The following is a 57671-nucleotide window of genomic DNA, read 5'->3' on the forward strand; positions in this document are numbered from 1 at the left end:
GTCGCGGTACTTCTGGGCCGGGTCGCCGCCGGCCAGCAACGGCCGGGTTCCGGCGGCTCCGACCGCGCCGGTGCGGCGCAGTCCCTCCGACACGCTGATCTCGAGGTAGACGACGGTCTGTCCGGCGAGTCGCGCACGGGTGCGTTCCGACAGGATCGCCCCCCCACCGAGGGACACCACCCCGTCGTGGGTGTCGAGGGCCCGCGCGACCACCTCTTCCTCGATCTCCCGGAAGGCGGGTTCGCCGTCCTGCGAGAAGATCTCGGGGATCGTCCGGCCGGTCACGCGCTCGATCTCGGCGTCGGTGTCGAGCAGCGGCAGGTCGAGTGCGTTCGCGACCCGACGACCGATCGTCGACTTGCCCGCTCCCGGCGGGCCGATGAGTACCAGGCGAGGCGACATGGGATCACCGCGGCGGCCGCGCCGCGATGCCCTTCAGGTAGTGGTCGATGTTGCTCACGGTCTCGGCGAGCGAGTCGCCGCCGAACTTCTCGAGGGCGGCCTGCGCGACGACGAGTGCGACCATCGCCTCGGCGACGACACCCGCCGCGGGCACCGCGCACACGTCGGAGCGCTGGTGGATCGCGACTGCCTCGTCGCCCGTGGTCATGTCGACCGTCGACAGGGCACGCGGCACCGTGGAGATCGGCTTCATCGCCGCGCGCACCCTCAGGGCCTCACCGTTGGTCATGCCGCCTTCGAGGCCACCGGCACGGTTGCTCGAACGGAGCACACCGTCGGGACCGGGCTTCATCTCGTCGTGGGCGGCACTGCCGCGTCGGCGCGCGGTCTCGAAGCCGTCGCCGACCTCCACACCCTTGATGGCCTGGATCCCCATGAGAGCGGCGGCCAGTCGCGCGTCGAGGCGGTCGGCGCCGCTGACGAACGAGCCGAGGCCCACGGGCAGCCCGTGCACCACGACCTCGACGATTCCGCCGAGGGTGTCGCCGTCGCGCTTCGCAGCCTCGATCTCGGCGATCATGGACTCTTCGGCGGCCTTGTCGTAGGCGCGCACGGGGCTCGCGTCGATCGCGGCGAGATCATCGGCGCCGGGTTCGGGGCCGACATAGGGATCGGATGCGCCGATGGAGATGACGTGCGAGACGACCTCGGCCCCGAATGCCTGGCGCAGGAAGTTCCGGGCGACGGTGCCGGCCGCCACGCGTGCTGCGGTCTCCCGGGCGCTGGCGCGCTCGAGGACGGGACGGGCGTCGTCGAAGCCGTACTTGAGCATGCCCGCGAAGTCGGCGTGGCCGGGCCGGGGGCGGGACAGCGGTGCGTTGCGCGCCTGTCCTGCGAGCAGTTCGGGATCGACCGGGTCGGAGGCCATGATGGTCTCCCACTTGGGCCACTCGGTGTTGCCGATCTCGATCGCGATGGGGCCGCCCAGGGTGCGTCCGTGCCGGACACCGCCGATCACAGTGACCTTGTCGGCCTCGAACTTCATGCGTGCGCCGCGGCCGTAGCCCAGTCGCCGGCGCGCGAGTTGCTCCGAGATGTCGTTCGACGTCACCTCGACTCCGGCGACCATCCCCTCGAGCATCGCGACGAGGGCGGGACCATGGGATTCTCCAGCAGTTATCCAGCGCAGCACAGGTCCATCCTTCCATGTTCGCCCGCCGCCTCGACATACCGCCCCTGGTCAACCCGGCACGATCGACGCCAGTGCCGCGGCGGCACACATCGACGGTCCGTGCGGAAGCGCACGCGGAACGACCCTCGCTCCCCCGCGACCGGCCGCCCGGAACCGCAGAAACAGGGCCGCACCTGCGGTGAGGACGGGTGGGAGCAGGGCACCGAGCAGCACCGCCGAGGGCCCGGCAAGTCCGGTGACCGCGCCGAGCCCGAGGGCGAGTTTGACGTCGCCCGCGCCCAGTGACCGCGGCACCGTCAGATGGGTGATGAGCAACGGCGCCGCGAGCAGGAGGGCGCCGGCGAAGGCGGCCCGCCCCTGTCCCGTCGCGGCGGCGACGCCGAGGATCGCTCCTGCTCCCCCGAGGGTCAGCACGTTCGGCAGACGCCGCACGAGCAGATCCACGGTGCTCAGACACACACACCACCATCCGAACACCATCACTCCGATCGTCGTGGCGCCGGCGGTTGCAGCGACCACGACGAGTGCGACTCCCGCGCAGGCCAGCTCGCACAGTCCCGGTGGCGGTCGACGTCGGGCCAGCAACCCCGCCGAAATCCGCACGATCACTCCCGCGCCCAGCCCGAGAACCGCGGTCGCGAGCACGCCTGTCGCCTCCCCTGTCATGCCCCGGATCGTGCACCCCACGCCTACCCGGCAGCGGGCTCGCGCGGGGTCCGGCCCGGCTTCTGTGGATACGACAGGGTCCTGTGGACAAAGCCGCACGGGACGGCGATCGTCCTGCAAGGATTGCCGCAGTCTGTCGGATCCGGTCGGAAGGTTCTGGTCGAATGGAGATTTCGTCGCTGCTCGAACACGTGGGCACGGTCATCGACGTCGTCGGAGTAGGCGTCATGGTGATCGGCGCGCTGGCGGCGACCTGGCTCGCGGCGACCGCGCGGCGACGCACCCCGGAGGCGGAGATCTACGAACCGTACCGGCGCAATCTCGGCCGATCGATCCTGCTCGGCCTCGAATTCCTGGTCGCCGCCGACATCATCAAGACCGTCGCCGTCACACCCACCTTCACATCGGTGGGCGTGCTGGCGGTCATCGTGTTCATCCGCACCTTCCTGAGCTGGTCGCTGCAACTGGAGATCGACGGCCGGTGGCCGTGGCAGCGTTCGGTGCCCGAGACCGAGAGCGCGCCCGGCACGACGTCTGTCAGCTGAGCTCGTCGCGCCGCCGCAGCAGATGTGCACGTTCGACCGCGTTCTCCGTCCGTGCGGCGGCGATGCCGTACGCGACGCTCGCCTCGGTGGTCCTTCCGAGGCGTCTCAGCAGATCGGCCCGCGCCGCGTGGAAGACGTGATAGCGATCGAGATCGAGGCGGTCGACGATGTCGAGAGCCGCAGCGGGACCGTCCACTTCGGCGAGTGCGACGGCCCGGTGCAACGCGACGACCGGCGAGGGACCCGAGGCCATCAGCAGGTCGTAGAGCGCGACGATCTGCGCCCAGTCGGTGTCGTCGATCGTGGCCGCGTCGGCGTGCACGGCCGCGATGGCGGCCTGGATCTGACAGGGCCCAGGCCTGTTCCAGCGCAGGGTGCGTCGCACGAGCGCCTGCCCCTCGTCGATCAAGGTTCGGTCCCACAGCGATCGGTCCTGGTCGGCGAGCAGCACGAGCCCGCCGTCGGGTCCCGTCCGTGCCGTGCGTCGGGACTCACCGAGCAGCATCAGGGCGAGCAGTCCCGTGGTCTCGGGATCGTCCGGAACGAGCCGGACCAGCAGTCGGCCCAGGCGCACGGCCTCCGCGCACAGGTCGGCGTCGGCGAGTTCGGGCCCACCACTTGCGGTGTGGCCTTCCGTGTACACGAGATAGAGCACGGATCGGACGGCGTCGAGACGCTCGGGTAGATCGTCGGGGGACGGTATGCGGAACGGGATACGCGCGTCGCGGATCTTTCGCTTGGCGCGCGAGATCCGTTGTCCCATGGTCGGTTCCGGAACCAGGAAAGCGCGGGCGATCTGCGCCGTGGTCAACCCGCAGAGCAGGCGCAGCGTCAGGGCGACACGTGACTCCGGCGCGAGCGCCGGATGGCAGCAGGTGAAGATCAGCCGGAGCCGGTCGTCGGGAATCTCGGGAGAGGCGACCGCCTCGGGGTCGAGTGCCGCGCCGGACGCCGGGTGGAGCAGATCCGCCTCGGCGTGCTTGACCGAACGTGCCGTCTCCCGTCGTGCCCTGTCGATCGCCCGGCGACGGGCGGTGGTGATGATCCATCCGGCCGGACTCGGCGGGATCCCCTCCGTCGGCCACCGCTCGGCGGCAATCGAGAAGGCATCCTGTACCGGGGGGGGGGGGGGCGCGCGGGGGGGGGGGGGGGGGGGGGGGCCCGGGCCCCCCCCCCCCCGCCCCCCCCGGGCGCGGGGGGGGGGGCCCCCCCCCCCCCCCCCCCCCCCTTCTCGGATGTCTGCGTGTGCGGCCCGTAGCCATGTCCGTCCGGTTGCACACAAAGTCGCCGCGCGTGATGGCTACTCGCAGGTAGACACAAACCTATGCGATTCCGTAACCTGATCGAGACCTTCGATCGGCAGTTGCGGATGATCAAGGACGCCCGGGAAAGGATTCGAGCCCTCGTGGTTTCCGACAGGACGAAGCACCTCGTGCGAGTGCAGGGCAGGCCGAGAGCGCAGGGCAGGCCGGGAGTACGGGCCGCGCGCCGCCCGGCGCTCGTCGTGGCCCTCGTGATGATGGTCCTCGGTTTCACTCTCGCGCCGGCGGCGGCGCAACCACCGGGGGAGACCCCCGCCGCGCGACTCGACCACCTCGCCGATCTGTCGCGTCGCAGCGAGCAGGCCACCGAAGCGTTGCACGCCGCAGGTGCGGATCTCGAAGCGAAGGTCGCGGCGCAGCAGGAGGCCGATACTCGCGCTGCCCAGGCCGACGAGGCCCTGGCCGGCGCTCGCGCCGACATCGCCCGCTTCAAGCCCACCGTCGACAAGCTCGCGCGGGCCAACTACCGCGGCGCGCGCACCAACCGGCTCTTCGCCGTGATGGTGAGCGACTCGCCTCAGCAGATGCTCGACCAGATGGTGCTGCTCGACGTCCTCGGTGAACAGACCTCGCGCGAGGTCGAAGGGTTCCGGACCGCCACCGCCGCCGCGGCCGAGGCCGCCGTGGCCGCGCAGCACGCCGCCGACGAGGCACATGCCGCCGCCGCGCAGGCCCAGACGCTCCGCGACGAACTCCAGCGGCGTCAGGCCGAACTCGAGCAGCAGATCGAGGGAGTTCTCGACGCTTTCGAAGCGCTGAGCGACGCGGAGAAGGCCGAACTCGCCGGCACTCCGTTCCCGCCGGGCCTCGACGCCGAGAAGATCCTGCAGCACCTCGTCCCCGGCAGCAACGGCGCCGCCCTCCGGGCGGCCCTGTCCCGCATCGGCTCCCCGTACGTCTGGGGCGCGACCGGCCCCGATCAGTTCGACTGTTCGGGCCTCATGGTCTGGGCGTACAAGCAGGTCGGCAAGGCGCTGCCCCGCTCCAGTCAGGCCCAGGCGCAGGGCGGCACCCCCGTCTCCCGCGAGAATCTGCAGCCCGGCGACCTCGTCATCTTCTACGACGATGCCTCCCACGTGGGCATGTACGTCGGCGACGGCAACATGGTGCATGCCTCGACCTTCGGTGTACCGGTGAAGGTCCAGTCGATCGATCGGTTCCCGTTCCACAGCGCCCGCCGGTACTGATTCGCCGCCACGTCGGCGCCGACTACCGAGGTCGCCCCGGGCGCTGCCCGGACGTCGACCTAGACTGACGCGGTGCCCGCGCGATCGTCCTCTCCCGCCGGTACCCGCCGGTGGGAACGTCTCGGCCTGGCCGGGCTGGTCGTCGCACTGGTCACGGCAGGCCTGCTGCTGGCCGTCGACCCGGCGGACACCGACGACGCCGACAGCCGGGTACGGGCCGAACTGCAGGTCGTGCTGGACGACTGGAGCCGTGCCGTCCGGACCGGCGACGACGCGTTCCTCACCCGGTTGATCGACGCCGCGTCCCCGGCGCTCCTCGCCTCCGAGCGGGAGCGGATCGCGGCAATCGCCTCTGTTCCTCTCACCGACTTCGGGTACGAACTCGCCCCCGACTCGGCGTTGCCCCTGCCGCCCGAGGTCGTCGCCCGGTTCGGCGCCGACGAGGTCCGGGCCCACCGCGTCCACCTCCGGTTCGCTGTGGACGGCATCGACGACGTACCCACCCGCCGGCCCGTGACCGTGCTGTTCGTCCACCGGCCGCACGGCTGGCGGATCGCCGACGACGCGCCGGCCCTCGCCGGGGCGGAGACCGCGACCTGGCGGGGACCGTGGGACCACGGCCCGCTCCACGTCGCGACCGCACAGACCGAGGGCGGACGTTCGCTCGTGATCGGGCACCCGGACAACGCGTCGTTCGTGGGCGACCTCGCCGACGACCTGCCGTCCGTGGTGGAGGCCGTCGACGACCTGTGGGGCGACACCTGGCCGCGGCGCACGCTGGTCGTCGTGACCTCCTCGCGCGAGGAGTTCTCGCACCTCGTCGGGCCGCGGCACGACGGCGACGACATCGCTGCCGTCGCGGTCTCCGACGACGTGGATCACGGGCACGGGATCGCCACCGGTCAGCGCATCGTCTTCAACCCGGCTGCGAGCGAGCGGCTCGACGACACCTCGCGGAGAACCGTGCTCGCCCACGAGACGGTGCACGTCGCCGCGCGGGCCGGCACGGTGGACGGTTCACCGATGTGGGTTCTCGAGGGTTTCGCCGACTACGTCGGCCACCGCGCGACAGCGGAGGAGCTCGACGTCCGGCGGATCGCACCGACGCTGACCCGGCAGGTTCGGTCGTCGGGTGTACCGGTGTCGCTGCCGGCCGACGGCGATTTCACCGGCGAACGCTCGGCGCTCGCCTACGAGACCGCCTGGTCGATCGCCGCGTACACCGCCGACGAGTTCGGACACGACAGGCTGGTCGCCATGTACCGCGCCCTCGCCGCGGGTCCCGCCACGGACGAGAAGCTCGACGACGTGCTCACCGAACTGCTCGGCGTCGACACCACCGAGTTCGTGGAGGGCTGGGGACGCTGGCTCGGAGGCCGACTCCGCGACACCCACTGACCGGCCCGTGCCGGGGCGGGACCCGTCCACACGCGCGCGTCCCGCTGCTTCTACGGTGGACCCATGTCGCGAACCCTGCTGGTGACGAACGATTTCCCGCCCCGCCCCGGTGGCATCCAGTCCTATCTGCACGCCTTCGCGAACCAGCTGCCGTCCGACGACCTCGTCGTCTACGCACCGCGCTGGCGCGGCGACAGCCACGTGAAGTTCGACGCGCGGGCTCCCTTCGAGGTCGTCCGTCATTCCACGACGCTGATGCTGCCCACCCCCGACGTCGCCCGCCGCGCCACTCGCCTGCTCGTCGAACACGACTGCGACACCGTCTGGTTCGGAGCCGCCGCGCCGCTGGCGTTGCTGGCGCCCGTGATGCGCCGCGCCGGAGCCCACCGCATCGTCGCCAGCACACACGGCCACGAGGTGGGGTGGTCGATGCTGCCCGCCGCCCGCCAGGCCCTGCGGCAGATCGGCGACCATACCGACACCGTCACCTACGTCAGCCGCTACACCCGGGGACGTTTCGCCTCCGCGTTCGGTCCCGAGGCCGGCCTCGAACACCTGCCGTCCGGAGTCGACACGGATGTCTTCCGGCCCGATCCGGGAGCGCGCGCCGACCTGCGGGCACGTTACGGACTCGGCGACCGGCCCACCGTGCTGTGCCTGTCGCGCCTCGTACCGCGCAAGGGGCAGGACGTGCTCATCCGTGCGCTGCCCGCGATCCGCACGCGCATCGACGGTGCCGTCCTCGTCATCGTCGGCGGCGGACCGTACGAGTCGCGACTGCGCGAGCTCGCCCGCCGCGCCGGCGTGGAGGACCATGTCGTGTTCACCGGCACCGTGCCGGCAGCCGAACTCGCCGCGCACCACACCGTCGCCGACGTGTTCGCGATGCCGTGTCGCACCCGCGGCGGCGGTCTCGACGTCGAGGGCCTGGGCATCGTCTACCTCGAGGCGTCCGCGACCGGTGTCCCCGTCGTGGCCGGCAGATCGGGCGGGGCCCCGGAGACGGTGCGGGACGGCCGGACCGGGTACGTCGTCGACGGCACCGCGGTGACGGCGGTCGCCACCGCCGTGTCCGGCATCCTCGCCGATCCCGACCGTGCCGCCGCGATGGGCGCGGCCGGTCGCGAGTGGGTGTCCACCGACTGGAGATGGGACGTCCTGGGAGCGAGATTGCGCGGATATCTCGACGCCGCGACGCCACCGAGCGAGACCGTGGCGCCGTCGGCGGGGTGACCGGACGGGCCGGAGGCGCGATGTGTGAAGCTGTCCTGCGTGAGCAGCATTCAGGTGGCGGATCAGACCTTCGTAGCGGCGCCCCCGGAGCGCATCGCCGAGGAGGTCGCGGCGCCCGATCGGTGGCGTGCCTGGTGGCCCGATCTCACGCTGACCGTGCGTGAGGACCGTGCCGAGAAGGGCATCCGGTGGACGGTGTCGGGCCCGCTCGACGGGACGATGGAAGTGTGGCTCGAACCGGTCCTCGACGGTGCGGTGATCCACTACTTCCTGCACTGCGAACCGGCTGGTGTCCCACCCGAGCGCGTGGCGGGTCTCGACCTCGCCGCCATGAACCGGACGCGCCGGGTCCAGGGAAAGGTGATGACCTTCGAGGTCAAGCAGCGTCTCGAGGCCGGTCGTCCGGCGGGTGAGCCACCGCGCTCCTGACGGACCGAAGTGCCGATACCGTTGTCCGCGGAGTGTGTGATAGACCGTCGGAACGGGACTGATCGGTGTACACCCGAGGGACCGAGAAAGGGAGCCGTCACCACATGGCCGAGAAGACGAAGAGGTCGATCACCATCGACGCGCCGGCCGAGCGTGTCATGAAGGTCATCGCAGATTTCGATGCCTATCCCACCTGGGTGTCGGCGGCGAAGACCGTGGAGGTGGTGGAACACCGCCCCGACGGGCGGGCAGAGCGCGTGCGCTTCGTCCTGGACGCCGGCATCGTCAAGGACACCTACGTCCTGCGGTACAAGTGGGCGCCCGACAACCGCGCCGTGAGCTGGGATCTCGAGAGCGGCGAGATCCAGAAGGCGCAGTCGGGCTCGTACGTGCTGACCGAGACCGCCGACGGCACCACCGTCGTCGACTACCAGCTCACGGTGGACCTCACGATTCCGATGATCGGTCTGTTCAAGCGCAAGGCGGAGAAGGTCATCACCGACACCGCGCTGAAGGAACTCAAGAAGCAGGTGGAGGGCTGAACGTCCGGCCCGCCCCGGCCCGCGTGCGATGGTTCCTCGGCAAGGGCGGCACCGGGAAGACGACCGTGGCCGCGGCCGAGGCGCTCGCGACCGCCCGCGCGGGGGAGCCCGTGCTCGTCGTCTCGATCGACCAGGCGCACTCGCTCGGCGACGTGCTCGACCTGCCCCCGGCCACGAGCCGGGACGCCGGCGGGTCCGGCATCCGGACCGTCGAGGAGAAACTCGACATGGTGGAGATCGATGCGCTGCAGCTGCTCCGGTCGCGCTATGCGGTCCTCGCATCGATGGCGGCGCTCGCCGGGACCCACGAACACGCCGAGCAGTTCGACCTGCCCGAGCCCGACGAACTGACCGGCCTGCCCGGCGTCCAGGAGCTCCTGGTGCTCTCGGAGGTCGCGCGACTCTCGGACACCGGAAAGTGGTCCCATATCGTCGTCGACGCGCCGGCCTCGGCCGACGCCCTGCGCACTCTCGCCGCGCCGCGCACGGTGGCCGACTATCTGGAACGGGTCTGGCCGCAGCACAGCCGGGTCGCGGCCACCACCGGCCCCGACCCCCGGACGGCCGTCTTCGTCGCCCTGTTCGACCGGCTGCTCTCGGGCATCGCCGCGGTACGCGACCTGCTCGACGATCGTCGACGCAGCACGGCGGTGATCGTGGCGACGCCCGATCGCGCCGGTCGTGCCGAACTGCGCAGGGTGCGGTCGTGGCTCGCCCTGTCCGGCATCCGGGTCGAGGCGGTCGTGATCAACGGAGTCACTCCCTCGGTGGGTGGATCGGGTGCGGCGGCGCGACTGCTCGCCGACCAGCGGGCCGCGCACGAGGCGGTCGTGGAGGAGATCACGACGACCGTCACCGACGTCCCCGTGATCGTGTGCGAGCGCCGTGCAGCCGAGCCGGTAGGGTTGGAAGCTCTGGAGGAGCTCGCTGCGGCGCTCCGCCGCGACCCACCCGCACCCTCGTCGGACACCGGCGATCCGGTCCGGGTGCAGCACGAATCGGGAACGGGGGTGGAATCGGTGTACGCGATGCGCATGTACCTCCCACTCGCCGACCCCGCGTCCCTGACACTCGGACGCATCGGCGACGACCTGGTCGTCGGCGCCGACGGCATGCGCCGCCGGGTGCGACTCGCGTCGGGGCTGCGGCGGTGCACGGTCTCCGAAGCCGAGTTCGACGGCACCGATCTGGTGGTGCGCTTCGTACCGGATCCGGCGGTGTGGCCGCTGTGAGAGACGATCACGAAGCTCTGCTCTCCGAGCTGTTGCTGCTCGCCGACGCCGTGCTCGACCGCGTCGAGGGTGCGGTGCAGCAGTTCGCCGTCCCACCCGCCGACGACTCCGCTTCCGGGTCGGCAGCGCCTTCGAGCGCTCCTGACTCGGCAGCGACCCCGGGTGGGTGCGCGTGGTGTCCGCTCTGCGCGGCTGCAGCGCTGGTACGCGGCGAGAACCATGAGCTCGTCACCAGGCTGGCGACCAAGTTGGCGGCTCTGATCGCGCTGCTCCGTGAGTTCCTCTCGCAGTTCCTGTCCGCGACCGGCGGCAACCCACCGGAGCCCACGCCCGATCCGCCGACGCGCGAGCGTGCGGCCTTCGTGCCGATCTCCGTCAACGTCCGGCCGTGAGCATCGGCCACGGGAACGGCGCTGTGCTCACGGTGGGGATCGATATCGGTGGAACGAGTATTCGTGCCGCGGCCGTCGATCGGAACGGCGAGGTCGCCGACAGTGTGCGCACGCAGACGCCGTCCTCCGCGGTCGCCCTCGAGAACGCTCTGCATCGTCTCGTCGATCACCTGCGTGGTCGCAACGACATCGCGGCGGTCGGGCTGGGGGTCGCGGGCTTCCTGACCGAAGACCGCACCACGGTGCGGTTCGCGCCCCACCTGCCCTGGCGGGAGACGCCACTCGCGCAGACGCTGACCGCGCGCTTCGGGCTGCCGGTCGTCCTCGAACACGACGCCAACGCCGCAGCCTGGGCCGAGTACCGCTTCGGTGCCGCCGCAGGCAGCGGGATCGCGGTGATGGTGGCACTCGGAACGGGAATCGGTGCTGCCCTGCTGCTCGACGGCAGGATCTATCGCGGTGCGTACGGTGTGGCCCCCGAACTCGGGCACCTGCAGGTCGATCCCGACGGCCGTCCCTGCCCGTGCGGAAAGCGCGGTTGCTGGGAGCGATATTGCAGCGGAACAGGTCTCGTGGACACGACCGTCGAGATGCTCGCGGCGGATCCCGGACGTTCCGTGCTCGCCGGCGAGATCGCCGCGGATCCGGGATCGCTCACCGGACGGCGGATCGCCGGGGCCGCCCATGACGGCGATCCCGTCGCGCTCGCGGTGTTCGACGACTTCGCCCGCAGGCTCGGGCTCGGACTGGCGCTCGTCGCCGACGTCTACGACCCCGAACTCGTCGTCATCGGGGGAGGGGTCTCCGGCTCCGCGCCGCTGTTCCTCGATGCTGCGCGCGAACACTATGCGGCCGTCACCACCGGTGCCGGGCACCGTCCCCTCGCGCGGGTACGGGTGGCGCAGCTCGGTGATGCCGCAGGGCTGATCGGTGCCGCGGATCTGGCCCGCGCCGAGGTGTGCGGAACCCCGTGATCCCGTTCAGCGGATGAGATTATCGTCACGTCGAGGTCGAAAGCGTGGGGTCGGGCACCTCGGTGATGTGCGTGTGGCGGCCGCATCGTCGTAGAGTCGACCGGCGGGCGGTGCTGCACCGATCCGCGTGGGGGGAAGATCGGATTCGGGAAGGATGCCATGTGGTACTGGCTGTTCAAATACGTCCTCCTGGGACCGTTGCTGTGGCTCATAGGTCGTCCGACCTTCGAAGGCGGCGAGAACATTCCGGCGCACGGCCCGGCGATCCTGGCCAGTAATCACCGCGCGGTCCTCGACTCGTTCTACCTTCCCCTCCTCGTGCGACGGCGGATCACCTTCCTGGCCAAGAGCGAGTACTTCACCGGTGCCGGTCCCAAGGGCGCCTTCCAGCGCTGGTTCTTCTCTTCGGTCGGGCAGGTCCCCATCGACCGCACCGGCGCCGATGCCGCGCAGGACGCGCTCAATGCCGGCGTCCGGGTTCTCGGCCAGGGAAAACTGCTCGGCATCTACCCCGAGGGCACCCGCTCACCCGACGGACGTCTCTACAAGGGCAAGACCGGCCTGGCGCGACTGGCGCTCGAGACCGGCGTCCCCGTGATCCCCGTCGCCATGATCGGAACCGACCGGATGAACCCCATCGGCTCGAAGATGTGGCGACCGGCGAAGATCACCGTACGGATCGGCAAGCCCATCGATTTCTCCCGGTTCGAGGGCATGGGCGGCAACAGGTTCGTCGAGCGCACCGTCACCGACGAGGTCATGTACTCGCTCATGCAGTTGTCGGGCCAGGAGTACGTCGACATCTACGCCGCGACCCTGAAGAGCACGCCGGGCGTGGCGGACGGCCCGGGTACGGCCGGGGAGGCAGGCGCGTCGGAGTCCGAGGCCGTCACCCCGCCGCCGGGCGGTCCCGTCGCGGACCGTATTCCCGACACCCGCGCCGGGTGAGCAGGTGCGCTACTTCTACGACTGTGAATTCATCGAGGACGGTCGCACGATCGAACTCGTCTCGATCGGTGTCGCCTGCGAGGACGGCCGCGAGTTCTACGCGGTGTCGACCGAGTTCGACCCGTCCCGGGCCGGTGCCTGGGTGCGCCGCAACGTGCTGCCGAAGCTGCCGCCCCCGGCGCACCCCGCGTGGAAGTCGCGGTCGAGGATCCGCGACGACCTGCTGAAGTTCCTCGTGCCCCGGCCGGGTATCCGACCCGAGCTGTGGGCATGGATCGGGGCCTACGACCACGTCGTCCTCGCGCAGTTGTGGGGCACGATGCCCGATCTTCCGGACGTCCTGCCCCGCTACACCCGCGAACTCAGGCAGCACTGGGAGGACTCGGGTTCCCCACCCCTGCCTCCGGTTCCGGACGACAATCACGACGCCCTCGCCGACGCCCGCCACAACCTCGCGAAGTTCGAGGCGATCGAGGCCGCTCGTCGTTCACGGTGACGCGGGTAACGGGGTGCTGCGCCGCTCCCGGCCGTCACGCCATATCCTGGACGGGTGAACTGGACTGTCGACGTGCCGATCGACCGCTTGCCCGAACTTCCTCCGTTGCCCGAGGAGCTGCGTGCCAACCTCGACGCGGCGCTCGCGAAACCGGCGCTGCAGCAGCCCGGCTGGCCCGAGGAGCAGGCCGCGGCGATGCGCACCGTGCTCGAGAGCGTGCCCCCCATCACCGTGCCCCGCGAGGTCGAGGAGCTGCAGAACCAGCTCGCCGCCGTCGCCCGCGGTGAAGCCTTCCTCCTGCAGGGCGGCGACTGTGCCGAGACGTTCGCGGACAACACCGAGCCGCACATCAAAGGCAACATCCGCACGTTGCTGCAGATGGCGGTGGTGCTGACCTACGGTGCCTCGACGCCGGTGGTGAAGGTCGCGCGTATCGCCGGCCAGTACGCCAAGCCGCGCTCGTCCGACACCGATGCGCTCGGTCTGCCGTCCTATCGCGGCGACATGGTCAACTCGCTGGTCGCCGATCCGGAGGTGCGCAGGCACGATCCGTCCCGTCTCGTGCGCGCCTACGCGAACGCGAGCGCCGCGATGAACCTCGTGCGTGCTGTCACCGCGGCCGGCGAGGCCGACCTGCACCGCGTGCACGACTGGAACCGGGCCTTCGTCTCGGCCTCGCCCGCCGGGGCCCGCTACGAGGCGCTCGCCTCCGAGATCGATCGCGGCTTGCGGTTCATGGACGCCTGCGGCGTCGTCGACCCGAACCTGCGCGCGGCGACGATCTACGCCAGCCACGAGGCCCTCGTCCTCGACTACGAGCGTGCGATGCTGCGCCTCGACAACTCGGGCGACGAACCGCGCCTGTACGACCTGTCGGCCCACTTCCTGTGGATCGGTGATCGCACCCGTCAGCTCGACGGCGCGCACATCGCGTTCGCGGAGCTGCTGTCGAACCCGATCGGACTCAAGATCGGTCCGTCGACCACCCCGGAGATGGCCGTCGAGTACGTCGAGCGGCTCGACCCGCACAACACGCCGGGACGGCTCACCCTGATCTCCCGGATGGGGCACTCGAAGGTCCGCGACCTGCTGCCCGGCATCATCGAGCGCGTCGAGTCCACCGGTCACAAGGTGATCTGGCAGTGCGATCCGATGCACGGCAACACCCACGAGGCGTCCACCGGCTACAAGACGCGCCACTTCGACCGCATCGTCGACGAGGTGCAGGGCTTCTTCGAGGTACACCGCGCGCTCGGCACGCATCCCGGTGGCATCCACGTCGAGCTCACCGGTGAGAATGTCACCGAATGCCTCGGCGGCGCCCAGGACATCTCCGATCTCGACCTGCACGGTCGTTACGAGACGGCGTGCGATCCGCGCCTGAACACGCAGCAGTCGATCGAACTCGCGTTCCTGGTCGCGGAGATGCTCCGCGGGTAGGCGGGAAGCATCTCTCGGATCAGGGCAGTGCGGTCAACGTGATCGTGCTGCCCTGTTCCGCTCTCCGGCCCGCCCCGGGATTCTGGCCGATCACGACGGACCGGTCGGAGTCGCCGAGCTGCCGCACCTCGACCTCGAAACCGAGCCGGGTGAGTTCTTCGCGGGCCGAGCCCACCGAACGACCCAACAGCGACGGCACCTTCACTGCATCGGATACGAGGAGGGTGACCGTTCCTCCGGCATTGACCTCGTCGCCCTCCGCCGGGTCGGTGCCGGCGACGAGGCCCCCGTCGACGTCGGCGTCGAAGACCTCCCGGATCTCCCCGACGGTCAGTCCCGCATCGTCGAGGATGCGCCGCGCCTCGTCGACCGTGCGTCCGGAGAGATCGGGCAGGGTCACCGGGGGTGATCCCTTGCTCATCACAAGCTTCACCTCGGACCCGACGGGCAGGACGGTTCCCGGCGCGGGATCGAGTGCGGCGACGCCTCCCTCGGGCACCGTGGTGCTGAAGGCGGTGCCGCCCTCCACCGGCTCGAAGGTGCGACGCCGCAGTTCGTCCTCGACGACGGATCTCTCCCCGGCGCCGGGGATGGACGGAACGGTGGGCCTGCCGAGCGACACGAGCAGCGCGATCGTGTCGCCGTCGGGCACACGTGATCCTGCGGTGGGATCGGTACCGAGGACGGTGTCGACCGGGACGTCGTCGGAGTACTCGCCTCTGATCTCGCCGGCCAGTCCGGCTGTCTCGATCGCGGAGACGGCGGCGGCCCGGTCGAGCCCCTGCACGGTCGGTACGTCGGTGAGCCGGCCGGCGCCGAGCCACCATCCGGCGATTCCCATGAACAGTGCGAGCACGATGATCGCGGCGATCCAGGCGGCCGCCGAGCGGCGCTGACGGCGACGGTCGGCGGCGTAGTCGGGCCGCGGCGCCACCGCTTCGGTGTCGGGGCGCGGATGGGCGCGGGTCGCGACCCGGGTGGGGTGGGGACGGGTGGTGGGAGCATTCGGGCCGGCGGTGCCCGGCACCGCGGTCTGCACGGTCGTCGGCGCATGTGCGTTCGCCGCCGCGGTGGCGGGCAGTGCCGTGGTCGCGGGGGCGGGAGCGGGACGACCGGTCGCGGAGCCGTCGGAGGTGCGCGCCGGTACGGCCTCGGGATCCACCGGTGCCGGTGGCGTGCGCACGGCCGATCGTCTCGGTGCGGGAACCCGGTAACGCGGCAGGTCGAGCGTCTCGCAGATCTCCCCGAGAGCATCTGCCATCACCTGGGCGTCCGCGTAGCGTTCGGCCGGTTCGCGCTCGGTGGCGCGGCGGACGAAGGCGTCGAGTTCGGGCGGCACCCCGTCGATCGCCGAACTCGGATCGGGCACGTCCTTCTCCACCCGCTGGTACGCCACCGACAGCGAGGTGTCGCCGGTGAAGGGGGTGCGGCCGGTGAGCATCTCGTACACGAGCACACCGGTCGAGTAGACGTCGCTGCGTGCGTCCGCGCTGCCGACGGTGACCTGTTCGGGAGACAGATAGGCCGCAGTGCCGAGGATCACGCTGCGTGAGGTGGTGGTCGCGGCGGCGACGGCACGGACGAGCCCGAAATCGGCGATCTTCACCTCGCCGTTGCCGGAGATGAGGATGTTCTCGGGCTTGATGTCGCGGTGCACGAGACCTGCACGGTGCGCCACGGCCAGGGCACCGAGGACCGGCGCCGCCACCGCGGCCGCGGCGTGAGGCGGCATCGGGCCGCGTTCGCGCAGCAACTCGCGGAGGGTGCCACCTTCGACGAGCTCCATCACGAGGAAGACGTGATCGCCGTCCTGGCCCTGGTCGTACACCGCGACCAGCCCGGGATGGGTCAGCCGCGCGACGGACCTGGCCTCGAACTCGAACCGTGCCAGGAACTGGGGATCTGCCGCGAACTGCGGGTCCATGATCTTCACGGCGACAGGACGGTCGAGGCGCAGATCGGTGCCGCGGTAGACGGTCGACATGCCGCCCCGCGCGATCTGCGATTCGATGCGATAACGCCGGTCGAGCACGACGCCGACCAGTCGGTCGCCTCCAGCGGTCACCCGGTGTACCCCCGTGTCTCGTGCGTGATGGTGGGACGCCGGTACCCGGGCCTTCGAGGTATCGACGTGACGAAGGTCCGGCTCCGCGTGCGCGAAGTGATTTCGTCCCCGTCGATCGTAGCCAGCTCCCGTGGACGGTAGCCGCGTAGCCGCCCGCGCGGGCACAGCGATAACGTGGTGGGGTGAGTGCAATCCCTTACTGCGACGACGTTCTCGACCGCTCCGTCCCCGTGGTGCAGCTCGTCGACGTGGCGAAGACCCTCGGCGTCGCCATCTCGCGTGTCCACCAGATGGTGCGCGACCGGCAGTTGCTGGCGTTCAAACGCGACCGGGTGCCCGTGGTACCCGAGGCCTTCCTCGACGGAGAGGGGGACATCCTCAAGGGCCTTCCCGGTCTGATCGCGGTGCTGCACGACGGTGGTTACCAGGACGACGAGATCCTGCGGTGGTTGTTCGACGAGGACGATTCTCTTCCCGGCGGAAACCCCGTGGCCGCGATGCACACGCAATCCGCGCGCGAGGTGATGCGGCGGGCGCAGGCGCTCGCCTTCTGACCCCCCGGCTCTCTCCGGGGTCAGCGGTGCCGGAACAGTGAACCGGTGACGTACTCGGTGAGCATCACCGCGGCGCGCGTGCGGCGAGGAACCGTCGCACGCCGGTCGAGCACCCGGAACCCGCTGCGTTCGACCTCGTCGAGGATCCGCCCGTAGAGCGTGAACGCGGTGCGGATGCCCGGCCGGATCCGGTCGGGGAGTAGCGCCAGGCCGGGCTCGGCCCTGCGGTACTCGGCACGGGTCAGCGCGACCGCGTGGGCGAGAGCCCGGTGGACCCGCGGATCGACCACCCCGGTGCGTCTGCCCTCGCGCAGCAGGTCGAGGTCGACCCCGAACGCCGACCACACTTCGAGCGGAATGTAGACGCGTCCGCGTTCGAGGTCTTCTCCCACGTCGCGGATGAAGTTGGTGAGCTGGAACGCTTCGCCGAGTGCGGCGGCGGCCGGCGCGGCCGCCGGATCGTCGACTCCGAACACGGGAAGCAGTTCGAGTCCGATCACGGCCGCGGAGCCGTACATGTACTCGCGCAATTCCTCCATCGTCCGATAGTGGGACCGGAATTCGGGGGTGCCCGGCACGTCCATGCGCATGGACCGGATGAATGCCTCGAAACAGTCGATCGGGATGCCGTACTGCCCGATCGTGTCGGCGAGTGCGCGGACCACCAGCCCGGTGTCGTCGAGCGGGCCCGGATCGCCGGCGAGCGCGGCGTGCAACCGGGCGCGCGCGTCGTCGACACCGCGGATCGCGGCTTCCGGGTCGTTCACCGCGGTGACGTCGACGATGTCGTCGACATGCCTCGCGAATCCGTAGAGCGCGTGGACGGCGCTTCTGCGCGGGGCCGGCAGCAACCGGGTGGCGAGGTTGTAGGTGCGTCCGTGCTCTGCGGTGAGCTCGGCGCAGTAGGCATAGGCCCGGGCGAGGTCGTCGGTCACGCTCCCGGCGGGACGATCAGGCACGGTCGTCCCGCGCAGCACCCGGGGGCGATGCCGGTCGCGGCCGCAGTCGCAGGCGCAGCGGATCGTAGGTGACCAGAGCGCGGGCCGCGACGATCGAGGCGAACACTGCGAGCGCGACGTGCGCCAGGTTGTACATGCCGATCGACCCGTCGGGGTTGAAGATCAACATGAGCCAGGTCGACAGTGCGACGAGCACCATGAGGAGCCGGGGCGACATCGCGAAGGCCGCGGCGACCGCGAGCGGCCACGAGTAGTACCAGGGCAGTGCGGCGGGCGACAGCAGAGTCACGGCGGTCAGTGCCACGACGATCCCGAAGACCGCGTCGCGTTCGGTGCGGCGGAATCGCCACCACGCCCACACGAGGATCACCACCAGCGCGATCGCGCAGAGCATGCGCGTGATGTCGAGGATCGAGCCGAGACGCCACGGGGTGATCCACGTGACGACGTGGGCCATCATCGTCGGCAACGACAACCAGTTGATGATCTTCGACGAACCGGACAAGGCGGTGAGCCAGCCGATACCGACCCCGGCGAGCAGCGAGGTGCCACCGAAGACCGCGGCGAACACGAGAAGTCCGAGTCCGGTCGCTTTGGCGAACAGACGGACCGGCGCTGCGGGCTCGCGTCCCTCGGCGCGCGCACGGTCGCGTTCGTGGACCATCCACACCCATACCAGGAAGGGCAACGCCAACCCCGCCGTGGCCTTGATCGCGGCGCCGAGCGAGACCAGCGCGATGCCGCCGAGATGGCGGCCCTCGAGGACCAGCACGATGCCGGCGATCATGAGACCGACCATCAGCAGCTCGTTGTGCACGCCCCCGACGAGGTGGATCAGCACGAGCGGGTTCAGAACCGCGAGCCACAGGGCGATCGAGGGATTGCCGCCCATGCGGCGCGCGAGTTTCGGCACGGCCCACGCCATGAGCGCCAGGCCGGGAAGCATGGTCAGGCGCCACAACCACGTTCCCGTCACCACATTGTCGTCGGTGATGGACGTGATGCCCGCACCGAGGAGCAGGTGGACGGGTCCGTAGGGGGTGGTGGTGGTCGTCCACACGTTGCTGACGTTGTCGAGCAGGACACCCGGATTGACCACCGGCCCCACCGCGTACGGATCGAAGCCGTCGCGCAACAGCGCGCCCTGGGCGAGATAGGAATACGCGTCGCGGCTGAACATCGGTGTGGCGAACAGCAGGGGAGCGGTCCACGCGGGCAGCACCGTCCACAGATCGCGTACCGTCACGAGCCCGGCGAGGGCGGCCCGGCCGAGGCGCACCCACGCGCCGATCATGACGAGCACGCCGATCCACAGGATGATCGTCGAGAGCAACTGACCGTGGCCGAAGCGCAGCCACGACAGGTAGATGCCCTCGAGCAGCGGATCGACCCGGCGGACGCTGCCCGCCCCGAAACTGCCGAAGGTCATGAACACCGCGCCGCACGCGCCGAGCAGCGCGGCATTGCCGGCGGGACTCCTCAGGAAGGCATACTTCGAAGGCTCACGTGCCGGTGCGGCCGTCCCCTCCGGCGCGGGCGAGGTCTGCGACTCGGCGTCGGGCGAGGCAGGGGACGACATCGGTACGGTTCCTCCCCCGTGGACGTGGATGCGCGGCGCGCAGATGCTGGCGAACGAGGACAGTTTAGTGGAGACGCGAGGCGCACTGCGCCCGGTATCGCCGCTCCCGCGGAAGTGCCCCCGTGTCACCGCGCGCGCGGAACACCGAGCCGTTCGGCGGCGAGTCTTCCGGACAACAGCACCGTGGGTACACCCACACCGGGCACCGTCGCCGAACCCGCGAGCACCACGCCGGGAACGGCCGGGTCGAGATTGCGTCGCCGGAACGGTCCCGTCTGGCGGAAGACGTGCGCGCTCGAGAACGGGCTGCCCGCCTGCATACCACGAGCGTGCCAGGTCGCGGGTGTGTCGATGTGGTCGACGCGGAACCCGTCCGTGATCCCGCCGTATCCGCGGCGGTCGAGGACGTCGAGCAGCTCGTTGCGATAGGGCACCGCGAGTTCCGCCCAGGCGAGCGGTGCGCTGTCGAGGTTCGGGCACGGCGCCAGCACCGACAACGGCTCGTGTTCGACGCCCTCGCGGGTGAACCGCAGGCCGGGATCGGACAGTGCGGGCCGGGTGATCAGTAGTGACGGATCGGACATCAGGCGGCCGCGTCCGCGGCTGCGGGTGATCTCGGCGAAGGTGCGGTTCCATGCGGCGCCGAAGTCGATCACATGGTGGTGTTGCGCCGCCCAGCCGCCACTCACCGCGGTGGGGACAGATCCGTGCAGCACCACCGCCGAGGGCGCGGCCAGCGTGCGACGGCGCCGGCGGCGTGGCAGCACGGCGTCGACGACCGGGGTATCGGGGGTCAGGACGGCCGCGTCGCACGGGAAACGATGCCCGTCGCGGGTGCGGACACCGTCGATCCGGCCGCCGGTGACATCGACCGAGGTCACCTCCCGGCCGAGTTCGAGCCGCCCACCGGCCTCGACGAACGCCGCGGCCATCGCGCGGGCGACCGACCGCATACCGCCGTCCACCGCGTACACACCCATCGAGGTGTCCATGTGGGCGATGGCTCCGTAGACCGCGAGGGCCCGTGCCGGAGCGACACCGGCGTACAGCGCCTGGAAGGTGAAGACGCGGCGCAGGCGAGGGTCGGTGATCCTGCGGTTCACCTGCGCGCCCAGCCTGCCGAACCCGCCCAGGCGGAGAAGGCGCACCAGATCGCGCACGGCGGCGGGCGACGAGGCCAGGTCGAACGGCGAGTCGAAGTTCGCGTCCATGAAACGGTCGAATTCCGCCTCGAAGATGTCGGCGAGCCAGGACCGCAACCGCAGATAGCGTTGTGCTTCGTCGGGCCCGCACACCCGGGAGATCTCCGCGACCATGGCATCGGGATCCGAGTGCACATCGATCGAGGTGCCGTCGGCGAAGCGCGCGTGATAGGCGGGGGAGAGCTGCCGGGTGCGGAGCGCCGGACGGACGGAGTCCCGGTCGGCGCCCACCGCGGCGAGCGCGTCGTCGATCAACTCGGGCATCGTCAGCACGGTGGCGCCGTTGTCGATCTCGTAGCCCGGCCCGTGATAGCTGCCGACCCGGCCACCGACGTCGTCGGCGCGTTCGAGCACCGTCACGTCCTTGCCGCCGCCACGCAGGTGCAGAGCCGCCGACAGGCCGGCGAGCCCCGCGCCGACCACCACGACCTTCTCGACGCCGGAAACCGTCCGCACCGGTCTCACGCCACCCGGCGGGTCGCCGCGACCGCCGAGTCGCGCAGGAGGGCCTTGCCCTCCTGCGTGGCACCGGACGATTCGAGAGCCTCGAACGCGCTGTCGGTCAACGCGGTGATGCGGTCCTCGATCCGGGCGACGGCACCGAGATCGACGAGCACGGAGCGGAGCTGCTCGACCTGCGAGTCGGACAGGTCGGTGCCGATCGAGGTGCGCAACAACTCGGCCGCTGCCGGATCGGAGCCGTCGGCGGTCTCGAGGGCCAGCGCGTACAGGACCGTGCGTTTGCCGGAGCGCAGGTCGTCGCCCGAGGGCTTGCCGGTGACCTCCGGGTCGCCGAAGACCCCGAGCAGGTCGTCGCGCAACTGGAACGCCAGGCCGATGTCGGTGCCGAAGCGGCGGTAGGCATCGATCAGGTCGTCGTCGGCGCCGGCGAGGGCGGCGCCGATATGCAGGGGACGTTCGATCGTGTACGCCGCCGTCTTGAACCGGTTCACCCGCGTCGCGGCCTCCACCGATTCGTCCGCCGCCACCTCGTTGGCGATGTCGAGATACTGCCCGCCGAGCACCTCGGTGCGCATCGCGGCCCAGACCGGCGTCACCCGCGCGACGGTCTCGGGTGCGAGCCCGGCCGAGTGCAGCATGTCGTCCGCCCACACCAGGGCGAGATCGCCGAGCAGGATCGCGACGGATTCGCCGAACTGCTCTGCCTTGCCGTGCCAGCCGGCCTTCCGGTGCTGCTCGGTGAACTCGACGTGCACGGTGGGGAACCCGCGGCGCGTGGTGGAGGCATCGATGATGTCGTCGTGGACGAGCGCCGCGGCCTGCACGAGTTCGAGCGCGGAGCATGCCTGCAGGACGGCCTCTGCGTCCGGGCCCGTCGGATCCCCGCCGGCACCGAGCCAGCCCGTCCACGCGAAACGCGGACGGACCCGCTTGCCGCCGCGGAGCACGAATGCTTCGAGTCTGTCGACGGCCTGCCGGTAGCCACCGCCCACGGAGTCGATCAACGCGGCGCGTGAGACGAAGAACTGCCGGAGGGAGTCCTCCACACGGTGGGGGAGCTGCTCGGCAAGCAAGTGATCGGCGCCGGTAGACAGGACGGAACCTCCAGGTCGATGGTGACGGCACCTCGGAGACGAGTGGAGCCGGGGCGCCGCGACCAGCCTATCCGCCCTCTCGGATCGTCGCCGGTAGCGCCCGCCGCAGCGGCGCCACCTATGCTGGACCGGTGACAAGCGACTTCGTCAGGGCAACCGAGGACGGCGGGATTTCTCGGACCCCGTCGATCGTGGACCGTCTCGGGTCCGCGCGTTCGGGCCGCATTCCGTTCTCCGTCGAGTTCTCCCCGCCTCGCGACGCCGAGGCCGAGGGACGACTGTGGCGTGCCGTGCGGACGTTCGAGCGTCTCGGCCCGGCCTTCGTATCGATGACCTACGGCGCCGGGGGATCCACCCGCGACCGTACGGTTCGGGTCACCGGACGCCTCGCCGAGGAGACCACCCTGCTGCCGGTCGCGCACCTCACGGCCGTCGGGCACAGCATCGACGAACTGCGCGCGATGGTCGGTGCCTACGCCGATCGCGGTATCACCAACATCCTGGCCCTGCGCGGCGACCCGCCGGGTAATCCGCTCGGCGAGTGGGAGAAGCATCCGGAGGGCCTCGAGTACGCCGACGAGCTCGTCCGGTTGGTGCGCGACCTCGGCGACTTCCACGTCGGCGTCGCGTCCTTCCCCGAAGGGCACCACCGGTCCCCGGACCTCGATCACGACACCCGCTATCTCGTGCAGAAGCTGCGCGCGGGCGCCGAGTACTCGATCACCCAGATGTTCTTCGACGTCGAGCACTACCTGCGTCTGCGCGACCGGGTCGTGGCCCACGACGCCGAGCAGGGGCTCAAGCCGATCATCCCCGAGATCATGCCGATCACGTCGCTGCGCTCGGCGCGGCGCAGCCTGGAACTGTCGGGTTCGCAGCTGCCGCCCGTACTCGAGGAGCGCCTGCGGCGGGCGGCGGGCGACGGTCCCGAGGAGGACCGGGCGGCAGTACGCGAGGTGGGCATCGAGGTCGCCACGGAGATGTGCGAGCGTCTGATCTCCGAGGGTGCGCCGTGCCTGCACTTCATCACGCTCAACTTCGCCCGCGCGACCGGCGAGGTGCTCACCCGCCTCGGCTACGAACTCGAGGCTCCCGCCGCGGTGCAGCCGGCCTGAACCGTCCCCGTCCCGGCCCGGTCAGGGGAGGGTGCGGGCCTTCCACGACGCTCGTCCGCTCCGCCGTGCCCGGATCGACGACGCCGTGAGCGCGCCGAAGGCCAGGATCGAGGCGGGGTGGGCCGCGGCGTCCAGCAGGTCGCCGGCGAGACGGTCGGGGGCGTCCGGGTGCCGCCGGCCTCCCCGTTCGGTCGTTCGAGCGAGCAGTCGCGACAGCACTCCCGCGGCGGTCCCGGCCAGGCCCCAGCGTCGCGTCCGCGCGTCTCCGAACAGGGACGCGGCCGGAGGCACGAGGTACGCGACGAGATACAGCGCCACGACCGCGGCAGCCCCGGCGGGAGAGCCGAACGCCGACCACAGCCAGCGCGTGTAGCCGCCCACCAGCGCGCGGGGTCCGTCGTACATCCGGCACGACGCGAGTCGGCCCGCGGCCGCGACCGTGGTGCGTTCTCCGGTGCGGCGTAGCGCCCGGGCGAGATCGAGATCCTCCGTGGGACTCGCCGCGACCGCCGCGTGCCCGCCGATCGCGGCGTAGGCCCGGGCGTCGAAGACGAGGAACTGCCCGCACGCGACCGCCATGGACGGCCGGCGGGTGCGGTGCGAGACCGCGACGGGCAGCAGTGAGAACCACGACCAGAACAGCAGGGGTTGCACGAGGCGCTCGAGCGCAGACCCGGTCCGCTGGTACGGGAACGGCGAGACGAGCGCTGCATTCCGGCGGCGCAGCAGGGTGACGGCGGCGGCGAGCGCATCGGGCGCGAGCCGGACGTCGGCGTCGACGAACAGGACGACTCCCTCGTCCACCACCGAGCCGGCGTGAGCGACCGCTGCGGCGCACGCGGCCGCCTTGCCGGTCCAGCCGGCGGCAGGCGGGTCCGTCGACCGGACGACGGTGATGCGCTCGTCTCCCTCCGCAGCAGCTGCGGCGAGGTCGGCCGTGCCGTCGGACGAATCGTCGTCGAAGACGATCACGCGCAGGGCGCGCAGTCCTCGTTGTGCCCGCAGGTCGGCGACGATCGCACCGATGCGCGGGGCCTCGTCACGGGCGGGAACGACGACGGTGACCTGCTCGTCGACGACCGGGCCCGGCGCGAGACGGGGGAGCGCGAACCGGTTCGCGACGGCGACCGCCGCGCCGTAGGAGGCGACGAGGGCGCCACCGCTGACGAGCCGCTCCCACGGGGTGGGGGCCGGCCCGCGCGACAGGCCGGTCAGGGCCGTGTCCCGCTCGTCGCCGACCACCGCGGCGCCGGATTGCGGGTGAACCAGGCCGTGCCCGCGATGATCAGCGTGACCCCGAAGACGGCTCCGGCCATGATCCCGGCCCAGCCCGCGAAACCGCGCGTGTTGGGATCCGCGTAGCGCACCTCCGCCCGGAGGCTGCTGACCTCACCGGCCGGGAGCTTCCAGGTCACGATCGAATCCGACTCGCGGGTGCCGTTGGTGGTCGCCACCCGGGCCGGGAACGCGATGGTGAACTGGACGTCCGTGCCCTGCGACGGGGCGGACTCGAGGTCCACACGTCCGTTCAGGGCCACGAGGTCGCCGGAACGCTGCAGGTTGAGCTGGAACATGCCCGCGCTCTGGTCGGACATCGTCGCGAGCTGCTGGACATCGCCGAAGGTGAGGTCGTTGAAGAAGACCTGGCTCCCCACGTAGCCGTCCTGCGAGTACTCCTGCACCCGCACCTTCCCGGCCAGAGCCGAAGGGGCGGTGAGCTCGGGGCCGGGATCGTTCTCGTCGGCGGGAATGGTCGCGGCGACGATCTGCCCCGACACGCGGTCGTCGGAAGAGATCCCCATGGTCGCCTGCACGCGCAGGCAACCGGTGAGGAGCGGAACGGCGAGGAGCACGAGCCCCACGACCGCGACGACACGACGGCGGACGGACATGGTGGACGACTGCACGGAGAACATGGTGCCAGGCACGGTCATCCTCGTCGGTTGTTCGGGTCGCTCGCGGCGAGTCGTGCCTCGACCGGCTCCGGGCCGGATCCACTCGCGCCGCGTCCGCGGACGAGCGAGACCAGCAGGGGAACGCCCAGCACACCCATGACGACCAGCCCGTACAGCGCCGAATAGCGGAGCTCGGGGGTGTCGAGGAAGACACTGTGGGCGAGGGCCGAACCGAGCCACGTCCACAGGAACAACGCGATCGGCACACCGTCGTGCCGGGGCGTGTCGGGGCGGTCCGAACGGGAGTCGACGAGGACGAGCACGGTCGCCATGATCGCGGCGACGAGGAGCCAGCCCGCATAGTTGGTGAGCGGAATGTGCCCGATCCCGGGCAGGCCGCCGGCATTGCACCACGACCAGTGACCGTCCGCGACCATCTGGGGGTCGAGGAAGAGATCCCATCCGAGCATGCCGACGGTGACCGCCGCGACCCGGCCGGGACCGTTGCGGACGAGGCGCGAGGCCACGCACCACACGGGGTACAGACCCGCCGACCAGGCCAGCGGTACCACGAGCGGAACGTCGAGGGCCGCCGGCCCGAGACGGTCGGTGACATAGCTGTAGCAGCCGTAGGGGTAGCCGGTCATCGTGCCGACCACCTCGGACAGGTATCCGATACCGGCCGAACTCACGAACAGGACGACGGCGAAGGTGGGACCGCGGTTCAGCGCCGCATGGACGAGGCAGGCTGCGGTGAGCAGTGTGACGACCGCGACGGTCGCGGCGTCCCGGGCGTCACCCTCGGTGAGGGGATAGGCGATCTGGGCGAGGACCGCGGCGACGGCCGGGACGACGGGAAGGATCGTCCGCCATCGGGCCGGGTGGGCCGGGGCAGGCGCGTAGGTCTCGGTCATCGCGACACCCAGCCCTTCATGCGATCCATGATGCCGCCCCTGGCGTCGGCGAGGGCGACGCGGGCGGCGTTGCGTCCGCTCGCGCCGGAGACACCGCCGCCGGGATGCGTCGAGGCGCCGGTGAGGTAGAGGCCGGGCGCGTCGGGCACCCGATAGCCCGACAGCTCCGGCAGCGGCCGCCACAGGAACATCTGGTCCAGCGACATCTCCACGTGCATGACGTTCCCGCCGAGCAGTCCGAGTTCGCGCTCGATGTCGGCGGGGGTCTGTACGTGGCAATGTTCGACGCCGGCGGTGAAACCGGGAGATCGCGTCTCCATCTCCGCGAGGATGCGATCGGTCTCCGATCGGGCGATGTCCTCCCAGCGTCGCCCGCCCCGCAGCGCGTACGGATGCCATTGGGACCACAGTGTGATCTGGTGTTTGCCGGCGGGCGCGATCGTCGGATCGAGTGCCGAGAAGCTCATCGCGAGAACCGCCGGTCGCGGGGGCGGGTCTCCCGCCATCGCGGCACCGTGGGCCGCCCGCAGGTGGGCGCGGTCGTCGACGAGCAGTTGCAGACCCGAGGTGGTCAGCTCCGGTTCGTCGCACCCGCGGTAGTGCGGCAGCGAATCGGTGCCCAGCCGCAGGACCATGCCGATGCCCGGGCCGACCCGCATGCTGCGCCGCCAGCCTTCGAGCCGGCCGCGGTCGTATCCGCCGCGGTCGAGCAGATCCAGTGTGGTGAGGACGTGACAGCCGGCGACGACCCTGCGGGCCCGCACGGAGCGTCCCGATGCGGTGCGCACGGTCCACAGATCGCCGGAGCGGCCGATCTCCGTGACGGCGTCGCCGCAGGTCACCGTGCCGCCATCGGAACGCAGTCGGGACAGCAGCGCCTGGGTCAGCGCGCCGCTCCCGCCGACCGCGCGGCCCGGCGGAAGGGTGTGCATGAGGGCCGCGAAGCCCACCATCGCCGCGGTGCCCGGTTCGGACATGGGCGGTCCGGACTGCGCACCGAACCAGGCCAGTGCCGCTTTCAGGGGTTCGTCGTCGAAGTATTCGTCGAGCAGGCTGTCGCCGGTGGTGAGAAAACGGCGGGACAGGGCGCTGCCGCCTTCCCCGGCGTCGAGACCCCAGAACGAGGACAGCAGGTGCCGGCCGGTCGGGGGATGGGTGAACGACTTCATCACCGCCGCGCTGCGCGGACCCCAGTCCTGCACGAATCGGCGGTACGCGTCGGCTTCCCGGCGCCCGCACGCGGCCTCGACGGACGCGCAGGTCCGGTCGAGATCGCGGTGGAACACGATGCCGGGGCGGTCGGTGCCTGCGGGCGGCGGCGCGTACGCCCACGGGTCGCAGTCGATGTAGCGCAGTCCGTGGGCGGCGAGATCGAGCTCCTCGACGATTCCCGAGTGGCGGACCATGATGTGGGCCGAGGAACCGCGGTCCACGGCGTATCCGGGGAAGCGCTCGACGGTGGAGACGGCCCCGCCCGGCACGGTGTCGCGTTCGAGCACCTCCACCGACCATCCGTCACGGGCGAGATAGCACGCCGAGACCAGAGCGTTGTGGCCGGATCCGACCACGACGGCGTCGAGGGTGGGGCTCATGGGATACCACTTCCGTCCGGATCGTCGAGCGTGTGGGGGTGATGCGGAACGAGGTCCGGCCCGAGCGGCAGACTCCTGCCGAGCACCGCGAAGGGCCGGGCATCGCCGGTGAAGACGAACCGGCGGACGACATCCTGGAATCCGAACCGACGGTACAGCCGCCACGCCCGGTTGTCCTCGGCCGGCACCTCGGGAGTCGACAGCAGGACGGCTCCTTCCGTACGGTCCCGCAGCAGCGCGTACAGGAGCAGTTCGCCGATGCGGCGTCCCTGCATGTCGGGACGGACGTGCAGTTCGGTGAGCTCGAAGTAGTCGGCGAGGACCCGATCGATCTCCTCGGGAGACCGTCCGGAACGACGCATGCCGGTGCGCACCTGTTGGTTCCACCACTGCCGGCTATCGCCCCGATAGCCGTACGCGATGCCGACGATCGTGTCGGGCGCCTCGGGGAGAGCGGCGGCGAAGGCCTGCCATCCCGCACGTGCCGAATGCTCGGACCACATCGGCGCCCGGTGGTACTCCGTGCCGCGGGGATAGCGCATCGCCGCGACGTAGACGGACAGCAGCTCGGGGAGGCGCGCACGGAAATCCGCAGGGGAGAGTTCGGTGAGGATTGCGGGGTCGTGGTGGGGATCGGTGGTCATGCGTGACTCGTTCGGGTGGCTCGCGATGTGTCGGAGGTGTTCGGGTCTCGCTGATCGTTCGGGATGACGTGGCCGCTTTCTCTTGACGGGTTGTCGGTGGGTCCAGCTATATTGAATACGTCGAACGCATGTTCGACACCGGTGATCCGGGGATGTTCGAGGGAAGCGAACATCCCCGGATCACCCTGGGGTCTCCCGCTCGGCGTCCGTGTCGGGGATCACTCGAGGGCAGTGATCTCCGTTCCTCGGCGTTTCGGCGGGAATACCACCGGATACCGCTCGTTGTAGTGAGTGGTGCGAGCACGCCGAGGAGGTGCGTGAATATGGCCGACGGTCACGTCGCGGGTCGAGGGCCGCGCCGAACGTCTCCCACGCTCGGACCGTCCGCATGCATGGACCGCCCGACCTCGGCGCGCGCAGCGACGCTGTTGCGCAAGGCCGACGATCTGCTCTCGGGTGCCGCCGGTGCCGGCGATCCGGGCGAGAGGTTCCGTCTCGCCTATCTTGCGGCGCTGCGCGGTGCCGGCGCGGTCGTCGCCGCTGCGGAGATGCGCTCCGGGGTCCGGCCGGCGCGCCGGCCGGTCACGCGCAATGCGTGGGCGCTCATGGCGCGAGCCGACGAGTCCTTCGCCGTCTGGGCCGACTACTTCGCCGACCGTTCCGCCACTCGCGCGGCGATCGAGGCGGGCGTCGCGCGGGCCGTCGGAGCCGACGAGTCCGGTGCGTTCTACGACGAGGTGGGTCACTTCCTGCACGACGTGGAGGGTTATCTCGACGCCGAGGCAGAGCCCGAAGTCGGTGTCGGTGGGTGACCTTCGCCTTCTCATGAGGGCTTCGCCGGGCGGGGGACCGAACTCACGTGTGGAGTTTGTGGTCCACATCGACTTCTGCTCGTATTATTGACTCAGGCGGCCGTATCGACGGCCCCCCGCCGGATCCGCCCCACGGATCCGGTGGCCACCGTTTAGTGCCGGGGGAGGTACCGTGCCACTCTCCGAGCACGAGCAGCGCATGCTCGATCAGATCGAGAGCGCGCTCTATGCTGAGGATCCCAAGTTCGCCTCGACCGTGCGTGGTAGCCGGTTGGGGATGGCGTCGAACCGGCGGCGGCTGCAGGCCGGCGCCTTGTTCGTGTTGGGCCTGACGCTGTTGATCGCCGGTGTTGCCCTGCCGCTCAAGCCGGGCGGCTTTCCGATCATCAGTCTGCTCGGGTTCCTCGTGATGTTCGCCGCCGGAGTTCTGTTGCTCCTCGGCGGTCGTCGGCCGTCGGCTTCAGGGGCGACGGGTGGTAGTTCCGCTTCCGGAAAGACCGGCCGAAGTTCCGGCGGCGGCAGGAAGTCCTCGGGTGGTGGCTTCACCAACCGCATGGAAGAGCGGTTCCGGAGGCGTTTCGAGCAGGAGTGACCTCCTCGACCAACAGCTGTATCGACGACGGCGCGACCCACGGGTCGCGCCGTCGTCGTTCTCTGCGGAGTTTCGTACCCTCACCGGTCGTCTCTCCTCCACCGCGCCCCACTCGCCGCCGCCCTCGGCTCCGTTCCCTCTCCCCGCCTCGTCCCACCCGCCCCGTTTTCCCTGGTCGTCTTGCGCTCCGTCCTCGTTTCCCGGGTGGGGACGGTCGTCGACGCGAAGGCGTCGGCCGATGCTGCGCCACCTCCCCGGGGCGTGTCCCCATTTTCCGCCACCTGCTCTGAGCTGGGGATGTGACGGCAACACGCGTGACCGGGCGGCGGTAATCCGTTTCCGGTGGGGCAAAGTGGGGTAATGTGGGGCACGGCGGGACGAGGTGTCCTGCCGCGCGAAGCATCCGTCCGGCAGCGGGGAGGCGCCGAGTGTTCCTCGGTACCTACACCCCCAAGTTGGACGACAAGGGCCGGCTCACGCTGCCGGCGAAGTACCGAGACGAGCTGGCGGGAGGGTTGATGATCACGAAGGGGCAGGATCACAGCCTCACCGTGTTCCCTCGCGACGAGTTCGCCGCCTTGGCGGAACGCGCTGCGAGCGCCTCACGGAGCAACCCCCAGGCACGTGCGTTCCTGCGCAGCCTCGCTTCGGGAACGGACGAGCAGCGACCCGACTCGCAAGGCCGGATCACGCTGTCGGCCGCGCACCGCAGGTATGCCGGTCTCGCCAAGGACTGCGTCGTGATCGGCTCGGTCAGGTACCTCGAGATCTGGGACGCGACGGCATGGGAGACCTACCTTGCCGAACACGAAGAAGACTTCTCGGAAGCGAGAGACGAAGCACTACGCGACATCTTGTAACACCACGGCTCGGGTTGCGCGGCGAGTGCCGCGAGGCCTCTGCCCGATGTGCCGGCCCTGACGCACTTCCCCAGCGCCAGGTACGGACCGGAGGGCCCTGACGCACTTCCCCGGCGTCAGGTCTCTTCGGACTCGGACAGAGACCTCGAGGCATTCGCCGTCTTCCGTATCAACCCCGTGGCGACGAGCAGGGCATCGATACGAGCGACAGGCAGGCACGAGGCACACCACCGTCCACCCGACGAGTACCCCACAGACCGTAAGCGGCCCGAGCAGGATTTCCGGAGGACACATGGTGGACGGCGAGCACGACTCCGTCGATGGTGCGGATGAGGCCACCGGTGTCGATGTGACGTCCCCTGCGGAGTTCGGCCACGTCCCGGTCATGCTCGATCGAGCCGTCGAGATCCTCGGTCCGGCGATCGAGAGTGCCGGACCGGACGGCGAGGGCGCTGTCTTCGTCGACGCGACACTCGGTCTCGGCGGGCACTCCGAACACTTCCTGACGATCTATCCCGGTCTGCGGCTCGTGGGTCTCGACCGCGACCCCGACGCACTGGCGATCGCGCGCGAGCGGCTCGCGCGGTTCTCCGACCGCACCGACTTCGTCCATACCCGCTACGACGGGATCGCCGATGCGCTCGAGAGCGTCGGCCTCGACCGGTACGGTTCGGTCCACGCTGCTCTGTTCGATCTCGGTGTGTCCTCGATGCAGCTCGACGAAGCGGAGCGCGGCTTCGCGTACTCGAAGGACGCTCCGCTCGACATGCGGATGGATCCCACCACCGGCATCACCGCCGCGGATGTCCTCAACACCTACGGTCACGGCGATCTCGCCCGCATCCTGAGCACCTACGGCGAAGAACGGTTCGCCGGCAAGATCGCCTCCGAGATCGTGCGGACCCGGGCCAGGACGCCGTTCCGGACCAGCGGCGAACTCGTCGAACTGCTCTACCGCACGATCCCGGCCGCGACCCGTCGCACCGGTGGTCATCCGGCCAAGCGCACCTTCCAGGCGCTGCGTGTCGAGGTCAACGCCGAGCTCGACTCGCTGCGCGATGCGATCCCCGACGCTCTCGACGCCCTCGCCGTCGGCGGCCGGATCGTCTTCATGTCGTACCAGTCGCTCGAGGACAAGGTCGTCAAGCAGGAGCTGACGCCGCGTTCGAAGTCCCGCAGTCCCGAAGGGCTTCCGGTCGAACTGCCGGGCATGGGACCGGAACTGCGCATCCTGACCCGCGGCGCCGAGCGGGCGACCGAGGACGAGATCGAGGCCAATCCACGTTCGGCGCCCGTCCGCCTGCGTGCTGCAGAACGAATCGCCAGGAGGTAACCGATGACCGTACAGGTGGCACCCTCGCAGCGCCGGCACTCGGGGCGATCGACGGCAGCGCAGCGTGCCTATCAGAGACGGTCTCAGCGCGCCGCGCAGCTCGGTGTCGAAACGGTCGAGACCCGCGGCCGGACGACGGGTGCCGGGCGTGTCCGCACCCGGATCCCGTTCGTCGCCACCATCATCGCCCTTCTCGGCGTGGGTATGGCCGTGACGTTGTTGCTCACCACCCGCGCGACCGAGGACTCCTACGAGCTGAGCGCGGCGCGTTCCCTCAACGAGGAGCTCGCGCAGAAGCGGGCGGTGCTGCAGCGCGACGTGGCGATGGCCGAGTCGGCTCCCGCCCTCGCCGTCGCCGCGGCGGAGCTGGGCATGATCCCCACCGGGCAGGTCGCGCGGATCGTGGTCGCGCCGGACGGTTCGGTGCAGGTGGTGGGCGATCCGGTTCCGGCCCAGGGTGCACCGCCGGCTCCGCTCCGTCCGCCGGTCCGGGAGGACGCCCGCGTCCAGACTCCGCTGGCGGGCAGTGCCGGTGCGGAGACCCCGCGGCCGCTCGGTGACGTGAGCGAGGAGCCCCGTCCGCGCACCGAAGCCGAGGACGCCCGGCGGGCCGCGCCGTCCGCCGACGGCCGGCCGGTCGGCGAGGAGCCGGCACCCGCCCCCGCATCGCAGGCTCCCGTGGGCGCCGTACCGGACGCGGAAGGTGCCGCGCCTGTGCCGCCCGCGGCGGGACGACCGGTACCCGTGACCGAACTGCCGCAAGCCGAGGCGCCCCGCGTCGCGTCGCCCGAAGCGCCTGTCCAGGCCGTGCCGGCGGAACCCGAGGGCGGGCCTCGGTGAACAACCGCTCCACCCCCCGGCGTGCACCGCAGCGACGTTCCACCCCGGCGACGCGCGGCGGACGCGCTCGGATGTCCGCGCCGCGCGACCGCACGCAACGTGACAGGACGAGCTTCACCTTCCGTAACAAGTGGGGCCGGATCGGCCTGTTCGGGGCGCTGGGCGTAGCGATCGCGCAGCTGCTGTCCGTGCAGCTCGTCCAGGCTCCCACGCTGTCCGCCGAAGCGGCGAGCCAGCGCACCACCCGGCTCGTCGAACCCGCGACCCGCGGCACCATCGCCGACCGCAACGGCGAACCGCTCGCCTACACCATGGAGGCGAAGGCGCTGACCTTCCAGCCCGTGCGGGTCCGCAAGGAACTCGAGGAGGAACGCGCGAAGGATCCGACCCGGCCGGAGGTCTCGGACTATCTCGAGGGTGTGGCCTCGGCCGTTCACGACGCGCTCGGCGCCGCGGCGCCCGAGAAGGATGTGCTCGAGATGCTCGAGAGCGACGAGACCTTCGTCTACCTCGCCCGAGGCGTCGATCCGGGGGTCGCGGCGGCGATCGTCGACGAGTACGGCAAGGTCGGAACCGAACGTCAGGACATCCGCCTGTACCCGGGTGGTTCCCTCGCCGCCAACCTCGTCGGGGCTACCGGCTGGGACGGACACGGCCTGATCGGGCTCGAAGCATCGATGGACGCCGTGCTCGCGGGCACCGACGGTTCGTCGACCTACGACCGCGGTTCCGACGGTGCCGTGATCCCCGGCAGCTGGCGCGACCGGCAGCCGGCGGTCGACGGTTCGTCCGTCGAGCTCACGATCGACAACGACCTGCAGTACCACGTGCAGCAGGAGGTACAACGCGCGAAGGATCTGTCCGGCGCGAAGAACGCCTCCGCCGTGGTGCTCGACGCGCACACCGGCGAAGTGCTCGCCATGTCCAACGACGGCACCTTCGACCCGTCGATCGGTGTCGCGAACAACCCGCCCGATGCGGAACAGGGCAATCTCGCGGTCAGTTCGCCGTTCGAACCCGGATCCGTGAACAAGATCATCACTGCCGCAGCGGCGATCGAGGACGGGCTCACGCGGCCCGACGAGGTCCTGCAGGTCCCCGGAACGATCACGATGGCCGGCGCGACCGTCAAGGACGCCTGGGATCACGGGGTCGTGCCGTACACGACCACCGGTGTGTTCGGGAAGTCGTCGAACGTCGGGACGCTCATGCTCGCCGAGCGGATCGGCGAGGACCGCTTCGCCGAGATGTTGCGACTGTTCGGACTCGGGCAGCGCACCGATGTCGGCCTGCCCGGCGAATCGTCCGGGCTGCTGCCCAGCCGCGAACAGTGGTCGGGTGGCACCTTCGCGAATCTGCCCATCGGCCAGGGCCTGTCGATGACCCTGCTGCAGATGAGCGCGATCTACCAGACCATCGCGAACGACGGCGAGCGTGTCCCGCCGCGGGTCGTGCGCGCGACGATCGCGCCCGACGGCAGCCGCACCGAGACGCCCCGCCCGGATCCGGTGCGCGTGGTGAGCCCGCAGACCGCCGCGACCGTGCGCGACATGTTCCGCTCCGTCGTCCAGGCCGATACCGGCAACCAGCAGGGCACCGGCACGGGCGCCGCGATCGAGGGCTACCGCATCTCCGGCAAGACCGGCACCGCCCAGCAGATCGACCAGAACTGCAAGTGCTACTCGAACTCCGACTACTGGATCACCTTCGCCGGTATCGCGCCGTCCGACGACCCACGCTACGTCGTCGGCATCATGCTCGACGCCCCGACCCGCAGTTCCGACGGTAGTGGCGGCCAGTCGGCCGCGCCGCTGTTCCGCACCATCGCGTCGTGGTTGTTGCAGCGCGACGGTGTGCCGTTGTCGGCCGAACCGGAGAGCAAGCTGATCCTTCAGGTCGACTGATCACGCGACCACGCGGCCTCGGTACGCTGACACGTCGGTAACGTGACACGACGGTCGTCGCCGAGACCGCAGAACGGGAACGAACCCGGGAACATCCGTCGGAATGCCTGCAGACGAGCTGCAGCGAAGCGAGAGGAAACTGGTGCCTGTGCCATCGAGTCCGGATCCGTCTCCTCCGGAGGAGGGACGGAGACCCGAGCACCCACCGATGACGCAGATCTCGGTCCTCGCCGACGCCATCGGGGCGCGCGTGGAAATCGTGAACCCCGAGGCCGGAGAGGACACGGCCGGCAGGGTCGCGGTCACCGGCATCGACCTCCGTGCCCAGGGCATCCGCCCGGGCGACGTCTTCGCGGCGCTGCCCGGCGCGAAGACCCACGGTGCCTCCTTCGCCGGCACCGCACTCGAACGCGGAGCCGTCGCCGTGCTGACCGACGAGGCCGGCCGCGATCTCGTCGCCGAGGCCACCTCGGATCCGGTCGCGGTCCTCGTCCATCCCGAGCCGCGTGCCGCCCTCGGGGCGGCGTCGGCCACCGTCTACGGCCACCCCTCCCGGAGCATGCAGGTCATCGGCATCACGGGCACGTCCGGTAAGACCACGACGTCCTATCTCGTCGAGGCCGGCCTGGTCGCGGCCGGACGCGTCGTAGGTCTCGTCGGCACCGTGGAGACCCGGATCGAGGGGATCCGCGTGCCGAGCACCCTCACGACCCCCGAGGCGCCGCAGCTGCACGCCCTGTTCGCCGTCATGCGCGAACGCGGTGTCGACACGGTGGTGATGGAAGTCTCCAGCCACGCCCTCGCACTCGGTCGCGTCGACGCCACCGAGTTCGCCGTCGGTGGGTTCACCAACCTGTCCCAGGACCATCTCGACTTCCACAAGGACCTCGACGACTACTTCGGCGCCAAGGCCCGGCTGTTCGCCGAGGACTCGCCGGTCCGGGCCCGCCGCGCGGTGGTGTGCACCGACGACGTGTGGGGACGCCGTATGGCCGAGGTCGCGCGCGCCGGGCGCGACGACGCGACCGCGGTCCGCACCGTCGGTGGTGAGGGTGCTGCCGGTACCGCCGCTGCCGACTGGACCGTCACCGACGAGGTCCCCGACGAGACGGGTGTGCAGCAGTTCACCCTGACCGGTCCGGACGGGATCGCCCGCCGCGCCACCGTCGGCCTGCCGGGCCGCTACAACGTCACCAACGCCGCCCTCGCCGTAGCGCTCTGCGCCGAGGTGAGTGCCGACATCGACGCCGCGATCCGCGGTATCGCCGACGTCGCGGTGCCCGGCCGGGTCGAACGGGTCGAACGCGGACAGGACTTCCTCGCCGTCGTCGACTACGCCCACAAGCCCGCCGCCCTCGACGCGGTCATCGGCACCCTGCGCGCCGCGACCGAGGGACGCATCGCCGTCGTCGTCGGTGCGGGCGGCGACCGCGACCGGACGAAGCGGCCGATCATGGGCGAGGTTGCGGCGCGGGCCGCCGATCTGGTGGTCGTGACCGACGACAACCCACGAACCGAGAACCCCGCTGCCATCCGCGCTGCCGTCCTCGACGGTGCGCACTCCGTGCCGGCCGCCGAACGCGGCGAGATCCTCGAGATCGGCGACCGCGCCGCGGCGATCGACGCCGCGGTCGCGTGGGCCCGTCCGGGCGACGTCGTCCTCGTCGCCGGCAAGGGCCACGAGACGGGGCAGGAGATCGAGGGAGTGAAGCATCCCTTCGACGACCGCGAGGTCCTCGGCGCAGCTCTCGACAAGTACCGGACCGCAGGACCCGACGGTCACCATCCGCCGGCTGCGGGCGGTTTGCATCACGGAGGCAAGGCATGATCCCGATGACACTGGCTCGGATCGCGGAGGTCGTCGGGGGCACCCTGCACGACGTCGACGATCCGTCCGCCGAGGTGACCGGTTCCGTCGAGTTCGACTCGCGACGGATCGGTCCCGGTGGCCTGTTCCTGGCGTTGCCCGGTGCGCGCTCGGACGGCCACGATCACGCCGCGGCCGCCGTCGCCGCCGGTGCGGTGGCGGTCCTGGCCGCACGGCCGGTGGGTGTGCCCGCGATCGTCGTGCCGCCGATTCCGCCGACCGAGACCAACGCCCTCGCGCTCGAACACGACAGCGACGGATCCGGCGCGGCCGTGCTCGCCGGCCTCGCGAAGCTCGCCCGCACCGTGGTGGATACGCTCACGGACGCCGGCCTCACCGTCGTCGGTGTCACCGGTTCGGCGGGCAAGACGTCCACGAAGGACATGATCGCCGCCGTGCTCGCACCGCTCGGTGAGGTCGTCGCCCCGCCCGGATCGTTCAACAACGAACTCGGCCACCCGTGGACCGCCCTGCGCGCCACCGCATCCACTCGCTTCCTCGTCCTCGAGAAGTCGGCACGCGGCCCCGGGCACATCGCGGCCCTGGCCCGCATCGCCCCGCCGCGGATCGGTGTCGTGCTCAACGTCGGCACCGCCCACCTCGGTGAGTTCGGCTCCCAGGAGGTCATCGCCGAGACCAAGGGCGAACTCGTCGAGGCCCTGCCCAGCGCCGCCGACGGGGGAGTCGCGATCCTCAACGCCGACGACACCCTCGTGTCGAAGATGGCGACCCGCACCACCGGTCGCGTCGTGACCGTCGGAACCGGTTCCGGCGCTGCCTACCGCGCCGAGGACATCCACCTCGACGATCAGGCGCGCGCCTCGTTCACCGCCGTCGTTCCCGGCGTCGACGGGCAGGAACAGCGCGTGCCCGTGCGCTTGGCCGTCCACGGCGAACATCAGATCGGCAACGCCCTGTCGGCGATCGCCGTCGCCGTGGAATGCGGTGCGACGGTCCGGCAGGCCGCCGAGGCGCTCGCCACGGCGGGTCCCGTCTCGGCCCACCGCATGGCCGTGCAGACCCGATCCGACGGGGTGACCGTCATCGACGATGCCTACAACGCCAACCCCGACTCGATGCGAGCGGCGGTGAAGGCCCTGGTCACGATGGCGCGGTCGGGCCCCGATCGCCGACGCACCTTCGCGGTGCTGGGGGAGATGGCCGAACTCGGTGAGGACGCCGTCGTCGCCCACGACGCCATCGGACGGCTCGCGGTCCGCCTCGACGTCACCCGAATCGTCGCCGTCGGGGCCACGCGACCGGTCCGGGGTCTGTTCCAGGGGGCAGTGATGGAAGGATCGTGGGGTGAGGAAGCGAGCCACGTACCCGATGCCGACGCCGCGATCGCGTTGCTGCGCGACGAACTGCAGCCGGGCGACATCGTGCTGGTGAAGGCATCGCAGTCCGTGGGGCTGTGGACCGTCGCCGAGGCCGTCCTCGCGGACGATCCGGCCGGTACCGGAAACGACGACGCTGCTGTGGGGACGGAGGACGCCCGGTGAGACAGATCCTGTTCGCGGCGGGCATCGCGCTCGCAGTCTCGATCCTGCTCACCCCCGTCCTGATCAAGATGTTCTCCCGGCAGGGCTTCGGGCAGGAGATCCGGGTCGAGGGCCCGCAGAGCCATCAGTCCAAGCGCGGCACCCCGACCATGGGCGGCGTCGCCATCCTCGCCGGCCTGTGGGCCGGCTACTGGGGATCGCATCTCATCGGGATGGGATACGACGCCGAAGGTCCTACCGCCTCGGGTCTGCTCGTGCTCGGCCTGACCACGGCGCTCGGCGGCGTCGGATTCCTCGACGACTTCATCAAGATCCGCAAGCAGCGCAACCTGGGCCTGAACAAGACCGCCAAGTTGGTGGGCCAGCTCGTCGTCGCGGTGGCCTTCGGCATCCTCGCCCTGCAGTTCCGCAATGCGGACGGCCTCACCCCGGCCAGCACCGATCTGTCCTATGTGCGCGACATCGCCACGGTCTCGATGGGTTCGATCGTCTTCATCCTGTTCGTGTACCTGCTGGTCAGCGCGTGGTCGAACGCCGTGAACCTCACCGACGGCCTCGACGGCCTCGCCGCCGGTTCCATGGCGCTGGTGCTCGGCGCCTACGTCATCATCACCTTCTGGCAGTACCGCAACGCGTGCGCAGTGGAGCCGACCGCCGGCTGCTACGACGTCCGCGACCCGCTCGACCTCGCGTTGCTGTGCGCCGCCGGTGCCGCTGCCTGCATCGGCTTCCTGTGGTGGAACGCCGCGCCCGCCAAGATCTTCATGGGCGACACCGGCTCGCTCGCCCTCGGCGGCATGCTCGCCGGCCTGTCCATCACCACCCGCACCGAGTTGCTCATGGTGGTCATCGGAGCGCTCTTCGTCACGGAGGCCGCGTCGGTGGTCATCCAGGTCGCGGTGTTCCGATCCAGCCGCAGGCGGGTGTTCAGGATGGCGCCCTTCCACCACCACTTCGAACTCGGCGGATGGGCCGAGACGACGGTGATCATCCGGTTCTGGCTGCTCGCCGCCATCGCCTCGGCCATCGGCCTCGCACTGTTCTACAGCGAGTACCTCGCGGCGATCGGGGACTGACATGACCGACGAACTCGAACGGCTCAGAGGGCGGTCGGTGCTCGTCGCCGGAGCAGGAGTGTCCGGCCGCGCGACGATCGAACCGCTCACCGACCTCGGTGCCCACGTCACCGTCACCGACCGCGACGAGCGGGCACTGGCCGAGTGCGCGGCCCTCGGCGCGCGGACGGTCGACCTCGACACGCTCGTCGACGACTCCGCTGCGCTGCGCGAATTCGCCCTGGTCGTCACGAGTCCCGGATTTCCGCCCGACGCGCCGTTGCTGTCGCGGGCGGCCGGGGCCGCGGTGCCCATCTGGGGCGACATCGAACTGTCCTGGCGCATCGACCGCGCCGAGATCTACGGACCGGCCCGGCGGTGGCTGGTGGTCACCGGGACGAACGGCAAGACCACCACCACCACGATGGTGCACGCGATTCTCGAGGCCGCAGGTCGCAGCAGTGTCGCGTGCGGCAACATCGGTCTCCCCGTGCTCGACGCCCTGCGCCGCGACGACCCGCGCGCCGACGTCCTCGCCGTGGAGTTGTCGTCCTTCCAGCTGCACTGGGCGCCGTCGGTGCGACCCGACGCCGGTGTCGTGCTCAACATCGCCGAGGACCATCTCGACTGGCACGGCGGGATCGAGAACTACATCGAGGCCAAACTCGGGGCTCTCACCGGTGCCGTCGGGGTCCTCGGCCTCGACGATCCGATCGCCGGCGGTCTCCTGGATCGTTCCCGGGCTGTGGTCACCGTGGGTTTCACGCTGGGGTACCCCCAGGAGGGCGAACTCGGCATCAGCGGAGAACTGCTGGTCGACCGGGCGTTCGCGGATTCCGCCGTGCTGGCCCGAGTCGACGACGTGACGCCCCCCGGCCCTGCCGGACTGTCCGATGCCCTCGCGGCCGCCGCCCTCGCACGGGCGATCGACGTGCCCGAGTCGGCGGTACACGACGGTCTGCGACGGCACCGCGTGGGGCCGCACCGCGCCGCGCCGGTCGGGCAGGTCGACGGTGTCGACTACATCGACGATTCGAAGGCGACCAACCCGCATGCGGCCCGCAGTTCGCTCCTCGCGCGCGACCGCGTGGTGTGGATCGCCGGTGGTCTGCTCAAGGGTGCCCGCGTGGACGACCTGGTCGCCGAGGTGGCGCCGCGGCTGTCCGGAGCCGTGCTGCTCGGCCGCGATGCCGGCGACATCGCCGAGGCGCTGACGCGACACGCCCCGCAGGTCCCGGTCGTCGTGGTGGACACGAGCGACGATGAAGCGATGACCGATGCGACGAGCGAGACCGACACGCCTCCGGTGACGAGGATCGTGGCGCCGGGCGCCGACGGACCCACCGCGATGCGCGTGGCGGTCCGGGAAGCGGCCGCTCTCGCCTCGGCGGGAGAGACGGTGCTGCTCGCGCCGGCTGCGGCGTCGCTCGACATGTTCGCCGATTACGCGGAACGCGGCCGGAGCTTCGCGTCCGCAGTCGAGGAACTCCGCGGGGGCGGGACGCACAGGTGACCTCTCGGGCAGGCGCGACTCGGTCGGGGGCGAGCTCCGACGATCCGGTGGTGGGAGCCCGCGGCCGGTTCGGAGCCTGGTTGGCGCGGCCGCTCGCATCCTTCCACCTCGTGGTGACGATCGCCGTGTTGCTCACCGTGCTCGGACTCGTCATGGTCCTGTCGTCGTCGAGCGTGGGTGCGGTGGCCGCGGCGGGGTCGGCCTACGGGTTGTTCACCTCGCAGTTGATCTTCGCCGCCCTCGGCATGGTGATCTTCTACATCGCTCTGCAGATCCCGGTGCGTCTGATGAGACGGTTCGCCTTCCCCGCGTTCGCGTTCTCGGTCGTGCTGCTGGTGCTCGTGCTCATCCCCGGCATCGGCACCCTCTCCCAGGGCACCCGGGGCTGGTTCGTCATCGCCGGCATCTCGCTGCAGCCGGCCGAGATCGCCAAGATCACCCTCGCGGTGTGGGGTGCGCACCTGCTGGCCTCGCGCCGCGGCGAGAACTCCACCCTCCGCGAGATGCTCGTCCCGCTCGTCCCGGCGGCCCTGCTCGTGACCGGCCTGATCGTGCTGCAGCCCGACCTCGGCACCACCGTCTCGATCGTGATCATCGTGCTGGCCCTGCTGTGGTTCGCGGGCCTGCCCCTCAAGGTGTTCCTCGGCATCGTCGGCACCGCCGGCACGCTCGCGGTGATCCTGGCCCTGACGGCCGGTTACCGCTCGCAGCGCGTGCGGGCCTTCTTCAATCCCGGCGACGACCCCCAGGGTGCCGGTTACCAGGCGCGACAGGCGAAGTTCTCCCTCGCGGACGGCGGCCTGTGGGGTCGCGGGCTCGGCCAGAGCCGCGCGAAGTGGAGCTATCTTCCCAACGCCCACAACGACTTCATCTTCGCGATCATCGGCGAGGAACTCGGCTTCCTCGGCGGGGTGGCCGTCATCGGCCTGTTCGGACTGTTCGCCTATGTCGGACTGCGCATCGCGATGCGCTCGGCCGATCCCTTCCTGCGTCTGTTCACCGCGACGGCGACGACGTGGATCATCGGTCAGGCGTTCATCAACATCGGTTACGTCGTGGGGCTTCTGCCCGTGACCGGTCTGCAGTTGCCGCTCGTGTCGGCCGGTGGCACGTCGACGGCCACCACCCTGCTGATGTTCGGGCTGATCGCGAACGCGGCCAGACACGAACCCGAGGCGATCGCCGCGCTGCATGCGGGGCAGGACGGCCGGTTCGCGCGATTGCTGCGCCTGCGCAAGCCGGAGGCGTACCGGCCCGGTCGCAGACCGGCGCGTACGGCCGCAGCGCGGCAGCCGCGAGCGCGGGTCGCGGTGCCCGAGCGGGCCGCTCCCGCAGCGTCGGGTGGTAGAGGGTCGCGCACGCGGCAGCCTCAGGCGCCGAACGAACGGCAACGTGGAGCGGCGCAGGACCGTCGGGCGTCCGCGGGTCGCGCGCAACCGACGGACGGAACCGGCCGGGCCCGGCGCGCGCAACCCGCGCGGGAACCGGCCCGCGGCCGGCAGCAGACGAACCGCACGACACGCGGATCGAACGGACGAAGCGGAGAGCGAGGGAACCGTAGGTGAGTGGGGAGAGGCCGGCACTGTCGGTGGTGGTGGCCGGAGGTGGTACGGCCGGGCATATCGAACCGGCGCTCGCGGTGGCCGATGCCGTCCGCGCACTCGTGCCCGATGCGCGGATCACGGCGCTCGGCACCGAGCGCGGACTCGAGACGACCCTGGTGCCGCGACGCGGCTACCCACTCGAACTCGTCCCGCCCGTGCCGCTGCCCCGCAAGCCGACGGTGGACCTGCTGAAGCTGCCGGCCCGGGTCGTCGCGTCGGTGCGCCGCACCCGGCAGGTCCTCGACGAGGTCGACGCGGATGTCGTCGTCGGTTTCGGTGGATATGTGGCGTTGCCCGCCTACCTCGCGGCCGAGGCCGGTCCGCTGCGTCGACGCCGTCGCATCCCCGTGATCGTCCACGAGGCCAATGCGAGCGCGGGTATCGCCAACAGGATCGGAGCCCTGAGGGCGGAACGCGTGCTCGCCGCCGTCCCGAACTCGGGAATCGTCCGGCGCGGTGACGCGCAGATCGTGGGGATCCCGGTCCGCTCGTCCATCACCGGTCTCGACCGCGCCGGTCTGCGCGGGGAGGCACGGCGGCACTTCGGTCTGCCCGACGATGTGCCCGTCCTGCTCGTGTTCGGTGGCTCGCAGGGGGCGCGGTCGCTGAACGAGGCCGTGTCCGGAGCGTCCGCCGCGCTCGCGGAGGCCGGCATCGCCGTACTGCACGCGCACGGACCGAAGAACACCGTCGACATCCCCGCCCATCCCGGCCACGTCCGGGCGCCGTACGTCGCCGTGCCCTATCTCGAACGGATGGACCTCGCGTACTCGGCGGCCGACGCGGTGGTGTGCCGATCCGGGGCCATGACGGTCGCGGAGGTGTCCGCGGTGGGTCTGCCCGCGGTGTACGTGCCGCTCCCGCACGGGAACGGCGAACAGGAACTCAACGCCCGTCCGGTCGTCGCGGCGGGCGGCGGAACGATCGTCGCGGACGGCGACCTGAATTCCGATTATGTCGCGACGGACGTGGTGTCGTTGCTCGGCGACGAGCGCAGACTCGTGGAGATGGGGCGCAGCGCCGCGGCCGCCGGTCATCGCAGTGCCGCGGACGAGTTGGCGCGCATAGTGCTCGAGGTTGCCGGAGCGGAACCGAACAGGAGTGAACGATGAGCGCGCAGTTGCCCGCCGAACTCGAGCGGGTGCACATGGTCGGTATCGGTGGCGCCGGGATGTCGGGCATCGCCCGGATCCTGCTCGCGCGCGGGGGACAGGTGTCGGGTTCCGACGCGAAGGAGAGCCGCGGTGTGCTCGCCCTGCGGGCGCGGGGCGCGCAGGTCCGCATCGGGCACGCCGCCGAAGCTCTCGACCTGCTCGACGGCGGTCCCACGGCCCTGGTCACGACGTTCGCCGCGATCCCGCAGGACAATCCCGAACTCGTTGCCGCCCGCGAGCGGGGGATCCCGATCCTGTTGCGCCCCACGGTCCTCGCTTCCCTGATGCGCGGACACCGTACCTTCCTGGTCTCGGGCACACACGGCAAGACCTCGACGACGTCGATGCTCGTCGTCGCGCTGCAGCACTGCGGCTTCGATCCGTCCTTCGCGGTGGGCGGTGAACTCAACGAGTCCGGGACCAACGCGCACCACGGCAGCGGGGACGTCTTCGTCGCCGAAGCCGACGAGAGCGACGGTTCGCTGCTGCAGTACGACCCGAACACCGTCATCGTCACGAACATCGAGGCGGATCACCTCGACTATTTCGGGACGCCGGAGGCGTACACGGCGGTCTTCGACGAGTTCGTCTCCCGCATCGCGCCCGGTGGTCTGCTGGTCGTGTGCCTCGACGACCCCGGATCGGCAGCGCTCGCCGAGCGGGTCGTCGCGCTCGGCCGCGACGACCTGCGGGTCCGGGGCTACGGCACGGCCGACGTCATCGGCACCGAGGGCGACCACCGCGGCGTTCCTGTCGGCGTGCGTCTCCTCGGCTGGGAGGCCAAGGACGTGGGTGGGGTCGCCGAACTCCACCTCGCGGGTGAGGATTCGCCGCGGACGGTGCGACTGTCGGTCCCCGGCCGGCACATGGCGTTGAACGCTCTGGCCGCGCTGCTCGCCGCGCTCGAGGCCGGGGCGCAGGTCGACGAGGCGCTCGAGGGACTGGCCGGTTTCGGCGGAGTGCACCGGCGATTCCAGTACACCGGCCGCGAACACGGCGTGCGGGTGTTCGACGACTACGCCCACCATCCCACCGAGGTCCGGGCTGTCCTGGCGGCCGCGGCCGAACTCGTCGCGGGGGAGCCGCTGCGCTACACCGAGACCGGCACCGAACGGCCCCGGGTGATTGTCGTGTTCCAGCCGCACCTCTATTCGCGCACCGAGGCGTTCGCCACCGAGTTCGGCGCGGCTCTCGACCTCGCCGACGAGGTCGTCGTGCTCGACGTCTACGGCGCCCGGGAGGAACCGATCCCCGGTGTGAGCGGTGCGCTGGTCGCCCGGGCGGTGAGCAGGCCGGTGCACTACCAGCCGAACCTGTCTGCGGTTCCCCGGCAGGTCGCGCGTCTGACCAGGCCCGGAGATGTCGTGATCACGATGGGCGCGGGTGACGTCACGATGCTCGGCAGGCAGATCCTCGACGCACTCCACAGCAAACCGGGGCGCTACCGTCCGGCCGGGTCCTCACCCGAGCCCGGCGGATTCCGTGCTGCCGGTGGCTCCGGACCGGAGCCGATCGACCCGTGACGCCCGCCGCCGTCTCGTCACGTGCACGTCGTGGGCGACCGTCACGAGAGCCTCGTGAACCCGGGGGGCCCAGGGAACGCGGCACCGCCCGCCGCCCGTCGGGCCGGTCGGTGCGGTTGCGGACCGTGCTCGTCGGGGCAGGGATCGTCGTGGTGCTCCTCGGGGCGATCGCGGTGGCCTGGTTGTCGCCGTTGCTGTCCGTGCGGTCGATCGAGGTGACGGGGATCGAGGTCGTCACCTACGACGAAGTGGTCGACGCGCTCGAGGTCGCCGAGGGCACACCGCTGCTGCGGGTCGACACGGCAGCGGCGGCGCAGCGTGTCGCGACGATTCCCCGCGCGGCTTCGGTCCGGGTGCAGCGGGTGTATCCCTCCTCTGTGCGTGTGACGGTCACGGAACGGGAGGCGATGGTCTTCTTCGACGCACCCGACGGCACCCATTCGGTAGACATCGAGGGGGTCGACTTCGCGGTCGAGCCACCACCGATGTTCACCCCGCGACTGGTGACGCCCTCGCCCGGCACGGGTGATCCCACGACCCGCGCTGCCGTGGAGGTGCTCGACATGCTGCCGCCCGAGCTGCGCGTCCAGGTCGAGACGATCGAAGCGCCGACGGCATCCGACATCTCGCTCGTGCTCACCGACGGGCGTGTCGTGGTGTGGGGTGGAGTCGATCGTTCGGACCGGAAGGCGGCGGTCGTCGGTCCGCTGCTGACACAGCCGGGGGAGCGATTCGACGTGGCGAGTCCCGACCTGCCGACGGTGAGGTGAGGGATCGGTGAAATTCGTGCGGCGTGTCCGGCGCGTCTGCTGGCTAATCCCGGTACCCGTGCCATAGCGTTTCGGACAGCCGCGTTACTTGACATAACCTTCAAGCTGTGGTTGAGGGTTTGTCGAGGCGACGTGCTGCAAGGCCGTCCGACAGACGGACGCGACCGACATGAGCCAGACCCCGACCCAGCACCACCCAGACCCGAGCACCACCCGGAAGCATGCACCACCCGGAACTTCAGGAAGGCGAGAGCACATGACGCCCCCGCACAACTACCTCGCCGTAATCAAGGTCGTCGGTATCGGCGGTGGCGGCGTGAACGCGGTCAACCGCATGATCGAGCAGGGACTCAAGGGAGTCGAGTTCATTGCCGTCAACACCGACGCGCAGGCGCTGCTCATGTCGGATGCCGACGTCAAGCTCGACGTCGGTCGCGAATTGACCCGCGGACTCGGCGCCGGCGCAGACCCGGAGGTCGGCCGCAAGGCCGCCGAAGACCACAAGGACGAGATCGAAGAGGTGCTCAAGGGCGCCGACATGGTCTTCGTGACGGCCGGCGAGGGCGGTGGAACCGGTACCGGCGGTGCACCCGTCGTCGCGAGCATCGCCCGCAAGCTCGGCGCGCTCACCGTCGGTGTCGTCACGCGCCCGTTCTCGTTCGAAGGCAAGCGCCGCGGCAGCCAGGCAGACACCGGAATCCAGACGCTGCGCGAATCCTGCGACACGCTCATCGTCATCCCCAACGACCGGCTCCTGCAGCTCGGCGACGCCGCCGTCAGCCTCATGGACGCCTTCCGTTCCGCCGACGAGGTGCTCCTCAACGGTGTGCAGGGCATCACCGACCTGATCACCACCCCGGGTCTGATCAACGTCGACTTCGCCGACGTCAAGGGCGTCATGTCGGGCGCCGGCTCGGCGTTGATGGGCATCGGCTCGTCGCGTGGTGAGGGTCGTGCCATCAAGGCCGCCGAGGCGGCGATCAATTCGCCGCTGCTCGAGGCGTCGATGGAAGGTGCGCGCGGCGTGCTGCTGTCGATCGCCGGCGGATCCGATCTCGGTCTGTTCGAGATCAACGAGGCCGCCTCGCTCGTGCAGGAGGCCGCACACATCGACGCCAACATCATCTTCGGCACGGTCATCGACGACTCGCTCGGCGACGAGGTCCGAGTGACCGTCATCGCTGCCGGGTTCGAGGGCGGAACCCCCGCTCGCCGTCCGGTCGAGGTGGGTCAGCAGCAGCCGGGCCAGTCGCAGCAGCAGCAGCAGCAGTCGCCGCAGCAGCAACAGTCGTCCGGCCGTCCCGGTGCGATCGGTGTCGCCCGCGCCGGTGAACTCGGCCGCCCGGAGCGCGAGCCGGTCGAGCCGGCTCCCGTGCGGGACCCGGCGCCTGTTGCCGGCCAGCCTCCGGCAGGAGGGGGCAACGCACCCCGCAGCGTGGACATCGACGACGACGGTGACGACGACGTCGACGTGCCGATCTTCATGCGCCGTTGACGGCTCCGCATCGCCTGCTGCGCGCGCGCCGGGTCGTGACCACACGGGCCGGTGGGGTGTCCGCAGTTCCGTACGACAGTTTCAACCTCGCCGACCACGTCGGTGACGATCCGGCCGCGGTCGACGCCAACCGGCGGCGACTCGCGTCCGTCATCGGGCTGCCGCCCGAACGCTTCGTCTGGATGGAACAGATCCACAGCCGCAACGTCACCGTGGTCGACGGCCCGGTGACGGGTCCGGTTCCTGCCACCGATGCGCTCGTCACGCGCGAGACCGGGCTCGCGCTCGCGACCCTCAGTGCCGACTGCGTGTCGATCCTGCTGTCCGACGAGGCCGCCGGGGTGATCGCTGCCGTGCACGCCGGTCGTGTCGGTGCGCGCATCGGAATCCTTCCCCGGGTCCTCGACGTCATGGTCGACCTCGGGGCCCGCCCCGAGCACATCGGCGCATTGCTCGGACCGGCGGCGAGCGGACGGAACTACGAGGTGCCCGCGGCCATGAGAGCCGACGTCGAGGCCCACCTGCCGGGCAGCGCGACCCGCACGAGTCGCGGAACACCCGGTCTCGATCTGCGTGCCGGTCTGCGCCGGCAGCTCGCCGAGCACGGTGTGACGGCCGTGGTCGAGGATCCGCGGTGCACGATCGAGGACACCGCTCTGTTCAGTCACCGGCGTTCGGCACCCACCGGCAGGTTCGCCTCGGTCGTCTGGCTCGAGGAGGCACGCGAGGAGGGGACGGCGTGAGCGTTCCGGCCTCCGGGGACAGGCGCCGCGAACTCGCCGGACGTCTCGCCGCCGTCCGCGAGCGACTGGACGCCGCGGCCCGCGCGGCCGGTCGGGATCCGTCGGAGGTCGCACTGCTCACCGTCACCAAGTTCTTTCCCGCCTCGGACGCCGTGCTCCTCCACGAGCTGGGATGTGACCGCTTCGGCGAATCACGTGAGCAGGAGGCGAGTGCGAAGATCGCCGAGTTCCGGGCGAGCGTGGCCGAGCCGGTCGAGTGGCACATGATCGGGCGGGTGCAGCGCAACAAGGCTCGTGCGGTCTCCCGCTGGGCGCACACGGTGCACTCGGTCGACAGTCTCCGTCTCGTGCACGCCTTCGAGAAGGGTGTGCGGGCGGCGCTCGACGATGGTGAACGCGAGGCCCCGCTGCGAGCCCTGCTGCAGGTCAGCCTCGACGGAGACCGAGAGCGGGGCGGCGTGGTGGCCGAGGATCTTCCGGCCCTCGCGGACGCGGTCGGCGCGTCCGAGGTGCTCGAACTCGGAGGCCTGATGGGTGTCCCACCGCTCGGGTGGGAGCCCGAGCGCGCGTTCGAGCAGCTGCACGGCCTGCATGCACGCCTGCTGGAGGATCACCCCGCGGCCGTGGAGTTGTCCGCAGGGATGTCAGGTGACCTCGAACACGCGGTTCGGTGGGGTTCGACGTGCGTGCGTGTCGGAACGGCGGTCTTGGGGTATCGACCGTTAGCCTGAATGACATCCGCCGCGCGAGGGAAAGGCGATCGATGAGCACACTCCACAAGTTCAAGGCGTACTTCGGGATGGTGCCGCTCGAGGATTACGAGGACGAATACCTCGACGATCCGGCGAGCGGCCGTCGCGACCGCGATCGGGACTACGGCGACGCGCCCTACGGCGGCTACGCGCCGTCGCACCGCGACGAGTACGCCCCGTCGCATCGCGAGGAACCGGTCCGCGAGTTCGAACACGACGAATTCGACCGGTACGAGCCGGCACCCCGCCCGCGGGTCGAGCCCATCACGGCCCGCAGCGCCCGCCCGGCGCCCGCCCCGGCCCGTGCTGTCGCCGGGCGTGCATCCCTGGGTGCCGAGAGCCGGCTCGAGCGCGCCGAACCCCGGCGTGGCGCGCTCTTCGACGAGGGAGGTCCGTTGTCCAAGATCACCACGTTGCGCCCCCGCGACTACAGCGAGGCGCGAACGATCGGTGAGCGTTTCCGCGACGGGACGCCGGTCATCATGGACCTCGTCGAGATGAGCAACGCCGACGCCAAGCGTCTCGTCGACTTCGCGGCCGGACTCGCGTTCGCGCTGCGCGGCTCGTTCGACAAGGTGGCCACCAAGGTCTTCCTGCTCTCGCCCGCCGACATCGACGTCTCCGCGGAGGAGCGGCGGCGCATCGCCGAGACGGGCTTCTACAACCAGCAGTAGTCGACGCGCGATGCGCGGGCGCGTACGGCGCGCCCGGCGTCGCACGCCCGTCGCCGTCCCTCGAGTGTCCCGACACGCCCGGCCATGATGCAGATCACTGCAGGCCGGGCGTTTCGGTTTTGATCGACCCGTCCTCGTCGGGCATTGTGGGCAGGTGGCCGTTTTCGAGGTGCTGTGGTTCCTGCTGTTCATCTTCTGGCTTCTGCTGATCGGACGGATCATCGTCGAGTTCATCAGAACCTTCGCGCGGGAGTGGAAGCCGTCCGGCTTCGTCGTCGTCGTCCTCGAAGCGATCTTCACGGTCACGGACCCGCCGGTGAAGTTGCTGCGGAGGTTGATTCCTCCGCTCAATCTCGGTGGTGTACGGCTCGATCTGTCCATCATGGTCTTGCTGTTCATCGTGTATTTCCTCATGGCATTCCTGCCCAGGGGCGGAGCAGCATGACGCCCCCGCCCGGCGTCGTGCCGGGCAGTCCCGGAGCTGCCGTGTGCCACAATGGAGTGCCATATACAGTGGGTTTTGATACGCGTAACGCACTGTCGATTACTCAGAACGCCTGCTTGACCGCTTACTCGACGCGTGAAGGGATCCTTCCATGCCGCTGACACCAGCTGATGTGCACAATGTCGCGTTCAGCAAGCCTCCGATCGGGAAGCGTGGTTACAACGAGGACGAGGTCGACGCCTTCCTCGATCTCGTCGAGCAGGAGCTGACGAATCTCATCGAGGAGAACGCCGACCTGCGTCAGCGGGTGGCCGAACTCGACCAGGAGCTCGCCGAGGCCAAGAAGGCGCCGCGCACCGCGTCGTCGTCCGCGCCGGCGGCCCCGTCCAAACCGGAACCCGCACGCGTGGTGGAGACGCCCAAGCCGGAGCCCGCTCCGGCGCCGGCCCCCGCTCCGGTCGCCGCGGCACCGTCGAGCGGCGACGCGAGCATGCAGGCCGCCAAGGTCCTCGGACTCGCCCAGGAGATGGCCGACCGGCTCACCGGCGATGCCAAGGCCGAGGCCGAGGAGCTCGTCCGCAACGCCCGGACGAATTCCGAGCAGCTCGTCTCCGATGCCCGCACCCGCAGCGAGGCGATGATCGCCGACGCGCGGCAGAAGTCCGACGCGATGCTCGCCGACGCGCGCACCCGCTCCGAGACGCAGCTGCGTCAGGCCAAGGAGAAGTCCGACGCCCTGCAGGCCGACGCCGAGAAGAAGCACACCGAGATCATGGCGACCATCAACCAGCAGCGTTCCGTGCTGGAGGGTCGTATCGAGCAGCTCAAGACGTTCGAGCGCGAGTACCGGGTCCGTCTGAAGTCCTACCTCGAATCGCAGCTCGAAGAGCTCGAGCAGCGTGGTTCGGCCGTTCCGGTGGACGGCGGACAGGAAGCGTTCAACCAGTCCAACTCGTCGTCGTTCGGGTCGTCGTCCTTCGCGAAGGGCAACAGCTGACCGACGGTCTCCCGGCCTGATGCTGTACGGCCCTGGTGCTGTACCTCGGTAGAGGAGGAGCGTCGTGCTCGTCGTCACGCTGGTACTCGCAGCTGTCGGATTCGGTCTCCTCGTGATCGCGTTGATGACCGGATCCGTGGTCTGGGCATGGGGTTGTATCGCGGTGTGCGTCGTGGGAGCGGTGATCCTGCTCGCGAGCGCACTCGGCGGCCGGAGCTCGGCCGAAGGCGAGTGGGCCGATCCGCGGTCCGCCGGGCAGGCCGGACGTCGCGGCCGGCGCGCACCGCGGCAGCGTCCCGGCGACCGGAATTCGTCGGATCGCTGAAGCGGCCTACAATATGCACCATCGAGTGAAGCTCGATCCCGCGCATGCGGGGCGGCGTCGATCCGGCCATCACCGGGGAGCCTCCGGAAGAACGGCGACCGCCGCGGTCGCTCACTAGAACCGGACGGGTGGGCCCGTCACAGCCCGAACGAGTGGCCGTCCCCACGGGACGTGCAAGCGGGGTGGTACCGCGGTAGCCGTGCACGCGCACGGTGATCGTCCCCGTGCCGAGACGTATCCAGGCACGGAGGAGCCACGCTGTGACCGAGAACCACGCTGCACCGGATCCCACCGCAGCAACCGCCGGCGGTACTGCCGGATATCCGCGCGTCGACTACGACCTGCCGCGCGATTCGGGCGTCGACTTCCCGGCGCTCGAAGAGCGCGTCCTCGCACAGTGGGCCACCGACGGCACCTTCGAGGCGTCCCTGCGCAATCGCGACGGCGCCGACGATTTCGTCTTCTACGACGGCCCGCCCTTCGCGAACGGCCTGCCGCACTACGGGCACCTGCTCACCGGCTACGTCAAGGACGTCGTGCCGCGCTTCCAGACCATGCGCGGCAAGAAGGTCGACCGCCGCTTCGGCTGGGACTGTCACGGTCTGCCCGCCGAACTCGAAGCCGAGAAGCAGCTCGGCATCACCGACAAGTCGCAGATCGACTCGATGGGCCTCGCCGAGTTCAACGCGTACTGCAAGCAGTCGGTGCTGCGCTACACCGGTGAGTGGCGCGACTACGTCACCCGCCAGGCCCGATGGGTCGACTTCGACAACGACTACAAGACACTCGACCTCGACTTCATGGAGTCGGTCATGTGGGCGTTCAAGTCGCTGTACGAGAAGGGCCTGATCTACCAGGGCTTCCGCGTGCTGCCCTACAGCTGGTACGAGCAGACACCACTGTCGAACCAGGAGACCCGCCTCGACGACGCATACAAGATGCGTCAGGACCCGGCGGTCACCGTCGACATGGTGCTGCGCGCCCCCGGCTCCGAACTCGACGGCGCGTGCGCGCTCATCTGGACCACCACGCCCTGGACCCTGCCGTCGAACCTCGCGATCGCGGTACACCCCGAGATCGAGTATGTCGCGGTGCGCGGCGCCGACGCGAAGATCTACCTGCTCGCGCAGGACCGCCTCGGACATTACGCCCGCGAACTCGGCGAGGATCCCGAAGTCCTCGGCCGCTACCGCGGCGCCGACCTCGTCGGCCTCGCCTACGAGCCCCCCTTCGATTTCTTCACCGGGCGGGAGAACGCCCACCAGGTCATCGCCGCCGACTACGTCACCACCGAATCCGGTACCGGAATCGTCCACCTCGCACCGGCCTTCGGTGAGGAGGACATGGAGTACTGCCAGCGCAACGGCATCGAGCTCGTGCAGCCGCTCGACCCGGGCGGCAAGTTCACCTCGATGGTCCCGCCGTACGAGGGCCTGCAGGTCTTCGACGCCAATCCGGTGATCATCAAGGACCTCAAGGCCGCCGGAAAGTTGTTGCGGCACGAGACCATCGAGCACTCCTACCCGCACTCGTGGCGGTCGGGCCAGCCGCTGATCTACATGGCGGTGCCGTCGTGGTTCGTCGCCGTCACCCGCTTCCGCGACCGCATGGTCGAGCTCAATCAGCAGATCACGTGGGTGCCCGAACACATCCGCGACGGCCAGTTCGGCAAGTGGCTCGAAGGTGCCCGCGACTGGAACATCAGCCGTAACCGGTACTGGGGCAGCCCGATCCCCGTGTGGGTGTCGGACGATCCGGAGTACCCACGCGTCGACGTCTACGGTTCGCTCGACGAACTCGAACGCGACTTCGGCGTGCGGCCCACCGACCTGCACCGGCCGATGATCGACGAACTCACCCGGCCCAACCCCGACGACCCGACCGGCAAGTCGACGATGCGTCGTGTTCCCGAGGTGCTCGACTGCTGGTTCGAGTCCGGTTCCATGCCGTTCGCCCAGGTGCACTACCCCTTCGAGAACCGCGACTGGTTCGACACGCACTATCCGGGCGACTTCATCGTCGAGTACAACGGGCAGACCCGTGGCTGGTTCTACACGCTGCACGTCCTCGCGACCGCGCTGTTCGACCGTCCCGCCTTCAAATGTGTTGCTGCCCATGGCATCGTCCTCGGCGACGACGGTCTGAAGATGAGCAAGTCGAAGGGCAACTACCCCGACGTCAACGAGGTCTTCGCCCGCGACGGCTCCGACGCCATGCGGTGGTTCCTCATGTCGTCGCCGATCCTGCGCGGCGGCAACCTCGTCGTCACCGAACAGGGCATCCGCGAGGGCGTACGGCAGGCGCTGCTGCCGCTGTGGAACGCGTGGAGCTTCCTGCAGCTGTACGCGTCGAAGCCGGGCACCTGGCGGACCGATTCGCCGAACGTGCTCGACCGGTACATCCTCGCCAAGCTCGCGCAGACCCGCGAGGTCATCACCGAGGCGCTCGAGACGGTCGACATCGCCGGTGCGTGCGACGAACTGCGCACCTTCTGCGACGCGCTGACCAACTGGTACGTGCGGCGCTCGCGGAACCGGTTCTGGGACGAGGACACCGACGCGATCGACACCCTCCACACGGTGCTCGAGGTCGTCACGCGCCTGGCCGCGCCGTTGCTGCCGATGGCGTCCGAGGTGGTCTGGCGGGGTCTGACCGGGGGCCGGTCGGTGCATCTGGCGGACTGGCCGGCCGCCGACGACCTGCCGTCGGATCCGGCGCTCGTCGCCGCGATGGACGAGGTGCGCGGTGTGTGCTCGACCGTGCTGTCGCTGCGCAAGGCGCAGAAGCTGCGCGTGCGGCTGCCGCTGCCGGAGGTCACGGTCGCAACCCCGGGATCTGCGCACCTCGATCCGTTCGTCGACCTCATCAAGGACGAGGTCAACGTCAAGCGGGTCGTGACGACCGACGACGTCGAGGCCCACGGCCGCTTCGAGGTGGTCGTCAACGCGCGTGCGGCCGGTCCGCGCCTCGGCAAGGACGTGCAGAAGGTCATCAAGGCCGTCAAGGCCGGAGACTGGTCGCAGGCGGAGGACGGTACGGTCACCGCCGCCGGCATCACACTGCTGTCCGAGGAGTACACCAGCCGCCTCGTCGCCGCCGAACCGGAATCCACGGCCGCACTGCCGGGCGGCAACGGGCTGGTGGTCCTCGACACGACGGTCACCGAGGAGCTCGAGGCCGAGGGCTGGGCCAAGGACCGCATCCGCGAATTCCAGGACGCGCGCCGCAATCTCGGACTGGAGGTCTCGGACCGCATTTCGGTGCGGTTCGAAGTTCCGACCGAGCGTGCGGAATGGGCTGCCCGCCATCGTGATCTGATCGCGGGTGAGATCCTCGCCACGACCTTCGAACTCGGTGCGGCCGAGGGCGACGCGATCGAACTGGGCGAGGGGACGCGCGCGTCGATCGTCAAGGCGTGACTCGTCGCTGGGTGTTGCACCTGGATCTCGACGCGTTCTTCGCGTCCGCCGAGCAGTTGACCCGGCCGACCCTGCGGGGTCGGCCGGTCCTCGTCGGGGGGCTCGGGGCCCGCGGGGTGGTCGCCGGTGCGAGTTACGAGGCACGCGTCTACGGCGCGCGCTCGGCCATGCCGATGAGTCGGGCACGCCGACTCGTCGGACCGGCTGCGGTCGTGCTGCCTCCGCGCGGCATCCTCTACCGCGAACTGAGCGGACTCGTCTTCGACACCCTGCGCGCCCGGATCCCGATCCTCGAGACCCTCTCGCTCGACGAGGCGTTCGCCGAACCTCCCGAACTGGTGGGTGCCGACGCCGCCGAGGTCGAGTGGTTCTGTTCGGAGCTACGCGAACATGTGAGGGAGAGAACGGGTCTCGTCGCGTCCATCGGAGCGGGGTCGGGCAAGCAGATCGCGAAGATCGGATCCGGTCTCGCGAAACCGGACGGTGTGCTCGTCGTGAGGCCGGAGGGCGAACTCCCGCTGTTGCACGGCCTGCCCGTGCGCAGACTGTGGGGTATCGGCCCGGTGGCCGAGGATCGGTTGCGGCGGCTCGGCATCGAGACGATCGGAGATCTCGCGGCCCTGCCGGTCGCAGAGGCGGCATCGATCCTCGGCGGCACGGCCGGACCGGGTCTGCACCGGCTCGCCAACGGGTTCGACGACCGGCCCGTCGTCGAGCGCGCAGAGGCGAAACAGGTCAGCGCCGAGACCACTTTCCCGACCGACATCGTCGCGATACCCGGGTTGAGGCGCGCGATCGCGGCGTCCGCGTCCGCCGCGCATTCCCGGCTGCGCAAGGACGGCCGTGCCGCCCGCACGGTGGTGCTCAAGCTGCGCAAGGCCGACATGTCGGTACTCACCAGGTCGTCGACGCTGCCCTATGCCACCGAGGACGTTCGGGTGCTCACCGCCGCGGCCCAACGTCTCGCGCTCGATCCCCTCGAGATCGGGCCCGTCCGGCTCGTCGGTGTCGGCTATGCGGGTCTGTCCGCGATCGCGCAGGACACGCTGTTCCCCGAACTCGACCGGACGGCGACCGAGGAGTCCGTGCCGGCCGAGGACGACGACGAGGAGGCGGTCGCGTCGAGCGGACCGGCCACCCGCTGGACGCCCGGCGCCGACGTCCGCCATCCCGAGTTCGGGCACGGATGGGTGCAGGGCGCGGGACACGGCGTGGTCACCGTCCGCTTCGAGACCCGCAGCACGGGCGCGGGACCTGCGCGGACGCTCGACGAGAACGATCCGGGGCTCACGGTCGCCGATCCCCTCGCGAGCCTGAACTGAAACACGTTCCCGGCGTCCTCACGGTCCTCTCACTACCGCCGGGTACTCTTGCGGGCGATCCGCTGCCGGATGACCGAGCACGACGAACGCGTCGTGCACGACCGAACGAGAAGGACGAGAAGTTGAAGCTTCGCAAGATCACCGTCGCCACCGTGGCGCTCGCCGCTGCCCTCACGATGTCCGCCTGCAGCTCGGACGACGGCGGTAGCTCCTCCGAGACCGCGAAGACCAGCACCACCACGACCGCTGCGGCTCCGGTCGCCGACTACCCGCCGGTGCCCTCGCCCGAGGAACTCAACGCCGACCTCGCGCGCGCCTTCGACCTCAACGTCCCGGCGTCCGAGAAGACCGATCTGGTCCAGGGTGCCGAAGAGGATCCCGAGCTGATCAACAAGGTGGCCCAGGCCGCCAACGACGCCGGTGTGCAGGTGAACGTCGTCGATGTGACCGACAACGAGAACGGCACCATCACGGCCGGTGTGGAGATGGCGCTCGCGGGCAGCAACCAGCCGTCCTTCGGCACGGTCGACTTCGTCGCCGAGGACGGCACCTGGAAGGTGTCCAAGGACTACGCGTGCTCCATCGTGATCAACATGGCGCAGCTGCAGTCCCCGGCCTGCGCGTGATGTAGTAACTCGTCCCGAACGACTCGACGGCCGGCGCGGAACATCCGCGCCGGCCGTCGCCGTCGTCTCCCTGCTGTTCCGGACTACCGATCCGGGATGGCCCAACCCACCCGGTCGACCTGCGACTGGGACAGCCGCGTTCCGCCATCCGGTTCGACGTAGGTCTGATCGCCGCGCACCGTCAGCTCTCCGCCGACCGGCAGGGGGAGCGACGTGTCGACCGTCATCGACCCCTCACCGGCCATCGTGTACTGCTCGATGTCGAGACGGCCCTGCCCGTTCGGCAGCACCCAGGTGGACTCACGCGGTGTCTGTTCGACCTTCACATCGACCGTGATGCGATCGTCCTCGCGCTCGACGAGCGTCGCCGTCCCCACCTGGTCGAGGGTGATGCCGGCGCTCATCACCTGCTGGTGGACCTCCCACACCGCGCCCACCCCGATCGCTTCCTCCGGGAACGACACGATGCGATAGACGGCCTGGTAGAAGGCCTGCTCGATCGCCGACCGCGCGATGTTCGCCGCGTCGGGAGCAGGTTCGAGGCGCAGCGCGCTGACAGCGCCGGTCGGCCCGATCGTCAATCCTGCTCCGGAGCCTTCGGCATCGGACAGCGCCGACCCGAGCGTCCCGTCCGGCGACGTCGCCGACCCGACCGTGATGTCGACGACGGTGCTCGGATCCTTGTCGGAGATCGCCCGCTCGACCGTGGCCGAGAGCGGGAGAGTCAACTCGGGTGTGGAGAAGTCTTGTTGCGGGTCGGCGCCGACCCGCTGGAAGACCTCGGAGCGGGTGGTCAGGACGACGTTCTGCTGCACCCCCGTCGCGGGAGCGAACCGCACCGCCGTTCGGGGTTCGGCACCCGGGTCGAGCACCGTCGTGGCCACCGCCGACACGGGCACCGTCACCTCCGTCGATGTCGCGGCCGTGACGGCGGGCGCGCCGTCCGAAGGACCGCCGCAAGCGGCGACGAGAGTGGAGATGGACAGCACAGCCGCAAGGGCACACGGCCCCGAGCGGGCGAATCTGGACAGCGCAGGCACGACACCCAGGGTAGCCACGACGGGAGGGGGA

52 protein-coding genes and 1 pseudogene (1 of these 53 cut by a window edge) are annotated in these 57671 nt (G+C 70.3%); 38 read left to right on the forward strand and 15 right to left on the reverse strand.

The window, feature by feature from the left end:
- The 3 genes in view from PV766_RS06920 to PV766_RS06930 are tightly spaced (at most 48 nt apart) and all read right to left on the reverse strand, a layout consistent with a single transcriptional unit that may run on beyond the window.
- On the reverse strand, positions 1 to 402 hold the 5' portion of the coding sequence (locus PV766_RS06920; protein ID WP_064064934.1) for a shikimate kinase. The gene continues 165 nt to the left of window position 1, outside the view; the window shows 402 of its 567 coding nt (coding positions 1-402); the start codon lies at positions 400 to 402; the stop codon falls past the left edge of the window.
- 4 nt (positions 403 to 406) lie between these two features.
- Positions 407 to 1594 carry a chorismate synthase gene (aroC, locus tag PV766_RS06925; protein WP_064064935.1) on the reverse strand — a complete coding sequence of 396 codons (1188 nt, stop codon included), beginning with the start codon at positions 1592 to 1594 and terminating at the stop codon, positions 407 to 409.
- A 48-nt stretch (positions 1595 to 1642) separates the two neighbouring features.
- Positions 1643 to 2260, reverse strand: coding sequence for a prepilin peptidase (locus tag PV766_RS06930; RefSeq protein ID WP_421096735.1), 618 nt, complete (start codon positions 2258 to 2260; stop codon positions 1643 to 1645).
- Between the two features lie 164 nt (positions 2261 to 2424).
- On the opposite strand from PV766_RS06930, the gene PV766_RS06935 reads away from it, so the two are divergent.
- Entirely contained in the window at positions 2425 to 2805 is a 381-nt protein-coding gene (locus PV766_RS06935) for a DUF1622 domain-containing protein (protein ID WP_064064937.1), read from the forward strand.
- On the opposite strand, the pseudogene PV766_RS06940 reads toward PV766_RS06935, so the two are convergent.
- Positions 2798 to 3922, reverse strand: a pseudogene (locus PV766_RS06940) (RNA polymerase sigma factor); the annotation flags it as partial. The gene PV766_RS06935 and the pseudogene PV766_RS06940 sit on opposite strands and share 8 nt — an antisense overlap.
- A gap of 399 nt (positions 3923 to 4321) precedes the next feature.
- Here PV766_RS06940 and PV766_RS06945 point away from each other — a divergent pair.
- The 11 genes from PV766_RS06945 (at position 4322) to PV766_RS06995 (ending at position 14398) form a co-directional block, all read left to right on the forward strand.
- Positions 4322 to 5314: an NlpC/P60 family protein gene (locus tag PV766_RS06945; protein ID WP_421096822.1), complete on the forward strand. Its 993-nt coding sequence runs from the start codon at positions 4322 to 4324 to the stop codon at positions 5312 to 5314.
- 72 nt (positions 5315 to 5386) lie between these two features.
- Positions 5387 to 6712: a hypothetical protein gene (locus PV766_RS06950; protein ID WP_421096736.1), complete on the forward strand. Its 1326-nt coding sequence runs from the start codon at positions 5387 to 5389 to the stop codon at positions 6710 to 6712.
- 63 nt (positions 6713 to 6775) lie between these two features.
- Positions 6776 to 7945, forward strand: a complete 1170-nt coding sequence (locus tag PV766_RS06955) for a glycosyltransferase family 4 protein (RefSeq protein WP_064064160.1) — start codon at positions 6776 to 6778, stop codon at positions 7943 to 7945.
- Positions 7946 to 7984: 39 nt separating this feature from the next.
- On the forward strand, positions 7985 to 8374 hold the full coding sequence (locus PV766_RS06960) for a hypothetical protein (RefSeq protein WP_064064179.1): 390 nt from the start codon (positions 7985 to 7987) through the stop codon (positions 8372 to 8374).
- Positions 8375 to 8478: 104 nt separating this feature from the next.
- Positions 8479 to 8916 (forward strand): SRPBCC family protein, encoded by a 438-nt coding sequence (locus PV766_RS06965; protein ID WP_064064161.1) that lies wholly within the window; start codon positions 8479 to 8481, stop codon positions 8914 to 8916.
- A 23-nt stretch (positions 8917 to 8939) separates the two neighbouring features.
- Positions 8940 to 10148, forward strand: a complete 1209-nt coding sequence (locus tag PV766_RS06970; protein ID WP_255161238.1) for an ArsA family ATPase — start codon at positions 8940 to 8942, stop codon at positions 10146 to 10148.
- The gene (locus PV766_RS06975) at positions 10136 to 10540 is read left to right on the forward strand and encodes a hypothetical protein (protein WP_064064163.1); all 405 of its coding nucleotides are present in this window, start codon (positions 10136 to 10138) and stop codon (positions 10538 to 10540) included. Before PV766_RS06970 ends, PV766_RS06975 begins: the two co-directional genes overlap by 13 nt.
- On the forward strand, positions 10537 to 11514 hold the full coding sequence (locus PV766_RS06980) for an ROK family glucokinase (protein WP_421096737.1): 978 nt from the start codon (positions 10537 to 10539) through the stop codon (positions 11512 to 11514). Before PV766_RS06975 ends, PV766_RS06980 begins: the two co-directional genes overlap by 4 nt.
- 159 nt (positions 11515 to 11673) lie before the next feature.
- Positions 11674 to 12462, forward strand: coding sequence for a lysophospholipid acyltransferase family protein (locus PV766_RS06985; protein WP_064064164.1), 789 nt, complete (start codon positions 11674 to 11676; stop codon positions 12460 to 12462).
- 4 nt (positions 12463 to 12466) lie between these two features.
- Positions 12467 to 12958, forward strand: a complete 492-nt coding sequence (locus PV766_RS06990) for a polyadenylate-specific 3'-exoribonuclease AS (protein ID WP_064064165.1) — start codon at positions 12467 to 12469, stop codon at positions 12956 to 12958.
- A gap of 54 nt (positions 12959 to 13012) precedes the next feature.
- Positions 13013 to 14398: a class II 3-deoxy-7-phosphoheptulonate synthase gene (locus PV766_RS06995; RefSeq protein WP_016933765.1), complete on the forward strand. Its 1386-nt coding sequence runs from the start codon at positions 13013 to 13015 to the stop codon at positions 14396 to 14398.
- Positions 14399 to 14417: 19 nt separating this feature from the next.
- Here PV766_RS06995 and pknB read toward each other — a convergent pair whose 3' ends face one another.
- A complete protein-coding gene (gene pknB, locus PV766_RS07000; protein ID WP_421096738.1) occupies positions 14418 to 16463 on the reverse strand; it encodes a Stk1 family PASTA domain-containing Ser/Thr kinase in 2046 nt (681 codons plus the stop codon).
- Positions 16464 to 16645: 182 nt separating this feature from the next.
- On the opposite strand from pknB, the gene PV766_RS07005 reads away from it, so the two are divergent.
- Positions 16646 to 17017: an Rv2175c family DNA-binding protein gene (locus PV766_RS07005; RefSeq protein ID WP_245207852.1), complete on the forward strand. Its 372-nt coding sequence runs from the start codon at positions 16646 to 16648 to the stop codon at positions 17015 to 17017.
- A 20-nt stretch (positions 17018 to 17037) separates the two neighbouring features.
- Here the strand turns inward: PV766_RS07005 and PV766_RS07010 are convergent, their stop codons facing one another.
- From PV766_RS07010 to PV766_RS07025, 4 genes are all read right to left on the reverse strand, one after another.
- Positions 17038 to 17976, reverse strand: coding sequence for a phytoene/squalene synthase family protein (locus PV766_RS07010; protein WP_421096739.1), 939 nt, complete (start codon positions 17974 to 17976; stop codon positions 17038 to 17040).
- Positions 17969 to 19555, reverse strand: coding sequence for an alpha-(1->6)-mannopyranosyltransferase A (locus tag PV766_RS07015; RefSeq protein WP_207213499.1), 1587 nt, complete (start codon positions 19553 to 19555; stop codon positions 17969 to 17971). Before PV766_RS07015 ends, PV766_RS07010 begins: the two co-directional genes overlap by 8 nt.
- Before the next feature lie 125 nt (positions 19556 to 19680).
- Entirely contained in the window at positions 19681 to 21213 is a 1533-nt protein-coding gene (gene crtI, locus PV766_RS07020; protein ID WP_421096740.1) for a phytoene desaturase family protein, read from the reverse strand.
- Positions 21214 to 21218: 5 nt separating this feature from the next.
- Positions 21219 to 22265, reverse strand: a complete 1047-nt coding sequence (locus tag PV766_RS07025) for a polyprenyl synthetase family protein (protein WP_421096741.1) — start codon at positions 22263 to 22265, stop codon at positions 21219 to 21221.
- 218 nt (positions 22266 to 22483) lie between these two features.
- Here PV766_RS07025 and metF point away from each other — a divergent pair, with 218 nt between their 5' ends.
- Positions 22484 to 23428, forward strand: coding sequence for a methylenetetrahydrofolate reductase [NAD(P)H] (gene metF, locus PV766_RS07030; RefSeq protein ID WP_172506108.1), 945 nt, complete (start codon positions 22484 to 22486; stop codon positions 23426 to 23428).
- A 21-nt stretch (positions 23429 to 23449) separates the two neighbouring features.
- Here the strand turns inward: metF and PV766_RS07035 are convergent, their stop codons facing one another.
- From PV766_RS07035 to PV766_RS07055, 5 genes are read right to left on the reverse strand one after another with little or no spacing between them, the layout of a single operon-like run.
- The gene (locus tag PV766_RS07035; protein WP_421096742.1) at positions 23450 to 24670 is read right to left on the reverse strand and encodes a glycosyltransferase; all 1221 of its coding nucleotides are present in this window, start codon (positions 24668 to 24670) and stop codon (positions 23450 to 23452) included.
- Entirely contained in the window at positions 24640 to 25362 is a 723-nt protein-coding gene (locus PV766_RS07040) for an LppM family (lipo)protein (protein WP_421096743.1), read from the reverse strand. Before PV766_RS07040 ends, PV766_RS07035 begins: the two co-directional genes overlap by 31 nt.
- Positions 25359 to 26237, reverse strand: a complete 879-nt coding sequence (locus PV766_RS07045) for a carotenoid biosynthesis protein (RefSeq protein ID WP_064064014.1) — start codon at positions 26235 to 26237, stop codon at positions 25359 to 25361. Before PV766_RS07045 ends, PV766_RS07040 begins: the two co-directional genes overlap by 4 nt.
- Positions 26234 to 27829 (reverse strand): phytoene desaturase family protein, encoded by a 1596-nt coding sequence (locus PV766_RS07050; protein WP_421096744.1) that lies wholly within the window; start codon positions 27827 to 27829, stop codon positions 26234 to 26236. The genes PV766_RS07045 and PV766_RS07050 overlap by 4 nt, the downstream gene beginning before the upstream one ends.
- Positions 27826 to 28473 carry a GNAT family N-acetyltransferase gene (locus tag PV766_RS07055; protein WP_064065575.1) on the reverse strand — a complete coding sequence of 216 codons (648 nt, stop codon included), beginning with the start codon at positions 28471 to 28473 and terminating at the stop codon, positions 27826 to 27828. The genes PV766_RS07050 and PV766_RS07055 overlap by 4 nt, the downstream gene beginning before the upstream one ends.
- A gap of 392 nt (positions 28474 to 28865) precedes the next feature.
- Here PV766_RS07055 and PV766_RS07060 point away from each other — a divergent pair, with 392 nt between their 5' ends.
- The 24 genes from PV766_RS07060 (at position 28866) to PV766_RS07175 (ending at position 56600) form a co-directional block, all read left to right on the forward strand.
- Positions 28866 to 29285: an SAV_6107 family HEPN domain-containing protein gene (locus PV766_RS07060; RefSeq protein ID WP_016934760.1), complete on the forward strand. Its 420-nt coding sequence runs from the start codon at positions 28866 to 28868 to the stop codon at positions 29283 to 29285.
- A gap of 172 nt (positions 29286 to 29457) precedes the next feature.
- Positions 29458 to 29877 (forward strand): DUF3040 domain-containing protein, encoded by a 420-nt coding sequence (locus PV766_RS07065; protein ID WP_016934759.1) that lies wholly within the window; start codon positions 29458 to 29460, stop codon positions 29875 to 29877.
- Positions 29878 to 30305: 428 nt separating this feature from the next.
- Complete coding sequence (gene mraZ, locus PV766_RS07070; RefSeq protein ID WP_064065471.1) at positions 30306 to 30737, forward strand: division/cell wall cluster transcriptional repressor MraZ; 432 nt, start codon at positions 30306 to 30308, stop codon at positions 30735 to 30737.
- 292 nt (positions 30738 to 31029) lie between these two features.
- A complete protein-coding gene (rsmH, locus tag PV766_RS07075) occupies positions 31030 to 32070 on the forward strand; it encodes a 16S rRNA (cytosine(1402)-N(4))-methyltransferase RsmH (RefSeq protein ID WP_421096745.1) in 1041 nt (346 codons plus the stop codon).
- 3 nt (positions 32071 to 32073) lie between these two features.
- The gene (locus PV766_RS07080) at positions 32074 to 32910 is read left to right on the forward strand and encodes a hypothetical protein (RefSeq protein ID WP_421096746.1); all 837 of its coding nucleotides are present in this window, start codon (positions 32074 to 32076) and stop codon (positions 32908 to 32910) included.
- Between the two features lie 71 nt (positions 32911 to 32981).
- Positions 32982 to 34814, forward strand: coding sequence for a peptidoglycan D,D-transpeptidase FtsI family protein (locus PV766_RS07085; RefSeq protein WP_064065468.1), 1833 nt, complete (start codon positions 32982 to 32984; stop codon positions 34812 to 34814).
- A 208-nt stretch (positions 34815 to 35022) separates the two neighbouring features.
- Entirely contained in the window at positions 35023 to 36642 is a 1620-nt protein-coding gene (locus tag PV766_RS07090; RefSeq protein WP_421096747.1) for a UDP-N-acetylmuramoyl-L-alanyl-D-glutamate--2,6-diaminopimelate ligase, read from the forward strand.
- The gene (locus tag PV766_RS07095; protein ID WP_064065466.1) at positions 36639 to 38183 is read left to right on the forward strand and encodes a UDP-N-acetylmuramoyl-tripeptide--D-alanyl-D-alanine ligase; all 1545 of its coding nucleotides are present in this window, start codon (positions 36639 to 36641) and stop codon (positions 38181 to 38183) included. Before PV766_RS07090 ends, PV766_RS07095 begins: the two co-directional genes overlap by 4 nt.
- A complete protein-coding gene (mraY, locus tag PV766_RS07100; protein WP_016933866.1) occupies positions 38180 to 39259 on the forward strand; it encodes a phospho-N-acetylmuramoyl-pentapeptide-transferase in 1080 nt (359 codons plus the stop codon). The genes PV766_RS07095 and mraY overlap by 4 nt, the downstream gene beginning before the upstream one ends.
- A 1-nt stretch (position 39260) precedes the next feature.
- The gene (gene murD / locus PV766_RS07105; RefSeq protein WP_064065465.1) at positions 39261 to 40751 is read left to right on the forward strand and encodes a UDP-N-acetylmuramoyl-L-alanine--D-glutamate ligase; all 1491 of its coding nucleotides are present in this window, start codon (positions 39261 to 39263) and stop codon (positions 40749 to 40751) included.
- Positions 40748 to 42316, forward strand: a complete 1569-nt coding sequence (ftsW, locus tag PV766_RS07110) for a putative lipid II flippase FtsW (protein WP_084422031.1) — start codon at positions 40748 to 40750, stop codon at positions 42314 to 42316. The genes murD and ftsW overlap by 4 nt, the downstream gene beginning before the upstream one ends.
- Positions 42313 to 43467 (forward strand): undecaprenyldiphospho-muramoylpentapeptide beta-N-acetylglucosaminyltransferase, encoded by a 1155-nt coding sequence (murG, locus tag PV766_RS07115; RefSeq protein WP_129976199.1) that lies wholly within the window; start codon positions 42313 to 42315, stop codon positions 43465 to 43467. The genes ftsW and murG overlap by 4 nt, the downstream gene beginning before the upstream one ends.
- On the forward strand, positions 43464 to 45032 hold the full coding sequence (murC, locus tag PV766_RS07120) for a UDP-N-acetylmuramate--L-alanine ligase (protein WP_115311469.1): 1569 nt from the start codon (positions 43464 to 43466) through the stop codon (positions 45030 to 45032). Before murG ends, murC begins: the two co-directional genes overlap by 4 nt.
- 110 nt (positions 45033 to 45142) lie before the next feature.
- A complete protein-coding gene (locus PV766_RS07125) occupies positions 45143 to 45802 on the forward strand; it encodes a cell division protein FtsQ/DivIB (RefSeq protein WP_016932842.1) in 660 nt (219 codons plus the stop codon).
- 256 nt (positions 45803 to 46058) lie between these two features.
- Positions 46059 to 47297, forward strand: coding sequence for a cell division protein FtsZ (ftsZ, locus tag PV766_RS07130; RefSeq protein ID WP_421096748.1), 1239 nt, complete (start codon positions 46059 to 46061; stop codon positions 47295 to 47297).
- A complete protein-coding gene (pgeF, locus tag PV766_RS07135) occupies positions 47294 to 48040 on the forward strand; it encodes a peptidoglycan editing factor PgeF (RefSeq protein WP_421096749.1) in 747 nt (248 codons plus the stop codon). The genes ftsZ and pgeF overlap by 4 nt, the downstream gene beginning before the upstream one ends.
- A complete protein-coding gene (locus PV766_RS07140) occupies positions 48037 to 48771 on the forward strand; it encodes a YggS family pyridoxal phosphate-dependent enzyme (protein ID WP_064062925.1) in 735 nt (244 codons plus the stop codon). Before pgeF ends, PV766_RS07140 begins: the two co-directional genes overlap by 4 nt.
- A 32-nt stretch (positions 48772 to 48803) precedes the next feature.
- Positions 48804 to 49466 carry a cell division protein SepF gene (locus PV766_RS07145; protein WP_016932846.1) on the forward strand — a complete coding sequence of 221 codons (663 nt, stop codon included), beginning with the start codon at positions 48804 to 48806 and terminating at the stop codon, positions 49464 to 49466.
- Positions 49467 to 49620: 154 nt separating this feature from the next.
- The gene (locus PV766_RS07150) at positions 49621 to 49911 is read left to right on the forward strand and encodes a YggT family protein (RefSeq protein WP_006554132.1); all 291 of its coding nucleotides are present in this window, start codon (positions 49621 to 49623) and stop codon (positions 49909 to 49911) included.
- Positions 49912 to 50062: 151 nt separating this feature from the next.
- Entirely contained in the window at positions 50063 to 50908 is an 846-nt protein-coding gene (locus PV766_RS07155) for a DivIVA domain-containing protein (protein ID WP_064062926.1), read from the forward strand.
- A 64-nt stretch (positions 50909 to 50972) separates the two neighbouring features.
- Positions 50973 to 51233, forward strand: coding sequence for a hypothetical protein (locus tag PV766_RS07160; RefSeq protein WP_064062927.1), 261 nt, complete (start codon positions 50973 to 50975; stop codon positions 51231 to 51233).
- Positions 51234 to 51493: 260 nt separating this feature from the next.
- On the forward strand, positions 51494 to 54652 hold the full coding sequence (gene ileS / locus PV766_RS07165; RefSeq protein ID WP_421096750.1) for an isoleucine--tRNA ligase: 3159 nt from the start codon (positions 51494 to 51496) through the stop codon (positions 54650 to 54652).
- A gap of 11 nt (positions 54653 to 54663) precedes the next feature.
- Positions 54664 to 55974: a DNA polymerase IV gene (locus tag PV766_RS07170; RefSeq protein ID WP_421096823.1), complete on the forward strand. Its 1311-nt coding sequence runs from the start codon at positions 54664 to 54666 to the stop codon at positions 55972 to 55974.
- Positions 55975 to 56096: 122 nt separating this feature from the next.
- Entirely contained in the window at positions 56097 to 56600 is a 504-nt protein-coding gene (locus PV766_RS07175; protein ID WP_016932851.1) for a hypothetical protein, read from the forward strand.
- Between the two features lie 83 nt (positions 56601 to 56683).
- Here PV766_RS07175 and PV766_RS07180 read toward each other — a convergent pair whose 3' ends face one another.
- Positions 56684 to 57640: a hypothetical protein gene (locus tag PV766_RS07180; RefSeq protein ID WP_421096751.1), complete on the reverse strand. Its 957-nt coding sequence runs from the start codon at positions 57638 to 57640 to the stop codon at positions 56684 to 56686.
- Between the last annotated feature and the right edge of the window lie 31 nt (positions 57641 to 57671).

It is taken from the genome of Rhodococcus sp. As11 (assembly GCF_048957735.1).
GTDB lineage: Bacteria > Actinomycetota > Actinomycetes > Mycobacteriales > Mycobacteriaceae > Rhodococcus > Rhodococcus gordoniae.

What these genes read in the sequence shown, in the direction of transcription:
- PV766_RS07080 (WP_421096746.1), top strand. Translation starts at nt 32,074, where the DNA reads ATGACCGTACAGGTGGCACCCTCGCAGCGCCGGCACTCGGGGCGATCG.
- murD (WP_064065465.1), top strand. Translation starts at nt 39,261, where the DNA reads ATGACCGACGAACTCGAACGGCTCAGAGGGCGGTCGGTGCTCGTCGCC.
- PV766_RS06965 (WP_064064161.1), top strand. Translation starts at nt 8,479, where the DNA reads ATGGCCGAGAAGACGAAGAGGTCGATCACCATCGACGCGCCGGCCGAG.
- PV766_RS07085 (WP_064065468.1), top strand. Translation starts at nt 32,982, where the DNA reads ATGTCCGCGCCGCGCGACCGCACGCAACGTGACAGGACGAGCTTCACC.
- PV766_RS07045 (WP_064064014.1), bottom strand. Translation starts at nt 26,237, where the DNA reads ATGACCGAGACCTACGCGCCTGCCCCGGCCCACCCGGCCCGATGGCGG.
- ftsZ (WP_421096748.1), top strand. Translation starts at nt 46,059, where the DNA reads ATGACGCCCCCGCACAACTACCTCGCCGTAATCAAGGTCGTCGGTATC.
- PV766_RS07050 (WP_421096744.1), bottom strand. Translation starts at nt 27,829, where the DNA reads ATGAGCCCCACCCTCGACGCCGTCGTGGTCGGATCCGGCCACAACGCT.
- PV766_RS06935 (WP_064064937.1), top strand. Translation starts at nt 2,425, where the DNA reads ATGGAGATTTCGTCGCTGCTCGAACACGTGGGCACGGTCATCGACGTC.
- rsmH (WP_421096745.1), top strand. Translation starts at nt 31,030, where the DNA reads ATGGTGGACGGCGAGCACGACTCCGTCGATGGTGCGGATGAGGCCACC.
- PV766_RS07055 (WP_064065575.1), bottom strand. Translation starts at nt 28,473, where the DNA reads ATGACCACCGATCCCCACCACGACCCCGCAATCCTCACCGAACTCTCC.
- murC (WP_115311469.1), top strand. Translation starts at nt 43,464, where the DNA reads ATGAGCGCGCAGTTGCCCGCCGAACTCGAGCGGGTGCACATGGTCGGT.
- PV766_RS07060 (WP_016934760.1), top strand. Translation starts at nt 28,866, where the DNA reads ATGGACCGCCCGACCTCGGCGCGCGCAGCGACGCTGTTGCGCAAGGCC.
- PV766_RS07090 (WP_421096747.1), top strand. Translation starts at nt 35,023, where the DNA reads ATGACGCAGATCTCGGTCCTCGCCGACGCCATCGGGGCGCGCGTGGAA.
- PV766_RS06955 (WP_064064160.1), top strand. Translation starts at nt 6,776, where the DNA reads ATGTCGCGAACCCTGCTGGTGACGAACGATTTCCCGCCCCGCCCCGGT.
- PV766_RS07040 (WP_421096743.1), bottom strand. Translation starts at nt 25,362, where the DNA reads ATGACCGTGCCTGGCACCATGTTCTCCGTGCAGTCGTCCACCATGTCC.
- PV766_RS07145 (WP_016932846.1), top strand. Translation starts at nt 48,804, where the DNA reads ATGAGCACACTCCACAAGTTCAAGGCGTACTTCGGGATGGTGCCGCTC.
- PV766_RS07015 (WP_207213499.1), bottom strand. Translation starts at nt 19,555, where the DNA reads ATGTCGTCCCCTGCCTCGCCCGACGCCGAGTCGCAGACCTCGCCCGCG.
- PV766_RS06985 (WP_064064164.1), top strand. Translation starts at nt 11,674, where the DNA reads ATGTGGTACTGGCTGTTCAAATACGTCCTCCTGGGACCGTTGCTGTGG.
- PV766_RS06930 (WP_421096735.1), bottom strand. Translation starts at nt 2,260, where the DNA reads ATGACAGGGGAGGCGACAGGCGTGCTCGCGACCGCGGTTCTCGGGCTG.
- PV766_RS06945 (WP_421096822.1), top strand. Translation starts at nt 4,322, where the DNA reads ATGATGGTCCTCGGTTTCACTCTCGCGCCGGCGGCGGCGCAACCACCG.
- PV766_RS07155 (WP_064062926.1), top strand. Translation starts at nt 50,063, where the DNA reads ATGCCGCTGACACCAGCTGATGTGCACAATGTCGCGTTCAGCAAGCCT.
- PV766_RS07095 (WP_064065466.1), top strand. Translation starts at nt 36,639, where the DNA reads ATGATCCCGATGACACTGGCTCGGATCGCGGAGGTCGTCGGGGGCACC.